This is a genomic window from Gordonia sp. X0973 (assembly GCF_013348785.1).
GTDB lineage: Bacteria > Actinomycetota > Actinomycetes > Mycobacteriales > Mycobacteriaceae > Gordonia.
Map to the genome: position 1 here is coordinate 3,526,016 of NZ_CP054691.1, position 57,113 is coordinate 3,583,128.

Genomic DNA, 57,113 nt, shown 5'->3' on the forward strand with positions numbered 1-57,113 from the left:
TCCGGCGCGGCCACCGCGGCACACTCGGTGCGCAGCGCGACCTGGGCGGCCAGGTAGACGACGGCGACCGGGTCTTCGGAGCGCTCGGTGAACGCGACCGGGTCGTCGACGGCCAGCGTGATCGCAAGTGACACCCGCACCGGTACACCGTCGGCGGTCAAGACCTCCTGCGGCGCGACGTGCACGATCCGGTCACGGGTGTCGACGCGTACCCAGACCGCGTCGTGACGGATGCGATGCGCACCCGGGGTCAGGATTCGCGCCAGCGTGCCGTCGCGGTACTCGAGGACGACCTCGCCCGGGTTCACGACCCGGCGGTTGAAGATGGACATGGCGCTTCTCCTTTCCTTGGTGCGCAATGGTTTTCAGGCTTTCAGTTGTGGGGCACCGCCCGCGGGGCGGAACCGTCGGTGGGGTGTGCCGCCTTCGCGGCGCACCACAGGACCGTCGTATCCCGCGACCCCCGGGGGCGGTGCGTTGGGAGGAGTCGAACCTCAGACGTTTACGCGTCATGCCAGTGGAGGTCCAGCCGCGGGCAACGCGCGGAACCCGGTTGCGGTATCCCGTCCGGGCCGCTTCCCGCGGTGGCTGATCCGATCGAGAACTCTCCCACCTCTCACCCAGGGCGACAACTGATTAATTCAAACCGGGCAAATCGCCTATTCCGATACTTGAATCCGCACGAGAGTTCACAATCGGACGAGGCGGAAACGCCAGTTCCGCATGACGGAAGCGAGGACCAATGAGCACTCGAATGACGGCGGCGCATATCCCGGTACGGCGCCACACACCGTTGCCCCAAGTCTTGTGCAGAGCAAAAGGCGGCGGCGCAGCGGCAGCTGCAACAACTGCTGAAAGGCCTCCCACAAAGCAGGCAGACTCACCGCTGGCCGAAGGTTCAGAATCCAATACACCCCGATCTGAAGGAGCATGACCATGAACGCACGACGCTCACTCGCGACGATTGCGGCGGCTGTGGCCGTCGCGACCGGCGCGACGCTAACAAGTGCACCATCGACCGCACACGCGGCGCCGGGTCAGTGGTATGGCCCCGTCTTGGAAAGGTCCGGCCAAGCCGAGTTCTGGTTGCTGGGCACCACCGCTACAAGCGGCTGGTACTACACGACCCGATACGGCGGGATCTACCGAGTCGTCCTGCAACAAAGGGATGAGAACCGCTACGGGGTCGACCGTCTGAAGAGTTGGAAGACCATCGCCGCCTTCGGCGAACAGGAACGGTTCGGCAGTCGCCGAAACATCTGGAATATGAGGTGGGGAGCCCGGTTCGCGGACTTCCGACTCTGTCGCCAGAAACCCAAGTGGCTCGACACCCGCCAAGAGAACTTTGACTGCTCGCGCACCGTGCGCATGTTCGGACCCAGCGCTCCGCACCGGCCGCGCGGCGGAGGCAACGGCGGCGGGGGTGGAAACATGGAGTGGGGCGCCACCGGCTGACTACCTAAACGAGAACAACCCCACGCCAACGACGACTGGCGTGGGGTTGTTCTCGTTCTGCTCGCTAGGCGTTGACCTTGGTCAGCGTCTCGTTGGTGAGCTTCTCACCGCGCGAGGCCTTCTCGACCAGCGAGGCCGGCGGCTTGAACTGGTCGCCGTACTTCGACGCCAGGTCGTTGGCACGGTCGACGAAGCCCTGCAGGCCACCCTCGTACTGGTTGATGTACTGGATGACGCCACCGGTCCACGCCGGGAAGCCGATACCGAAGATGGAGCCGATGTTGGCGTCCTCCACCGAGGTGAGCACACCCTCGTCGAAGCACTTGACGGTCTCCAGCGCCTCGGCGAAGAGCATCCGCTCCTTCATGTCCTCCAGCGGGATCTCCTTGCTGCCGGACTTGTAGTGCTCGCGGATACCCGGCCACAGCAGCTCGCGCTTGCCGTCGGCGTAGTCGTAGAAGCCCTTGCCGTCCTTCTTGCCGGTGCGACCCTGCTCGACCATCCAGTCGATGACGTCGTAGGACCCGTGGTGCGGGAAGTCGACGCCGGCGGCCTTGGCGGCCTCCTCGGTCTCCTTGCGGATCTTCTGCGGCAGGGTCAGCGTCAGCTCGTCCATCAGCTGCAGCGGCGCGGCCGGGTAACCGGCTTGGGTGCCCGCATGCTCGATGAACGCCGGCTCGATGCCCTCACCGACGGCCGCGACGGCCTCGTTGATGAAGGTGCCGATCACGCGGCTGGTGAAGAACCCGCGGCTGTCGTTGACGACGATCGGGGTCTTGCGGATCTGCAGCGTGTAGTCGATGACCTTGGCGAGCACCGCGTCGGAGGTCTTCTCACCCTTGATGATCTCCACCAGCGGCATCTTGTCGACGGGGCTGAAGAAGTGGATGCCGATGAAGTCCTCGGGACGGTTCACGCCCTCGGCCAGGATGGTGATCGGCAGCGTCGAGGTGTTGGAGCCGAGGACGGCATCCGGATCGACGATGTCCTGGATCTCCTGGAACACCTTCTCCTTGACCTCGACCGATTCGAAGGCGGCCTCGATCACGAAGTCGACACCCTTGAAATCGGCCGGGTCGACGGTCGGGTGGATGCGGTCGAGCAGCGCCTTGGACTTCTCCTCGGTGGTCTTGCCGCGGGAGAGAGCCTTCTCCTCGAGCTTGACCGAGTAGTCCTTGCCCTTGTTCGCCGCGTCGATGTTGATGTCCTTGAGGACCACATCGATGCCGGCCTTCGCCGAGACGTAGGCGATGGCCGCACCCATCATGCCGGCGCCGATGACGCCGACCTTCTTGGCGGAGTACTTCTCGAAGCCGTCGGGCCGCGACCCGCCGCCGTTGATGTGCTGCAGATCGAAGAAGAAGGCCTTGATCATGTTCTGCGCGACCTGGCCGGTGACCAGCGAGACGAAGTAGCGCGTCTCGACGAGGTCGGCGGTGTCGACGTCGACGTAGGCGCCCTCGATGGCCGCGGCGAGGATCGCGCGCGGAGCCGGCATGTTGGTGCCCTTGATCTGCTTGCGCAGCAGTGCCGGGAAGGCCGGCAGGTTAGCCGCGACCGCCGGGTTGGTCGGTGCGCCACCCGGGATCTTGTAGCCCTTGACGTCGAAGGGCTGCTGGGCCTCGGGGTTCGCCTTGATCCACGCCTTGGCGGCCGGGATCAGTTCCTCGACGGAACCGACGACCTCGTTGACCAGACCGGTCTCCTTGGCCTTGGTCGGGTTGAACTGGGTGCCCTGCAGCAGGACGCCCATCAGCGCGTTCTGCATACCGAGCAGGCGCACGGTGCGGACCACGCCACCGCCGCCGGGCAGCAGGCCCAGGGTGACCTCGGGCAGACCGATCTTGGAGCCCTTCACGTCCGCGGCGACGCGGTAGTGACAGTGCAGCGCGATCTCCAGGCCACCGCCGAGGGCGGCGCCGTTGATGGCCGCGACGACCGGCTTGCCCAGGGTCTCCAGGCGGCGCAGGACGGATTTCATGCCGTTGGCGCGCTCGGTGATCGCCGTGGCGATCTCGGCCTTGGTGACATCCTTCGGACGGTCAGCGGTCATGTCCTTCAGGTCGCCGCCGGCGAAGAAGGTCTTCTTCGCCGAGGTGACGATGACACCGGTGATGTCGTCCTTCTCCGCTTCGAGGCGGTCGACGGTCGCGGCGATGGAGGTCATGAACTTGTCGTTCATGGTGTTGGCGCCCTGGTCGGGGTCGTCCATGGTCAGGATGACGACGCCGTCGGCGTCCTTATCCCAGTTGATCATGTTGTCGCTCATAGTCTTCTCTCTGGTGAGTCTGTCCGCGCTCAGAGGCGCTCGATGACGGTTGCGACGCCCATGCCGCCGCCGATGCAAAGGGTGACCAGGCCGTAACGACCCCCGGTGCGCTCGAGTTCGTCGAGGCAGGTACCCAGGATCATGGCGCCGGTGGCGCCTAGCGGGTGGCCCATCGCGATGGCGCCGCCGTTGACGTTGACCTTCTCGTGCGGGATCTTCAGATCCTTCATCCACTTCATGACGACCGACGCGAACGCCTCGTTGAGCTCGTAGACGTCGATGTCCTCGGGGGTGAGGCCGGCCTTCTTCAGCGCCAGCTCGGTGGCCGGGGTGGGACCGGTCAGCATGATGGACGGCTCGGAGCCGATCTCGGCGAAGGAGACGATGCGGCCGCGCGGGGTCAGGCCGTTGCGCTTACCCGCCTCTTCCGAGCCGATGAGGACCAGGCCGGAGCCGTCGACGATGCCGGAGCTGTTACCACCGGTGTGGACGTGGTTGACCTTCTCGACCTGCGGGTACTTCTGCATGACGACATCGTCGAAGCCGGCCATGTCGGCCAGGCCCTGGAAGGCCGGCTTGAGCTTGCCGAGCGACTCGACGGTGGTGCCGGGGCGCATGTGCTCGTCGTGGTCGAGCAGGACGACGCCGTTGATGTCGGTGACCGGGAGGACCGACTTGGCGAAGTAGCCCGATTCCCACGCCTTGGCGGCGCGGGCCTGCGACTCGGCGGCGAAGGCGTCGACGTCCTCGCGGGAGAAGCCCTCCATGGTGGCGATCAGGTCGGCACCGATGCCCTGCGGGGCGATGTAGTTGTCGTAGGCGGTGGCGGGGTCCATGAACAGGGCGCCGCCGTCGCTGCCCATCGGCACGCGCGACATCGACTCGACGCCGCCGGCCAGCACGAGGTCGTCGAAGCCCGAGGCGACCTTGGCCGCCGCGAGGTTGACGGCCTCCAGGCCGGACGCGCAGAAGCGGTTGATCTGGGTGCCGGGGACGGTCTCGCCGAGTCCCGAGACCAGCGCCGCGGTGCGGGCGATGACCGCGCCCTGCTCGCCGACCGGGGAGACCACGCCGAGGATGACGTCGTTGACATCGGTGGGGGTGAGCCCGCCGTGGCGGGCGAGGAGCTGGCGGATCAGGCCGGACACGAGGTCGATCGGCTTCACGCTGTGCAGCGCGCCGCCGCGCTGCTTGCCACGAGGCGTACGGACCGCCTCGTAGATGAATGCTTGCTCAGGCACGGAAGTTCCTTTCACGCGAACCATCGTTGGTTACGGCGCAAGACTAACGCGGAATAACTTATTTGGCTATAGCTGGTGGTCAAATGGTTCATCTTCTTGTCGTCGTGGGCTATGGTCTGTTCACCATGACCGTGCAATCCGCCCGTGCGAGCCGTCCGGCAGACCGCCGTCGACAGCTCATCGACCACGCAGCGACGCTCTTCCTGCAGCGCGGGTACCCGCACGTCTCCATGGCCGACATCGCCCGCGCCGCCGGGGTCACCGCACCCTCGCTGTACCGGCATTTCGACGACAAGCGGGATCTGTTGGGCGCGGCCGTGCTGTCCGGCGTCGACGACCTCGAGACCTGCACCGATCGCGCATTGGCCAATCCGACAGCGACCACCGAGGAGACCGTCCGTGCGCTCATCGACGCCATCGCCAAGCGGCCCGACTCGGCGTCGTTGTGGCGGTGGACCGGCGCGTATCTGAGCGACGAGCAGAACCTTGAGGTCGCGCTGCGCACCCGTGCCGTGCTGCGTCGGTGGGCCGAAGTCCTCTTCGGCGACGACTCGGGCCTGGCCGACTGGGAGCGCTCCCAGCTGACCTGGGCGCTGCTCTCGGTCGCCGGGTCCAACGCGGTGCACAACACCCGGCTGTCGCCGGCGCGCGAGATCGACGAGCTCGCCGGCCGGGCCATGCGCCTGTTGGCCCTGCGACCTTCGCAGGCGCCACCCCACCGCAGCGGGATGCCACTCCCCCCGTCGACGACCCGCCGCGACGAGATCCTCGACGCCGCATCGCGGCTCTTCGCCGAGCGCGGATTCGCCGACGTCGGCGTCGACGAGATCGGTGCGGCCGTCGGGATCAGCGGGCCGAGCGTCTACAACCACTTCCCGTCGAAGGCGGCGATCCTCGTCGGCATCGGGCAGCGCAGCGCCGCCCGCCTGGATGCCGGCGTGATGGCCGCCTACTCCGACGACGACGCCGAGATGCTCGCCGCCCTGGTCGACGCCTACGTCACAGCGATCACCGCGACACCCGACCTGTCGGTCTCGTTCAACAACTCGGCGGCCATCACCGACGACCCGACCGCGGCCTCGCTCCGCGACAACCAACGCCGCTACGTCGCGCGGTGGATCGAGTTGATGCCGCTGCCGAAAGCCGAGGCGGCCGTCGCGGTCCACGCGGCGCTGTCGATCGTGAACGACGCGGTGCGGCTACGCCGCGGGACGTCGCGCCCGGAGTTCACGTCGCAGATGGCCTACCTCATGAAGGGCGTCCTCCTGGACCCCCCGCCGGGAGCGCGGACCGAATAGCTACCCGGCCCCGAGAGCCAGCGGGCGGGCGGGTCCACTGGCTACCGTGGAGCCATGACCAGCACACCGCCCGGCGGGGAGCCGCGCTTTTCCCGCGACGAGTTGATCGCGGCGTTGGGTGCGGAACCCGAACGGGCGCAACGGCTGTGGAATGCCTTCGGCTTCGCCCGCAGGCATACCGACGAGAAGATCTTCACCCAGCGCGACGTGGATGCGCTGGCGCTGCTCGTCGAATCGTCGAAGGCCATTCCGGAGGACGAGCAGGTCGCCACCGCCCGCGCCGTCGGCCAGACCATGGCCCGGCTGGCCGATTGGGAGGCCGACATGCTCGCCGAGCTGTCGCGCAACCCCGCGATCACCTGGTCGACCGAGGAGATGGCCGTCGCGCTCGGCGGGGTGCAGCAGCTGGTGTGGCGGCGTCACCTCGACATCGCGTTGGCGCGCGAATCCATCGACGACGAAGCCGCGGAATCCCAACGACTGGCCGGGGTGCGCACCACCGAGGCAGTCGGGTTCGCCGACATCGTCGGCTACACCAGCCTGTCGCGGCGGATCGACATGCCCGGCCTGGAGACCCTGCTGGAGAAGTTCGAGGACCGCGTCCACGAGGTCATCACCGCCCACGGCGGCCAGGTGGTCAAGACACTCGGCGACGCGGTGCTGTTCACGAACACCGACGCGCAGGCGGCAGCGGAGACCGCCATCGAGATCCAAGAACGCGTGGCCAACGTCGACCCGGTACCCCAGCTGCGCGTCGGAATGGCCCTCGGTGAGATCCTCAACCGGCACGGCGACGTATTCGGCGAGCCGGTGAACATCGCGTCGCGTCTCTGCGGATCGGCCCGTCCCGGGACCATCCTCGTCGACGCCGGGTTCGCCGCGCAGGCCGACGGCGACCGCTACCGGCTGAGTTCGATCCGGCCGCTGTCGGTCCGCGGCTACCGCCGGCTGCGGGCATGGACGTTGGGGCGGCCGCGAACCCACTGACCAGGGGCCTTCGTCCCCGATCGGGTGATTCGTCTGTGGTCGCTCTCGATATTGCGTTAGCGAATGTCAGATCCGTGCAATACCGTCGTTGCTCATGACCGGAATGACAGGTTCGGATATCGCGATCGAGGCCATCGACCTCGTCAAACGCTTCGGCGATTTCACCGCCGTCGACGGCATCAGCTTCCAAGTGCCCCGGGGTACGGTGCTGGGTCTCCTGGGCCCGAACGGTGCCGGGAAGACGACGACCGTCCGCATGATGACCACGTTGTCCGAGCCCACGAGCGGAATCGCGCGGGTGGCCGGGTACGACGTCTCGACCCATCCCGACGAGGTACGCCGCAGCATGGGCCTCACCGGACAGGCGGCCACCGTCGACGAGATCCTCACCGGCCGGGAGAACATCGCGATGATCGGTGGGCTCTACGGGATCGGGCGCAAAGCCCTCGCCGCCCGCGGTGACCAGCTGCTGGAGCAGTTCTCGTTGACCGAAGCGGCGAACAAGCCGGTCAAGGACTACTCCGGCGGCATGCGCCGTCGGCTCGACCTCGCGGTGAGCCTGTTGGCCGCTCCTCCGGTGCTGTTCCTCGACGAGCCCACGACGGGCCTCGATCCGCGCAGCCGCACCGAACTGTGGGAAGTCCTGCGGGAACTGGTCAACGACGGCACGACACTGCTGTTGACCACCCAGTACCTGGAAGAGGCCGACCAACTCGCCGACGACATCGTCGTCATCGACCACGGGCGCATCATCGAGCACGGGACCGCCCTGCAGCTCAAGGAGCGGGCCGGTGCGGCCAGCCTGGTGTTGACCGTCTCGCATGCCGACGACCTGGAGGCGGCCGCCGACGTGCTGCGCCGCTCGGGGAACGAGGTGTTCGTCGAGGCGAATGCGCGTCGGATCACGATGGCCGCCGACGGCCTGCGGGATCTGACCACGGCCGCCGGATGGCTCGACGAGTCCGGTATCTCGGTCGACGATCTGGGTCTGGCCCGCCCGAGCCTCGACGACGTCTTCCTCTCGCTGACCGGCCACCGCACCGAATCCGACGACACCGACCAGGAGTCCCAGTCATGACCACCCTCACCAACCCCGTGGTGCCGGTCTCGCCCACCAGCCTGTGGCGCCAATCGTGGATCATGGTCAAGCGCAACCTGATCCACACCAAACGCATGCCGGAGATGCTGGCCGACGTGACGTTCCAGCCGATCATGTTCGTGCTGCTCTTCGCGTTCGTCTTCGGTTCGGCCGTCGCGATCCCCGGCGGCGGGAACTACAAAGAGTTCCTGCTCCCGGGCATCATGGGCCAGACGATCGCCTTCACCGCGTTCATCGTCGCCAACGGAGTCACCGCCGACCTCGACAAGGGGATCATCGACCGGTTCCGGTCGCTGCCGATCCACCAGTCGTCGGTCATCGTCGGCCGGGCGATCGCCGCGTTGCTGCACAGTTCCATCGGGATCGTCGTCATGGCGATCACCGGCCTCGCGATCGGCTGGCGGATCCGTACCTCGGTTCCCGAGGCGGTCCTCGGCTTCGCCCTCGTCCTCCTCTTCGGCTTCGCGATGATCTGGTTCGGCCTGCTCGTCGGCTCCTGGTTGAAGAGCGTCGAGGCGGTGAACGGCTTCATGTTCACCACACTCTTCCCGATCACCTTCCTGTCCAACGCCTTCGTCCCGACGGCCGGTATGCCGACGTGGCTGCGGACGATCGCCGACTGGAACCCCATCTCGGCGCTGGTCCAGGCGATGCGCGTGTTGTGGGGCAACGGCCACCCGGCAGCCGCGGGGGCACCGTGGCCGCTCGTGCACCCGGTGTGGGCCACGATCATCTGGTCGGTCGCCCTGACCGCGATCATCGCGCCCATCGCCATCCGCGCCTATTATCGCCGCACCACCGACTGACTTCGGGCTGGTAGGGATCTCTTTGATGTTTGGTCCGGAATCCGGACCAAACATCAAACTCCCGTCAGCTGGTGATCGCGATGGCGCCGAGCGGGTCGGCGTAGAGCGCGTCGAGGGACACGGCTCCGGCGGCCTGCTGCTGCACGGTCACCCCGGCCCGGGAGACACGGACGTCTCGCTTGGCCGTCACACTCGTGTCGCGGATGACCTTCGCGACGATCGGCAGGGTCTGCGACGCGTCGGTGAAAGCCTGGCCGCCGAGGACCACGTGGTCGGGGTTGAAGATGTCGGCGATCAGTGCCACCGCCCGCCCGAGGACTTCGGCGCGCTCGACGAGGATCTCCCGGGCCGTCTCGTCGCCGTTGCGGGCGGCTTCGTGCACGTCGGCGATCTCGGTGACGGTGAGCCCGGCTGCGCGGGCGGCCGCGACGATCCCGGTATCGCTGGTGGCGGCCTCGAGCTGCCCGGTGCGATGCGGGTCGAGTAGCGTCGTCGCGCCGACCGGGAAGTGACCGATCACCGGCGGACCGGCGCTGGGGGTGTGCACCGAGCCGTCGACGCTGAATGCGACGCCGACCATTTCGCGGGCGTAGAAGTACAGGAAGCTGGAACGCTGCGCGGGATTGGCCACCAGCTCCGCGGCGGCCATCGCCTCGACGTGGCTCGCGACCGATACCGGATAACCCAGGACCTGGGCGAAGACCCGGCCGACGGGGGCCTGCGACCAGCCGAGGCGCGGATGGTCGACGACCCCGCCGTCGTGGACGCGGCCGCCGAGCGTGACGCCGACCCAGCGGATCTCCCGCCCGCGCCACCTGGCGAGGAAGCCGGCGACGCTGTGCGCCAGCGCGGTGAGCGCGTTCTCCGCTCCTGCGTCGGCCGGGGTCGGCACCGAGATGGCGCCGACGACGCGGTGCAGCAGGTCGTGCGCGGTGATCGAGGTGACCTTGTAGCCGATATGCACGCCGATGGTGAGGTGCTCGGCGACGGAGATCTCCACCGGCAGCCGCGGACGACCGACGGCTCCGGCGGGCACGAGGTCGCCGCGCTCGCGGATCAGCCCGACCTTCAGCAGCGCGCCGACCTGACGGTTCACCGTCGAGATGGACAGACCGGTGGCCTCGGCGATCTCGTCGCGGAAGACCGGCGCGTGATGCCGGATGGCGCGCAGCACCTGAGCGGCCGGCTTATCCGAGAGCGCGAGGTCGGGGGTGGTGATGTGCAGGTGGTCGAGCTGGCGCCGCGCGGGCTGCGGCACACCGATCGGGCGCGGCGAGCGCGCATGCGGGAGCCTGACGCCGGGACCGGAACGAGCGGGCCGGGTCGGGTCGGCGCCCGGAACGACGCGCGCGGGTCTGGTCGGCGCGGGCGTAGTGGTGGTGACGGGACGGTCGAGAATGCTGGTCATGGTGTTATTCCTCGGGAGGACCGACGCGCGCGGGTAAGCGCTCATGGCGTCGGCGGGGATGAATGCGAAAGGCCCGGGGTGGCGGGCACTGGGTCAGATCGATCAGTGCATTCGGCAACAACACAGCATTCGCGCAAGCGGCAGACGGCAGCCCAGAGCGGTGGTCACGTAGGTGACCTCCGGGGCGCGGTTCGCTTGCGACGACATGTCGGCCAAGCTAGCAGTGGCATGGTCGTCAGCGCAATGCGGACCCGCCTCATTCGCCCGTATTCGTGGCACAGGTCACGCATCCGGCCTGGTCCGGGAACCATCCGGTCCCACAACCGTCGGCGCGCCGAATCGCCGCCCGGCCCCGGTCAGGTCGAGAATCGTCAGATGCCCGACGACTTCCTGATGCGCATCGACAGCCCCGAGTTCACCGCGATGTCACGACGGGTCCTGGAGGTCACCGCGCTGACCCACCGCCTCAACGCACTCGCGTTCGACGACGAGGAGGGCAAGGCGGAGGTCTTCGCTCAAATCCTCGGCCGGCCGTTTCCGGAGCGGGCCACGATCTATCCGCCGTTCTACACCGACCACGGCCTCAATCTGAGGCTGCCGGAGCATGGTCGCGTGTTCGTCAACCAGGGCTGCACCTTCCTGGACTACGCGGGCATCACCCTCGGCGCCCGGGTGATGGTGGGGCCGAAGGCCACGTTCATCACCAGCGGACACCCCGTCGACCCGGCCGATCGTCGGATCTATCTGACCGGCGCGCCGATCGACGTCGAGGAGAACGTGTGGATCGGGGCCGGTGCGACGATCCTGCCCGGTGTGCGAATCGGGCGCGACAGCGTCATCGCCGCGGGTGCCGTCGTCGCCGACGACGTTCCGCCCGCGACGCTGGTGGCCGGACCCAAGGCGCAGATCGCGCGGCAGTGGTGACGGGAAGGCTCAGCGGAAGGTCGCGATCCCGCCGTCGCGGTCGGACAGATGCAGATGCTCGTTCATCGACAGCACCGTGACGCCGCTGCGCCCGACGAGTGCCTTGGTGATGGAGGCGTTCATCATCGACGCCGACAGTCGCGGCCAGTGCGCCGCGTCGATCCCGAGGTGCTGGGCGAGCCACAGGGTGATCGATCCGGCGGAAGAGACCACGAGGACGTTCTTTCCCGATCCGGCCTCCGCCACCGCGCGCTCCCCCGCTCGGGCCACCCTTAAGGCGTATTCCTCGAAGGGCTCCGGCGACTCGAGTTCGCCCCGGATCCACGCGGCGAGCACCCCGTCGAGCGATTGTTGGAAGCTACGTCCGTCGGCGAGTTGCGCGGCGGTCGGTGCGCCCATCAACCCGGCGAGATCGTATTCGTCCCAGGAGTCGTCGACGACGGCCTCGGGTAGCTCGTCGAATTCGCCGAGTACCCCGGCCAGGGTCTCGCGCTGACGGGCCAGCCCGCCGCTGATCGCGGTGGTGAACGAGGGGACCAGGCCGCGCAGGACGGCCCCGGTGACGCGGGCCTGCATCTGCCCAGTCGGCGTCAGCCCACCGGTGGGATCGCTCTCGCCGTGGTCGGAGACCCCGTAAGCCGACGCCAGGGCCTGGCCGTGGCGGACCAGATAGATGGCTCCCATTTGGTCAGGACACCCAGCGCAGGCCGTTGGCGATGAACGCGGCGGTACCTTCGGCGGCCCGCTCGGCCCCCTCGGCGCCCGACGACCCGCCCAGCAGCGCGCGGTGCGTGATGCCTTCGGCGATCACGCCGAGTTTCAGATTCGCCAACCCCATGTAGAAGTCCCAGTCGCCCAGATCCGCGCCGCTCGCCGCCGCATAGGCCCGGGCCATCTCGTCGCCACTCGGATAACGCTCGCTGGTCCACGCGGCCCGGAATCCCATCACCGATGCGAAGACCGGCTCGTGATAGACGCACATGAGGGCGACGTCGGTGAGCGGGTCGCCGAGCGCAGACATCTCCCAGTCGACGACGGCGAGCACCTTCGCGGGGTCGTCGCGGTCGATGATGGTGTTGTCGATCCGGTAGTCGCCGTGGACGATCGTGCTGCGCGCCTGCGCCGGCACCCGCGCGGACAGCTTCTCGACGAGGGCGTCGACGTCGGGCAAGTCGCGGGTCTTGACCAGTCCCCATTGGCGCGACCACAGTTTGACCTGGCGCGCCGCGAATCCCTCCGGCTTCCCGAAGTCGGACAGTCCGACCGCGGTGAAGTCGACGGCGTGCAGCTTGGCCAGCGTCTGCACCAGGGCCTCGAAGTTGGCTGTGACCTGTTCGTCGGTCCAGGCGGCGTCGAGTTCGTCGGTGGAACGGATCACCAGGCCGTCGACGAATTCGACCACCGTGCAGGGTGCACCGATGTAGTCGCCGGAGCGGTCGATGGCGACGGTGGGCGCCACCGGGACGTCGGTGCCGGTCAGCGCCGAGGTGACGGCCCATTCCCGTTCCATGTCGTGGGCCGACGGCGTGAGGCCGCCCATCGGGGGCCGGCGCGCGACCCAGTGGTGCTCGTCGTCGCGCACCTCGAAGGTCAGGTTGGAGCGTCCGCCGGCGATCAGCGTGATGTCGAGGTCGCCGACGACGTCGACGCCGTTGGCGGTCAACAACTTGCGCAGGGAGTCGGCGGTGAGTCCCGGATGGTCAGGCATGGTCGCCCTTTCGTTGTGCGGCTTTGCGTGCGCGTCCGACGGCCCGTTTGGCGATGGCCCAGCGGTGGACTTCCGACGGTCCGTCGTAGATCCGGAAGCCGCGCACCTCGTCGGCGAGGCGGGCCAGCGGCAGGTCGGTGGAGATGCCGAGGCCGCCACACATCTGGATCGACCGGTCGATGACGCGGAAGAAGGCCTCCGCGGCGAAGGTCTTGGCAATCGAGGTGGAGTCCGACGCGTGCTCGCCGAGGTCGAGTTCGTAGCAGGCGCGCGCCAGCAGGGCGTCGACGGCGGCGAGGTCGATCTCGTTGTCGGCGATCATCTGCTGGATCATCCCGAGGTCGGAGAGTTTGCCGCCGAAGCCGTCCCGGTCCTTGACGTAGTCGACCGCGATCGCATGCGCGCGCCGCGCGGAGCCGAGCCAGCGCATCACGTGGGTCATCCGGGCGGGGCCGAGCCGCACCTGCGCGTACCGGTATCCCTCGTCTACCTCGCCGAGCACGTCCTCGTCGGGGACGAAGAGGTCGGCGAAGGTCATCTCGCAGTGCCCGCCGATCATCGACTTGTCGGTGGTGTGGACGTGGCGGTCGATGCTCAGCCCCGGCGTGCCGGCGGGAGCCAAGAACATGGTCGCGCCGCCGCGGTCGCCGACGCTGCCGGAGGTGCGGGCCATGATGATGTAGAAGCCGGCGCCGTCGGCCCCGGTGATGAAGCGCTTGCGGCCGTTGATCTTCCAGCCGCCGTCGGCCCTCACGGCCGTCGTCGAGAGACAGTTGGGATCCGACCCGGCGCCGTGCGGTCCGGGCTCGGTCATCGCGAACGCGCTGCGCACCTCCCCCGTCGCCAGGGGGCCGAGGTATTTGTCGCGCTGCGCCTCGCTGGCGATATGCGCGAGCATGTGGATGTTGCCCTCGTCGGGGGCGCCGATGTGCAGCGCGACCGGGCCGAAGGTCGAGTGGCCCGCCGCCGTGAAGACCGGTGAGCGGTCGGCCATGTTGAGTCCGAGGCCGCCGTATTCGACGGGTGCGTGCGGCGCGAACAGGCCGGCCGTCTTCGCCTTGGCATTGAGTTCCCGCCGCAGATCGTCGCCGCCGGCCGCTTCCAGGTCGCCCTCGTATTCCGTTTCGACGGGGAGCACCTCGTCGGCGATGAACGCCTCGGTGCGTGCGACGAGGTCGAGCACCTCGGGTGAGTAGGAGAAATCAATGGCCATGGCGGGCGTCTCACTTCCTGACCGAGCGATCGTTCGGTCTGGCTCAGTCTCGCATCGAAGGGTCAGGCGGTCAAGGCACCGGCTCGACTCGGGCTTCCCGCCCGCCAAACACCCTCGGTGTGACATTCTGCCTGCTGCTGTCGTCTGATACGACATGAATCGACAACGTGTCGTACGCTGGGACACGTGAGCGCACCGGCCTTCTACGACGAACTCAGGGCCATTCGCCTCGAGCGCCTCCTCGACGCCGCCGTCACGGTCATCACCGAGGACGGCTGGGACCGGCTCAGCATGACCCGGGTCGCCCAACTCTCCGGGGTCCCCCGGCAAAGCCTCTACAAGGAGGTCGGCACCAAGTCCGACCTCGGCGAGGCGGTCGTGTCGCGCGAGGTCGAGCGGTTCGTGGCCCGCGTGCGCGACGGCATCGCCGCCCACCCGGACTCCATCACCGAGGGCCTGGGTACGGCGGCCCGTTACGCGCTGGAGTACGGCAAGACCAATGCGGTACTCAAGGCGGTCCTGCGTCCCGGGCACGACCCGGAGCTGCTGGCCCTGCTGACCGTCCGACCGGAGGCCGTCCTGACCCAGGCGACCGCCGCGATCTCCGACACCGTCGGCGACAAGGTGTCCGCGGGCACCGTGGACACGATGGTCCGGCTGACCCTGAGCCACCTGCTGCAGCCGACCGTCACGATCGACGAAGCGGTGGACCGGATCATGCGGGCCGTGCACTAGCGGCCGCGTTCCTCCTCGACCATAGACTGCACGATCCGCCGGGCGAAAATCGCGGCGCGATCGGCCTTGACGTTCAGGTAGCGCCGCGGTGTCGTGTCCTCGTCGAGACAACGCTGCATGGTCTCGAGCACCGCGAAGTCGCGGTTGGCCATCTCGTGGAAGACCGCGGCCAGCCGCGCACCCGCATCGGGCGAGACGGCCGAACCGCGCCACGACAGCTGCAGGAAGACATGCGTCGACGTCGGTGACTCGGGCGTGAAGCCGTGCGTCCGCACCACCTCGATCTCCCCTCCGTCGCCGGTGATCGTGTAGGTCTGCTTGTGCAGGCCGGGCGTCACGAAGGTGCCCGTCTCCCTGCGCGCGAAGGACCCGACGCTGTCCAGCCCGGAGACCTGGGCCTCCCACGGAGCCAGCGGTGCCGCGGGCAACTCGCGGACATAGGACACCGAGACCTCCGAGACCTCGACCTCTTCGAGCGGGGGCAGCGCCTCGATGCCCGGCGGCACCATCTCGGGGTGCATCGCGAACACGTTGGTCAGGTCGAGGTAGTGCTCGTGCAACAGCAGGAGGCCGGCGCCGACGTCGCGCAGCTCGCCGACGCTGCTCCAGCCGTCGCCCTGGAGCCACGGAGTCGCAGGCGGCGGCCGCAGCCGTTCGCCGCCAGCTGTGCCGGTCCAGATCCAGACGAACTGCGCCCGCTCGACGACGGGATAGGCGCGCACCCGGGCACCGGACGGCGGGCTGTCCTGCGAGGGCACCCGCACGCAGCGTCCCGTCGCGTCATAGGTGCAGCCGTGGTAGCCGCAGACCACCAGGTCGCCCTCGCGATGGCCGGCCGACAGCGGATAGGGCCGATGCGCGCACCGGTCCTCCAGGGCGACCGCCGATCCGTCGGAGGAGCGGAACAGCAGGACCGGGTGCCCGAGGATGCGTCGGGCGATCAGTCCGTCGCCGACCTCGTCGGAGGTGGCGGCGACATACCAACAGTCACGGGGGTAGTTCATACGTCGAGCACCAGCGTCTGCGACAGCGAGCGGGAGACGCAGGGCATCATCGTGTTGCCCCGCTCTCGGTCGGATTTGGACAGGATCGAGTCACGATGGTCGGGCGTGCCGTCGAGCACGTCGAGCTCGCAGGTCCCGCAGATCCCTTCCATGCACGAGCCCAGCACGTCGACGCCGGCCTCCTCGACGGCCTCGAAGACCGACTTGCCCTCGGGCACGGTCACCGTCACGCCCGACCGCGCGCACTCGACCTCGAAGGAGTCCAGCGCGTCGTCGGACGCAACCACCTGTTTGGCCGCGAACCGCTCGAGGTGCAAGCTGCCGTCGGGCCACGACGCGCACCCCTCCTCGACCGCGTCGAGCAGCGCGCCCGGGCCGCAGCAGTACACCAGGGTGTCCGACCGCGGCGTGCCCAGGACCGCGTCGAGATCGAGGAGGCCCTTCTCGTCCTGCGGCCAGATCGTCACCCGGTCGTCGCTTTCGAGCTTGTCGAGGAAGGCCATCGACGCGCGCGACCGACCGCCGTACAGCAGGCTCCACTGCGCACCGCGCGCCTGCGCCGCCTCGATCATCGCGAGGATCGGCGTAATGCCGATGCCGCCGGCGATGAACTGGTAGCGCGGCGACGCGACCAGCGGGAAGTGGTTGCGCGGGCCGCGCACGCGTACGGTCGCACCCTCGGTCAGCTTCTCGTGGACGAACGCGGACCCGCCGCGGCTGCTCGGGTCGAGAAGGACACCGACTTTCCACGACGACTCGTCCGCCGTGCTGCCACACAGGGAGTACTGCCGCGTCAGCGACGGGCTCAACACCAAGTCGACGTGCGCGCCGGCGGTCCAGGGCGGAAGCTGCGCGCCCGACGGGTCGGTCAGCGTGAGCTCGACGATCCCCTCGGCCGCGCGACGGCGGGCCTGGACCCGCAGGTCGAGTTCGGTCTCCGTCGTGTTCACGATCCAGCCGTCACGGTCTCCGTGTCGTGCGGGTCGAGGGGATGAAGTCGCCCGCCCGATCACTGCCCGCCCCTCCCTCGGGCTGGGCTCCTGGCCGATCGGGGTGAGCCGGACCATCATCTTGGTGTAGCCCCGGACGAAGTTCGACTGCAGGTACTCCGGCTCCTGGACGACCTCGATGTCGGAGAACCGCGCAAGCAACTCCTCCCACAGGATCCGCAGTTGCAGCTCGGCCAGACGACTGCCCATGCAGCGGTGGGTGCCGATGCCGAAGGAGAGGTGGTTGCGTCCGTTCGGCCGGTCGATGACGAAGTCGTCGGGATTCTCGAACGTGCGCTCGTCCCGGTTCGCCGAGGCGTACCACATCACGACCTTGTCACCCTTGCGGATGAACTGGCCGTTGAGGACGGTGTCCTTCGTCGCGATCCTGCGCATGTAGGCCAGCGGGGTCTGCCAGCGGATGATCTCGTTGACCATCTTCGGGATCAGACTCGGATCGGCTTTGACGCGATCGAACTCGTCGGGGAACTGGTTGAGCGCGAGCACCCCGCCCGACATCGAGTTGCGGGTCGTGTCGTTGCCGCCGACGACGAGCAGGACGAGGTTGCCGAGGAACTCCATCGGCCGGGTGATCAGATCCTTGGTGTCCTCGGACAGCTGCATCAGCGTGATCAGGTCGTAGCCGGGTTTCTCCCCGGCGGCCAGACGGGCCGCCTTGTCGTGCCAGAGGGCACTGAAGCTCTTCGCCATGTCGGCGGAGGCCCGCCACATCTCTTCGACGTCGCTCTGGCCGCCGGTCGTGGAGGCGCCCGCGGCGGTCACCTCGGTCCAATAGACGAGCTTGCGGCGCTCCTCGTACGGGAAGTCGAGCAGGGTCGCGAGCATCCGAGCGGTCAACTCGATGCTGACCTTGTCCACCCAGTCGAACGGTTCGCCGACCGGCAGGCCGTCGAGCACCTCTTTCACGCGCGAGCGGATCAGCCCCTCAAGTTCCTCGAGATTCTGGGGGGCGACGACCCCTTGGACGGCGCTGCGCTGCTGGTCGTGCCGCGGCGGGTCCATCGCGATGAACATCTCGATGTCCAAGCCCTCCGGCGGGGTGCCGATGACGATCTGCGGCTCGGCCGAGAACGTCTCGAAGTCTTTGTCGACGGCGATGATGTCCTCGTACCGCGTCACCGACCAGTACGGGCCGAACTCGCTCGATGCCTGGAAGTGGACCGGGGCCTCGTCCCGCAACCGCTTGAAGTACGGCAGCCACTGGCCCTGTCGCCACATGAACGGATTGCTCATGTCGATCTCGGTCAGTTCGACCTCGTCGACATCGGGGATCGTTTCCTCGACGAAGACCGGCGGCTTGTCGCCACGAACCCGCGCCTTGGTCTTCTGGTACAGGTGCATGCCCTTGATCAGACGCTCCATCGGGATCGTCGCCTCGGCCTTGCTGCGGACCTGATCGAGAACATTCATGCGTACCACCTCGGTGTGATCTATCTAACTAGTGACACTAGAAAAGCACAAGTCGCCGTTGATGACAACCTTTAGTGTTTTGTCGCTGCGCAATACAGATCGCATATATGTGTCAGACACGTCCCTGTTGAGGGCGCGTCGGCGCCACGGATGTTAAATCGAGAACACCCGTGTGCGGACTCCGATACGGCCTTTTGTCGAGCATGAAACGTCGAGGTCACCGCCCACGTCGAGCATTGCTCGCATGAACAAGAACCTTCTCCTACACAGCCTGACCCTCGTCGATCTGCCCGACGACGGGTTGACCGTTCGGTTCTACGACATCCTCTTCGAGCGCTACCCGGCGGTGAAGCCGATGTTCTCGCGCGGCACCCGCCAGCAGGCCGCGATGTTGCGCACGGCCATCGTCTCGGTCCTCGACCATCTCGACGACGAGGAGTGGCTCGCCTCCACCCTCGGCGCACTCGGCGCCCGGCACGCGGGGATGGGGGTCACCGAGCCCATGTACGCCGCGGTCACCGAATGCATGGTGGCGGCGATGTCGGAGATCGGTGGCACCGCGTGGACCCCCGCCATGTCCGACGAATGGACCGGCGCCCTGACCGCCGTCGCCGGCCTCATGATGTCCGGATACCCCGACGCGGAGACGGGCGCGGCCTGATGTACCGGGGTCTCGATACGGTTCCTCGCCCAGGGGCTCGGATCCACTCGACCACCGATCTGCGGTGCCGAAGACGGGGTCGAGTGCCGACGAGGCGCTAGACGCGTTGGTCGAGTGCCGACGAGGCGCTAGCCGAGTCGGTGTATCGAGACCGCGTAACCCGACCATGCCAACTGTCCTGGTGCGTTGGCCTGTCCCGTCGCCTGGTCTCGATACGGTTCCTCGCCCAGGGGCTCGGATCCACTCGACCACCAATCTGTGGTGCCGAAGACGATGGTCGAGTGCCTTCGAGGCGCTAGCCGCGAGCTAGATCGTGCCGGCGTCGTGGAGCTTGCCCAGCTCGGCGTCGGACAAGCCGAGGACCGAGGCGAGCACCTCGTCGGTGTCGGCACCGAGGACATGCGCGGGCGCGGCGCCCGTGTAGTGCTCGTCGACGCGGATCGGCGCACTCGACGAGATGACCGTGCCGATGCCGGGCTGGTCGAGGTCGACGAGGACCGGGGCCGACGTCGGGTCGGCCTGGAACTTCTCGGTGAAGCCGCGCATCGTCTGATACGGCCCCCACAGGACCCCGCCCGCGTCGAGCGCGGTCTTCGCCTCCGCCATCGTGCGCTGGGCGAACCAGGGCCGGATGATCGCGGCAACCGCCTCCCGGTGGGTGTAGCGCCCCTCGTCGGTGAAGAAATCCGTGCCCAACGACTCGGCGAGCGCGGCGAACACCGCCGTCGTGCCGGTCGTCTCGGTGAGGTTCTTCCACTGCCGGGGGGTCAGCGCGACGAGGTAGAGCCGGCCGCCGTCGGCAGTCACCGCGTCGACGCCGAAGCTGCCGTACATGTAGTTGCCGTGGCGCTCGCGGTCGCCGCGCTGGCTGACCTCGGTGAGCCAGCCCAGGTTCGCCACCCAGGCCGCGGCGACGTCGGCGAGCGCGATGTTGACCCGAGACCCCTCGCCGGTGCGGGCGCGTCGGTAGACCGCGGCGAGCACCGCCGTCGCTAGACTCTGCCCGGCGATGATGTCCCAGGCGGGCAGCACGTGGTTGACCGGAGCGGTCTCGGGGGGACCGGTCAGATCCGGGACGCCGACCTCGGTGTTCACCGTGTAGTCGACGGCGCCGCGCCCGTCGGCGTGGCCCTCGAAGTGGACGGTGATCATGTCGGGACGACGGGCGGCCAACGCGTCGTGCGAGAGCCACGGCCGTCCGACGTTGTTGTCGGCGAAGATCCCGGCGTCCGGGCCGGGCGCAGTGGCCAGGGCCAAGACCAGTTCCTGCCCCTCGGGGCTGCGCACGTCGACAGCGACCGTGCGCTTGCCGCGGTTGAGGGAGTTCCAGTAGAGACTGTTGTCCGAGCCGGTGTCGACCGGCCACCGTCGATAGTCCGAGTTCCCGCCGAGGGGGTCGACCCGGATGACGTCGGCGCCCAGCTGGGCGAGCGTCATCCCGGCCGACGGCCCGGCGACGAAACTGGCGAACTCGACTACCCGCAGACCTTCGAGCGGGCGGCTCACGCCTTCACCGGCGAGCGGTAAATCGTCTTGTACTCGACGTAGGCGTCCAGCGCGGTCTGACCGTTCTCGCGGCCCATGCCGCTGTTCTTCACGCCGCCGAACGGCACGTCGATCGGGCAACCCGCGGCGTTCACCGCGACGGTGCCGCTGACGACGCGGCGGGCGACCTCGGTGGCCTTCTCCTCGTCGGGGGAGAAGACGCCGCCGCCGAGCCCGTAGTCGGAGTCGTTGGCGATCTCGACGGCCTCGTCGATCGAGTCGTAGGGCAGCACGACGATGACCGGCCCGAAGATCTCCTCGCGGGCGATGCGCATGTCGTTGGTGACGTTCTTGAACACCGTCGGCGCGACGTAGTAGCCCTTGTCGAATCCCTCCGGGCGGCCGCCGCCGGTGACGACCTCGGCACCCTCGTCGACGGCGATCTTCAGGTAGTCCATGACGCGCTCGTACTGCGAGGCGTTGACCAGCGGGCCGTAGAAGTTCGACGGGTTGGTCGGCTCGCCCAGCGGGATCGACGCCATCGTCTCGGCGATGAAGTCGGTGATCTCGTCGTAGCGCTCACGCGGGGCGAGGATGCGGGTCAGCGCGCGGCAGGTCTGGCCGGTGTTGGGGGTCAGCGCGGACATGACGAAGGGCTTGAAGTCGTCGAGCACCACGTCGTCGAGCAGGATGCCGGCCGACTTGCCGCCCAACTCGAGGGTCACCTTCTTGAAGTCCTTGGCGCACTGCTCGGCGATCGCCTGCCCGGCGCGCGTCGAACCGGTGAAGGCGATCTTGGCGACACCGGGGTGCTTGACCAGTTCGGCACCCGTCGCGCGACCACCGGTGACGATGTTGACGACGCCGGGCGGCAGGCCCACCTCGTCGAAGACCTCGGCCAGCAGAAAGGCGTCCAGCGGCGTCTCGGCGGCGGGCTTGACGACGGCGGTACAGCCGGCGACGAGGGCCGGGCCGATCTTCCACGCGATCAGCGGCTGCGGGCCGTTCCACGGGACGATGGCCCCGACGACGCCGACCGGCTGGCGGATGACGAAGGCGTCGCCGGCAGACGTCGCGGTGTACTCCTCGGGCTCGAAGTTGTCGGCCAGGCTGGCGAAGAAGCGGTAGTTCGCCGGGACGACGCCCTGCATCGCCTTCGCGAGTCCGATCGGCGTGCCGTTCTGCTTGCTGACCACCTCGGAGATCTGGTCGATGCGCTTCTCGTAGGCATCGGCGATCTTGAGCAGGTAGGCCGCGCGCTCCTTGGGCGAGAGCGCCGACCACGCGGGCAGCGCGGCCTTCGCGGCCTGCACCGCGGCGTCGACGTCGGCGGCGTCACCGAAGGCGACCTCCCCGAAGATTTCTTCGGTGGCGGGATCGACGAGGTCGATCTTGGCTGCCGAGTGCGAGGGGACCAACTTGCCGTTGATGTACTGCGTGCTCCGGTGGTAGAGATCGTCGGTCATGGCTGTTGTCTTTCATCCGAGGGTGTGAGCGGGATTGCCTACATAATATTTTGTTAGCTGCATCACTGCCACTGTCGCGGCAACGCTGCACGTCAGGAGGGTGACACCACCCCGGTACCGAACTCGGCCCGGATTTTGTCGGTGTCGGCGCCGAGGTCGGGGACCGGCCCGTCGCCCGGCGTCCAGTGCCGGGCGAGGCCCGGGGGCCGCAGCGCGGGAACCGGGCCGACCGGGGAATCGACGTCGCGCCACCGGCCGCGGTCTTTGAGCTGCGGGTGCTCGGCGAGGTCGTGGACCGTGTTGAGCCGGGCGTTGCCGATCCCGGCGGCGTCGGCCGCGTCCTGGATCTGCGCGAGGGTGCGCGTCGCGCACCACTGCCCCACCGCCTGGTCGAGCACGTCGCGCGCCCCGGTGCGGTCGCCGTTGCGCGCATACCGCTCGTCGGCGGCGAGGTCCGGGCGCTCGATCAGCTCGCACAACCGTTGCCATTCGCGGTCGCTGGTGGTGCCGAGCACCGCGGTCTGCCCGTCGGCGGTCGGATAGCCGGCATAGGGCGCGACCATCGGCGAGCCCAGGCCCACCGGTTCCGGTTCGACACCGGAGTGGATGACCTGGTTGAGCACCGGTCCCTGGAATTCGGCGACGACGTCGAGCATGGAGATCTCGATGACGGCGCCGCGGCCGGTCTTCTCCCGGTCGTACAGGGCGGCGAGCACGGTCGAGTAGACGTACATCGCCGTGCCGATGTCGGCGACGGGGATGCCGGGCTTCGCCGGGTGGCCGGGTGTGCCGGTGATGGCACAGGAGCCGCCCTCGGATTGGATCAGCAGGTCGTAGGCGCGCTTGTGGTCGAAGGGCCCGCCCTTTCCGTATCCGGAGATGTCGACGACGATCAGCCGCGGATGGGCCCGCGCCAGCTCGTCGATACCCAGCCCGAGCCGGTCGATCGCGCCCGGGGCGAGGTTGCTCACGAACACGTCGGCCTCGTCGAGGATGGCGCGCAGCACGCCGAGGTCGGCGTCGGATTTGAGATCGAGCGCCGCGGATTCCTTGCCGTAGTTGAGCCACACGAAGTGGGCGGCCATCCCGCGCACCGTGGTGTCGTAGTGACGGGTCGAATCCCCGGAACCGGGTTGCTCGACCTTGATGACCCGCGCGCCGAGGTCCGCGAGGTGGCGGGTGGCCAGCGGCGCGGAGATCGCCTGTTCGAGGGAGACGACGGTGATGCCGTCGAGCGGCTTGCTCACAGATCCGTGCCGATCGCGTCGCCGGGGGTCTCGCCGTTGTCGCGCCCGGCCGGGAACCGCGGGTCGCGCTTCTCGCGCAGCGAGGCCACGCCTTCGGTGACGTCGGGCTGGCCGAAACCGTAGAACTCGTAGCCCAGCGAGGCGTCGAAGATCGACCAGTTCTGGCGGTACCAGTTGTTGATCGCGTGCTTGGTGTTCTGGATCGACGGCACCGAGCCGGCGGCGAGGCGCTCGGCGATCTCCATCGCCTTGTCCTGCACCTGCTCGTCGTCGACGCACAGCGAGACCATGCCGATCCGCTCGGCCTCCTCACCGGTGAGCACCTCGTTGAGGAGCAGGAAGTACTTGGCCTTGGGCAGTCCGGCGAACAGCGGCCAGGTGAGCGCAGCATTGTCGCCAGCCGCGACGCCGAGACGGACGTGGCCGTCGACGATCTTCGTCTTGCGCCCGGCGACGGTGATGTCGGCGAGCATCGCGGTGACCAGTCCGGCACCGGCGGCCGGGCCGTTGATGGCCGCGACGAGCGGCTGCGGCAGATCGATCAGGTTGCGCACGAGGTCGCGCGCCTCGCGCATCACGCGGTTGCGGTCGACCAGGTCGCCGTTCATCTGCTCGATCAGGTCGAAGCTGCCGCCGGCGGAGAAGGCGCGGTCGCCCTCGCCGCGGATGAGGACCGCGCGCACCGACGCGTCGCGTGCGACGACCGGCCAGATGTCGGCGAGTTCGGCGTGCGCGCGCGGGCCGACCGCATGCAGATCCGGCCCGGTGAGCTGGATGCGCAGCACTCCGTCGGACGGCCGGTCGATGGCCAGGGTCTCGAATTCGTCGTAGGAAATCACGAAGATCCTTTCAGGTGGCGGCCACGAGACCACCGTCGCAATGGCGAATAAAATATAATGCTAAACCATGCGTGCGGTCTCGCTGCCGCCTTCCGCTACATCTGCACGACCATCTTGATCTGGTCGTCCTTGTGGTCCTCCAGGTACTCCAGGCCGTCGGTGACGAAGTTGTCGGCCTTGACGCGCGCGGTGATGAAGGGACTCAGGTCGATCTTGCCCTCCTGCACCATCTTGATGGCGCCGGGGAACGCGTTCGCGTAGCCGACCGATCCTGCGATGGTCAGCTCCTTGAACAGCACCGTGACCAGATCCATCGGAACCGGGGCGGTGTGGACGCCGAGGATCTCCATGTGACCGCCGATCTTCAGCGCGTTCAGCAACGGCTCGACGACGGGCGCGGCACCGACGCATTCGTAGGCGAAGTCCACGCCCTGGCCACCGGTCATCTCCGCGACGATCGCCTGCAGGTCCTCGTTGGCCGGATCGACCACCCGATCGGCGATCTTCGCGTTGACCGCGAACTCGCGCCGGTTGGCCGCCAGCTCGGTGAGGATGACGGTGGCGCCGACACCCTTGAGCACCGCGGCGGTGAGGAGGCCGACGGGGCCGCCGCCACCGACGAGGGCGACGTCACCGGCCTTGATCCCCGACTTGGTGACGCCGTGATAGCCGACGCAGAGCGGGTCGAACATCGCCGCCTGGTCCAGTGGGATGTCACCGATCGGATGGACCTTCTCGGCCGGCACCGAGATCAGTTCGGACAGACCGCCGCCTCCGCCGGAGATGCCCAGGCAGGCCATCTTCCCGCAGGCGTTGTAGCGACCGGCCTTACACGCGGGACACTCGCCGCAGCCGCTGACCGGATCGATCGCGACCGGGTCACCCGGCTTGAGCCCGGTGACGCCCTCGCCGACCTCGACGACGGTGCCGGAGAACTCGTGGCCCAGGACGATCGGCAGCGTCTCGCCGGTCAGTGCGTGCGGCTCGGTCTCACTCACCGGCGAGGTGGGCGGAATCGGGCCGTGGAAGTACAGGTGCAGGTCGGATCCGCACAGTCCGGTGAAGGCGGGCTTGACCAGCACCTTCCCCGGGCCGAGTTCCGGATCGGGGACGTCGGTCTCCATGCGGACGTCGCCCTTGCCGTAGTAACGCAGTGCCTTCATGTGATTTCTCCTCGTCGAGATTTTCTGGCTGCTGATCTGTCGGTTCGGTGGTCAGGCCGAGTATTCGACCCGCTTCTTGGCGGCCTCGAGGGCGGCCACGGTCTCCTCGACGAGGCGTTCGAGCACGTCGGCGGCGGGCGAGATGTCGCGGATGAGGCCGGAACCCTGACCGGCGGGCAGTGCCTGCTGGTCCTTGAGGTCGGCGGCGGCCGCTGCGAAGCGGACCGGGCTGATCGCGACGCGCTGGCGCGGGTAGCCCAGCAGCTGGTCCATCCGGCCCTTCCAGACCTCGGTGAAGCGGTTCTGCAGTTGGCGGACGTAGAGCCCGTCGAAGATCAGCTCGCGCACCGTGGTGTCGTGGTCGGCCTCGACGATCGACTCCTTGTAGTTGCGCCCGACGCTGCTCTCCTCGGTGTTGATGAAGCGGGTGCCGATCCACGCGCCCTGGGCGCCCTGCGTGAGGACACCGGCGATCTGCGCACCGGTCACCAGGCCGCCGGCCGCGACGACGGGGATGGTCGCGAAGTCGAGGACCTCCTGCAGCAGCGTGATGAGGCCGATGTCGCCGGTGTGACCACCACCCTCGGTGCCCTGCACGACGACGATGTCGGTGCCGTTGGCGATCGCCCGCTTCGCGTGGCTCGCACGACCGACCATCGAGATGGTCTTGGCGCCCCATTTGTGGGCGTGCTCGACGGCCCACTCCGGGGTGCCCAGCGCGCAGGCGATGACCTCGACGCCGTAGCGCTCGCAGATCGCCATCTTCTCCTTGGCGTCCTCGATGCCCATCGCCTTGTCGTCGACCGGGTGCACGTCGACGCCCTGCGCGCGGACCTCCTCCTCGAGTTCGCGGATGGGGTCGGGCACCTCGTCGGCGGCGACCGGCTCGGGGTTCTGCGGGGCGCGCGGCGGGAAGCCGATGTCGACGCAGAGCGGCTTGTCGGTGATGCTGCGGACGAGCTTGATCTCCTCCTCGACGCGCTGGGGCGTCGGCGAGATGGCGGCGATCGTGCCGAGCCCGCCGGCCTTGGATACGGCGGCGGCGAGCGGGCCGAAGGCGACGCCGCCCATGCCCGCCTGCAGGATCGGGTACTCGATGCCGAGCAGGTCGCAGAGATCGGTCTTCAGGGTTGCCATTGGTTTCTCCTTGGTTGGCTGATGAGTGCGGATGCGCGGCTTACGCGGTGCGCTCGAAGATCGCGGCGAGGCCCTGGCCGCCGCCGATGCACATGGTCTCCAGTGCGTAGCGGCCGTCGCGGCGCTCGAGTTCGCGCAGCATCGTCGCGAGGATGCGGACGCCGGTCGCGCCCACCGGGTGGCCGAGCGAGATGCCCGAGCCGTTCACGTTGAGGCGCTCGAAATCGGCGTCGGTGAAGTTCAGGCCCGCGGTGCAGGCGAGGACCTGCGCGGCGAAGGCCTCGTTGAGTTCGATGAGGTCGAGGTCCTTGAGTTCGAGTCCGGCGCGCTGCAGCGCCAGGTTGGTCGACGGGACCGGACCGATGCCCATGCGGTTGGGCTCGACGCCGGCCACGGCCCACGTCACGAGCCTGCCCAGCGGCCTGAGTCCGAGCTTCGCCGCCTTCTCCGGTGTCGTGACGATGCAGACGGCGGCGCCGTCGTTCTGGCCGCTCGCGTTGCCCGCGGTCACCGTCGACTCGGAATCGATGCGGCGGCGCACCGCCTTCAACTCGGCGAGCGATTCGGGCGTGACATCGGCACGCGGGTGCTCGTCGCGGTCATGGGTCACCTCACCCTTGCGGGTGGCGACGGTGACCGGCACGATCTCGTCGACCAGGCGGCCCTCCTCGTGCGCGGCGACGGCCCGCTTATGCGATTGGTAGGCCAGCTCGTCTTGCGCCTCGCGGCTGATCGAGTACTCCTTGCGCAGGTTCTCCGCCGTCTCCAACATGCCGCCCTCGACGGGGTAGAACTTGCCGCCCGAGGTGACGCGGCCGCGGTTGATGCGGTCCATCAGGGTGGTGTCGGTGCCACGCAGCCCGAAGCGCAGGCCGAGGGCGTAATGCTCGGCCTGGCTCATGCTCTCGGCGCCGCCGGCCAGCACGAGGTCGCAGATTCCGGTCTGCACGCGCATCGCCGCGTCGATGACGGCCTGTAGGCCCGATCCGCAGCGGCGGTCGATCTGCAGCCCGGGTACCCGGACGTCCAGCCCGGCGTCGAGGGCGGCGATGCGGCCGATGGCCGGCGCCTCGCCGTTCGGGTAGCACTGGCCGAACAGCACGTCGTCGATGTCGTCGCTGGTGATGCCGGTCCGCTTGACGAGTTCCTTGACTACCGTCGACGCCAAGTCCGCGGTCGGGACGGAGGCGAACATGCCGCCGTACCGCCCGACGGGGGTGCGGATGGGTTCACAGATGACTGCGTCACGCATGTGTTGAGGCCTTCGCTTCCCAGAGGAATTTCCACGGTATCTATGGTTTCTAACGTAACCATAGATTATATTATCTGTGGATACAATACCGGTTTGAGACTCAGGCCACAGAAGAACCGCCACCGAAAGAAGGCCCGTACCCCCATGAGCAGCAGACTCTGCGAAACCGCCGACCTCACCGACGTCCAGCGCGACATCCTCTCCGCCGTCCGCACCTTCGTCGACGACAAGGTCCTGCCCGTGGCCACCGAGCTGGAGCACAAGGACGAGTACCCGACCGAGATCGTCGCGGCGATGAAGGAGATGGGCATCTTCGGCCTGACCATCCCCGAGGAATTCGGCGGCCTGGGCGAGTCCCTGCTGACCTATGCGCTCGTCGTCGAGGAGCTGTCCCGCGGCTGGATGAGCGTCTCGGGCATCGTCAACACTCACTTCATCGTCGCCTATCTGCTGCTGCAGCACGGGACCGACGAGCAGAAGCGCAAATACCTGCCCCGCCTGGCGGCCGGCGAGTTGACCGGCGCCTTCTCCATGTCGGAGCCCGCGCTGGGATCCGACGTGGCCGCGATCTCCACTACCGCCACCGCCGAGGGCGACTCCTACGTCATCAACGGCCAGAAGATGTGGCTGACCAACGGCGGCTCGTCGTCGCTGGTCGCCGTGCTCGTCCGCACCCCGCTCGGGAAGGACCGCCCGCACCAGAATTTGACGACCTTCCTCATCGAGAAGACCCCCGGCTTCGGCGAGATCGCGCCCGGCCTGACCATCCCCGGGAAGATCGACAAGATGGGCTACAAGGGCGTCGACACGACCGAGCTCATCTTCGACGGCTATCGGATCGGCGCCGACGAGATCCTGGGCGGCGAACCCGGCCGCGGCTTCTACCAGATGATGGACGGCGTCGAGGTCGGCCGCGTCAACGTCGCCGCGCGCGGTGTCGGCGTCGCGACCCGCGCCTTCGAGCTGGGGGCTTCCTACGCGCAGCAGCGGGAAACCTTCGGCAAGCCGATCGCCGAACACCAGGCCGTGCTGTTCCGCCTCGCGGAGATGGGGACCAAGGTCGAGGCCGCCCACCAGATGGTGGTGCGCGCCGCCCGCATCAAGGACGCCGGGCAGCGCAACGACCTCGAAGCCGGCATGGCGAAGTACCTGGCGTCGGAGTACTGCCGCGAGGTGGTCGAAGACGCCTTCCGCATCCACGGCGGCTACGGGTTCGCCAAGGAGTACGAGATCGAGCGGCTCTACCGCGAGGCCCCGATGCTGCTGATCGGCGAGGGCACCGCCGACATCCAGCGCATGATCATCGGCCGGCGGCTGCTCGAGAACTACAAGCTCTGACCGGTCCGGATCACTCGCAGAACGTCACCAAGAACTCGTCACGAAGAAGGAGTAACCACCGTGGGACCGCTGGACGGGATCAAGGTCGTCGAAGTCGGCTCGATCGGCCCGGGGCCGTGGTGCGCCATGATGCTCAGCGACATGGGTGCCGAGGTCATCCGGTTGGACCGGGCGGGCGAGGCGCTGGCGCATCAGCCCGATTCACCGCTCCCGATCGATTTCGCCAACCGTCGCGGACGGCAGTCGGTCGCCGTCGACCTCAAGAATCCGTCCGCCGTCGAGGCCGTGCTGAAGCTCGCCGAGGGCGCCGACGCCATCATCGAGGGCTTCCGGCCGGGTGTCGCCGAGCGGTTGGGCATCGGGCCCGACGCGGTGCTCGCGCGGAATCCGAAGATCGTCTACGGCCGGATGACCGGCTGGGGTCAGGACGGTCCGATGGCGATGGTCCCCGGCCACGACATCAACTACCTGGCACTGACCGGGCTGCTGCACACGATCGGACCGAAGGAGCGACCGCTGCCGCCGTTGAACCTGGTCGGCGACTTCGGCGGCGGCGGCATGTTGCTCGCCTTCGGCGTGGTCGCGGGCATCCTGAGCAGTCAGCGCACCGGGGAAGGGCAGGTCGTCGACGCGGCGATGATCGACGGCGCCTCGCTGCTCGGCGGGATGGTCCACAGCCTCGCCCAGATCGGCAGGTGGACGGAGGAGCGCGAGGCCAACCGCCACGACGGCGGGGCACCGTTCTACGGCACGTACGAGACGGCCGACGGTCTGTTCGTCGCGATCGCCGCGAACGAGCCGCAGTTCTACCGGGTGATGATCGAGACGCTGGGCTTCTCCCCCGACGAACTGCCCGCCCAGGACGACGAGTCGACGTGGCCCGACGTGCGCGCCCGCTTCGCCGCGGTGTTCAAGTCGAAGACTCGCGACGAATGGGACGAGGTCTTCGCTGGGTTGGAGACCTGCTACTCACCGGTGCTCACGATGGCGGAGGCGCGCGACAACGCCCACAACGTGAGCCGCGACGTCTTCGTCGAGCACGACGGCATCAAGCAGCCCGCCCCCGCCCCGCGCTTCGACAAGACGCCCGGCGCGATCGCGGGCCCCGCCCCGTATCCCGGGCAGCATTCGCGAGAAACCCTGTCCCGGTGGGGTTTTGGGGAAGAAGAGATCGCCGGCCTCGTAGCTTCCGGGGCCGTCGTCGACATCAACGACTAGGGCCGGTGAACGAGGTCTCGATACACCTTCTCGGCTAGCGCCTCGAAGGCACTCGACCACCGTTGGGACACCACTCGACCACCGAGAATCGCACCCCGACGGTGGTCGAGTGGATCCGAGCCGCAAGGCGAGGAACCGTATCGAGACCAAGCGACCCGACAATGCCAACCGACATATCCACAATTCGGCGCCGTCCACAGGTCTTCGAAGTCACCGTGGCGGACACCCCTGACGCCGACGATGATCAGTCGATGGGGGCATACATGTACATCCTGCGGTGCGCGGACGACAGCTTCTACGTGGGAAGCACCACCGATCTCGAACGTCGCGTCTACCAACACAACGAGGGCGAAGGGGCGGCGTACACGAGACGGCGACGCCCGGTGAAACTCGAGTACGCGGCGGAGTTCGAGTCGATCGTCGAGGCGTACGCATTCGAGAAGCAGGTCCAGAATTGGTCACGGGCCAAGCGGCAGGCACTGATCGACGGCGACTTCGATCGCCTCCAGGAATCGGCGCGAAAGAAGTTCGATCGCGGCTAGCGGCGATGACATATTTGGGTTACGAGGTCTCGATACACCGACTCGGCTAGCGCCTCGCCGGCACTCGACCACCCATCTACGGCGCCCCGACGGTGGTCGAGTGGATCCGAGCCCCTGGGCGAGGAACCGTATCGAGACCCGGTGACGGTAAAGGCCATCGCACCCAGCGCAGTTGGCATGGTCGGGTTACGAGGTCTCGATACACCTTCTCGGCTAGCGCCTCGAAGGCACTCGACCACCGTTGGGTCACCACTCGACCACCGTTGGGTCACCACTCGACCACCGTTGGGACACCACTCGACCACCGCGAATCGCACCCCGACGGTGGTCGAGTGGATCCGAGCCGCTAGGCGAGGAACCGTATCGAGACCGCCCACCTACGACACTCGACCACCGTCGGGCCTACCGTATGGGCCACTGGACGTGCTTGACCTCGAAGAACTCTCGATAGCCTTCTTCGCCGCATTCGCGGCCGATACCGGAATGTCCCGGACCACCCCAGGGAGCGTCGAGACGACGGCCACCGCCTCCGTTGATGGTCACCGTGCCCGAGCGCAGACGGCGCGCCACGTCGATCGCGTCGACCGTCGTCCCCCAGATGTTGGCGTTGAGCGCATACCTGGAGTCGTTGGCCAGCTCGACCGCCTCGTCGACCTCGTCGTAGGGCAGCACGACGGCCACCGGGGCGAACAGCTCCTCCTGCGCGATCTCCGAAGAATTGTCGACGCCGGTGACCAGCGTCGGCGCGTAGAAGTGCCCGTGCGACAGACCTTCGGCGCGCTTGCCGCCGACCGCGATGGTCGCACCGGCGTCGACCGCCCGTTGCACATAGCCTTCGACGCGCTGCAGATGCTCCTCGCTGATCAGCGGACCGACGAAGGTCTTCGGGTCGCTCGCATCCCCGACGACGAGCCCGTCCATATACTCCGCCGACTTCTTCACGAATTCGTCGAAGTCGGTGCGCGGCACCAGGGTGCGGGTCGTCGCGCCACATGCCTGACCGGCGTTGGCGCAGAAGCGCAGCGCCGAACCGGCGATCGTCGAGTCGATGTCGGTGCCGGGAAGGATGAGGTTCGGCGACTTGCCGCCGAGTTCCAGCACGACCTTGGTGAGGTTGGGGGCGGCGAGCTGCTGGATGATCGTGCCGACGGCGGCCGAGCCGGTGAAGGTGGCCATGTCGATCGCGCGAGAACCGACGACCTGTTCGGTGACCTCCGGCCCGCCGAACACCAGGTTGACCGCGCCGGGCGGGAAGCCGGCCTCGTCCATGAGACGCACGATCGCGACCGTGCAGGCGATCCCCTTGGGCGACGGCACCAGCACCGACGTGCAACCGGCGGCCAAGGCGGCACACACCTTCCACACGATCAGCATGATCGGATAGTTGTAGGCGGCGATCGCGGCGACGACGCCGATCGGTTCGCGCAGCAACATGCTGCTCGTCGTCACCGGCACGTAGTGCAACGGCAGTTGCTGCTCCAACCCGTCGGCGGGTCCGCGCTCCGCCGCATCGGCGAACCAGCGGGTGAACGCGATCGGGCTGAGCACCTGCTGCTGCGCGGTGCTGATGGCGGTGCCCACCTCGCGGGCGATCAGCCCCATGAGTTCGTCGGCGTCGCGCTCCATGAGGTCGGCGAGCTTGCGCAACAGCTGGGCGCGCTCCGCGCCGGTCAGCGCGCGCCACGCTCCGCCGTGGAATTCGCGATGCGCGGCGGCCAACGCCGCCTCGACCTGTTCGGTGCCTGCGGAGGTCGCCGCGTACAGCGCCTCCTCGGTGGACGGGTTGGTCGAAGTCATCTCCGGGCCAGTACCGTCCACCCACGCACCGTCGATGTAGCAGCCCGGACCGGACGTCGCATATGTCATCTCTACTGCCCTACCTCTTCGTCTGTCGTTGTCGTCAGCCCGTCATCGCCGACGGGTCTATCCGCCGGCGAGGCGCGCGGCACGGATCATGCGGGCCGGGTCGTCGAAGACGGGGATACCGGCGTCGCGCAGCAGGCCGAGCCCCTTGGGGGCGAGTTCGGCGGCGATCGTCCACGACACCAGCACCGGTTTGGCGGTGGTAGCGAGCGCCTTGGTGATCTGGGCCGCCAGGTCTTCGGCCATCGGATCGGCGACGGTGGTCACCAGCACGGCGACGGCATCGGCCTCGTCGGAGGCCAGGATGTGCTCCAGCGTCTGGCCGTAGATACTCGGGTCCGCGGTGACGCGGCCGGTGACGTCGACGGGGTTGGCAATGGCCGCATAGCTGGGCAGGACGTCGCCGATCCTGCCCTGCAACTCCTTGCCGAAGACGGGGACCTCGAACCCGACCTGGGTGGAGATGTCGGCCAGCATCGAGCAGGCCCCGCCCGACGTCGAGACGATGCCGATGCGCGCTCCGGCGGGCAATCCGCCGCCGGAGTCGCTGACCGCCAGCGCGTCGAGCAGTTCGGTGATGGTGTCGACAGGTACGGCACCCACCCGGCGCAACAGGGCCTCGTAGACCGCGTAGTCGCCGGCGATGCTGCCGGTGTGCGACTGCACCGCGCGCGCTCCGACGTCGGTGCGCCCCACCTTGAGGACGAGAACCGTCTTGCCCATCCGCTTGGCCTTGGCGATCGCGTCGAGGAGCTTGCGTCCGTCCCCGGCGCCTTCGAGGACGACGGCGATGGTGTCGGTGGTCTCGTGGTCGGCCAGGTAGTCGATGTAGTCGGCGATGGACAGACTCGCCTGGTTCCCGACGCTGATGAAGTGGCTGATCCCGATGCCGCGCTCCCACGCCTGCGACGAGAGGCTGCCGCCCAGGGCACCGCTCTGCGCGATCAGTGCGACGCGGCCGTGCGGGATGGTCGCCATGCTCTGCGCCTGGGAGAAGCAGACGTGCACGTTGCTGCCGGGACTCATCACGCCGACGGTGTTCGGGCCGCAGAGCGCGATGTGATGCTTGCGCGCGACGGCGGCCAGCTCGGCCTCGGCCTCGTTGTCGCCGACCTCGGAGAAGCCCGAACTCATCACGACCGCGGCCGGCACGCCGATCAGGCCGCACTGTTCGAGGACGTCGGCACACGCCTGCGCGGGGACGGCGACGCACGCGAGCTCGACGGTCCCGGCCGGGATGTCGGAGATCGACGGGACCGCCGGGTAGCCCTCGATCTGGGTCGCGGTGGGGTGGACGACGGTGACCTCCCCCGCGTAGCCGTGCTGGCGCAGGTACTGCAGCACCCGGTTTCCCGGTTGCAGGGCGGTGGCGCTCGCGCCGACCAGCAGGATCGAGCGCGGTTCCAACAGGGGGCGCAGGTCGACGACGTCGTCGGCCGCCCCGGCGACCCGCGTCTCGACCGGTTCGACGGCCATCCGCGCGTCGACGACCAGCGGGCCGGACGCGGTGACGACCAGCGGGTTGAGGTCGGCTTCGACGAGGCCGGGTTCGCGCTCGGGCAGGGTCGACGCCGCGGCGATCACCTCGGCCACCTCGCGCGTCACGTCGGGCTGGCCGCGGAACTCGCCCAATGCCGTACCCAGCGTGGTGCCGAGCAGCAGCTCGTGGGCCTCGTCGACGGTCAGCGGGCAGGCCGCGATGGCCCGCTCCGGCAGCAGTTCGACGAGGCTGCCCCCGGCGCTCACGATGACGATGGGCCCGAAGGTCTCGTCGCGTTTGAGGCCGACGAAGACCTCCGGCCGCTTGGTGTCGACCATCTGCTGCACCAGGATGTGCCACGCCTCGTCGGGTAGGCCCTGCCCCTGCGCGACGTCGGCCAGTCGCCGCGCCGCCGCGACGGCGTCGTCCTCGTCGGCGATGTCGAGGATGACGGCACCCACGTCGGCCTTGTGGACGATGCTGCGGCTGATCAGCTTCATCACGACCGGGCCGTCGATCTCGACGGCGGCGGCGACGGCGGCCGCCGGATCGTCGACCAGTCGCTCGGCCGCCACCGGCACTCCGGCTTGCGCCAATCGGCTCGCCAAGTCGGTGTAGTCGAGCAGCATCGATCGTCCTCGCTTCCGCGTCGCACCCATCCGTCTCACTATCGACGGGTGGGATGGTGTAGACCACAATTCTAATGTTTCATTCGATAAAGGACAATATACGTTTCCCGCTAGACTGCTCCGACAGCTAGCGTGAAGGACGTTTCGTCCGCAGCAGAGACGTCGGGGACCGGGAGGGGAGCCATGTCGACAACCGAATCCGAGGACACCGCCTCTCCGCGACGCACCGCGAAGTCGGAGGCGACGCGCGCCCGCATCCTCTCCGCCGCCGGCCACGTCCTCGCCGATCGCGGCTACGAGCACACCCGACTCTCCGCGATCGCCGACGCCGCCGGCCTCCAAGCCGGCAGCCTCTACTACTACTTCGACTCGAAAGAGGAGCTGGTCGAGGAAGCGCTGCGCGACGCCGTCACCCGGTCGCACCAGCAGGTCGTCGCCGCCGTCGACGCCCTCGGCGACGGCTCGACCGCCGGCGAGAAACTGTTCGCCGCAACCCGCTCCTTCATCGATGCCCGGATGGAGATGGGCAGCTCCTCACCGTCGCTCATCCGGCACTACCGCGCCCTGCCCGCCGACGTCCGCGAACGCCTTCGCCCACACCTGCAGGCCTTCTCCGCACTGTGGGACCGACTGGTCGCCGACGCCGTCGCGGAGGGTGCCATTCGCGACGACCTCGACCCGGCCGACCTGCACCTGTTCGTCGTCCACACCGCCGAGCAGCTCTCCAAGTGGCCCGAGCGGGCGGACCGCTCCCAGGCCGACCTCGCCGAGACCATGTTCCGACTGATGCTCACCGGCATCGTCGGCGACGCGGGGACCGGCACCGCGGACTGATTGTCAGTGCTCACTGATAGAACTTCACGCATGAGCCGCGACCTGCAGATCACCTTCGACTGCCACGACCCGAGCGCCTTGGCCGCCTTCTGGCGCGACGCCCTGCACTACGTCATCCCCGGCCCTCCCGGCGTCGATCTGCCGGTCGGCGCCGATCCGCTGGCGGCCTGGGACGAGTTCCTCGCACGTCTCGGCGTGCCGGAGGGAGCCCGCAACGAGCGGTCGGCCGTCGAAGACCCCGATGGCCGGGGTCCGCGCGTGTTCTTCCAGCGGGTCCCGGAGGGCAAGGCGGCGAAGAACCGCGTCCATCTCGACATCCGCGCCGCGCCCGGTCTCACCGGCGACGAGCGGATGGCCGCCCTGGAGCAGGAGTGCGACCGCCTGGTGGCACTCGGCGCACGCCGCCTGGAGCGGCACGAGCCGACGCCGCCGATGGCGGCCGGGCATATCGTGATGGCCGATCCCGAGGGCAACGAGTTCTGCCTGGACTGATGGCTCGGGGATGCCCCCCCCCGGTCAGCCGCCGTCTCAGGCGGTCAGCGTCGCAGCCAGGTCGGCGGGGAGGCCGAAGGACTTCGCCTCGACGTATTCGTCGAACCCCTCGATACCGCCCTCGCGCCCTATTCCGCTGTTCTTGAATCCGCCGATCGGCGCGTAGAAGCCGGCGGTCGCACCGTTGACCTCGATGGTCCCGGTGCGAATCCGCTTCCCGACATCGAGTGCGTGCTGTGCGTCGGCGGAGAACACCGAGCCGCTGAGCCCGTAGGTGGAGTTGTTGGCGATCGCCACCGCCTCCTCCTCGTCGGCGTAGGTGATGACGCCCAGCACCGGGCCGAACACCTCCTCCTGCGCGAGGGTGGAATCGGGGGCGACATCGGCGAACAGGGTGGGTTCGACGAACCATCCGGTGGGCTGGTCGGCCGGGCGCCCGCCGCCGACGACGAGGGTCGCGCCGTCGCGTTTGGCCCCGTCGATATATCCCTCGATGCGGTCGCGCTGCCGGGCGCTGACGACCGGTCCGATCTGGGTGTCCGGGTCCATCGGATCGCCGACGGGCATGCTCGCCAGCAGGCCGACGAGCCGGTCGACGACCTCGTCTTTGCGCTTCGCCGACGCGAGGATGCGGGTCTTGTTGTTGCAGGCCTGCCCGTTGTAGCGCAGCGAGAAGCGCCGCACCGATTCCATGACGGTGTCGAGATCGGCGTCGTCGAGGATGACGGCCGCCGACTTCCCGCCGAGTTCCAGGCTGCAGCGCCGCAGGTCGTTGCCGCAGATCGACGCGATGCGCGCCCCCGCGGCCGTCGAGCCGGTGAACGCCACCTTGTCGACGCCGGAATGGCTGATCAGGTATTCGCTCTCCGCCCGGTCGGCGGTCACGAGGTTCACCACGCCGTCGGGGATGCCGGCCTCGCGCACCGCGTCGGCCAGGTAGTAGAGGTCCAGCGGCGCCTCCGGTGAGGGCTTGAGGACCATCGTCGCGCCGGCGAGCAGGGCCGGCGCCATCTTGATGACCGCGACGGTGATCGGCGAATTCCACGGGACGACCGCGGCGACGACGCCTACCGGTTCCCGGGTGACCAGCGAATGCGCTCCCCCGCCCGCGCGCACCTCGCTCCACTCGAACGTGGTCGCCAGGTCGAGGAAGGTGTCGATCAGGGCGAGCGGCCCGGGGATCTGGATGGTGCGGGCCTGGGTGATGGTGCAGCCCATCTGCTTCGTGACGACCTGCGCCAACTCCTCCTGCTGTCCGGCGAGGATCTCGCGCAGACGGCGCAGCGCGTCCATGCGCTCCGCGAGGGGCAGCCTGGACCACGGCCCCTCGTCGAAGGCGGTCCGGGCCGCGGCGACCGCCCGGTCCATATCGTCGGTGGTCCCGGCCGGGATGGTCGCGACGACCGTCTCGTCGTAGGGGTTGATCACTTCCACGGTGGCGGGGGACGACGAGTCGACCCACTTCCCATCGATGAACACCTTCGAGTAGTCAATCCCGGTCACCGTCGACCTCCTCAGCCTGGCCGGTCGGGATCACACGTAGCCATGACCCCACTGATTCCAGTGTCGTGGGGCGGTCCGCCGAGCACATCTGCCACAGGTATGAGTTCTCTACTACATATGACCGATACCGATGGGCGGTGAGACTTGCGCGCGCCCTTGCTCAGCCGAACCAGGCGAGATACTGTTTTCTAACGTATTAGTAGATTCTGACAGGAAGTGCAGGTGTTGTCCATGCCCGAGTTGAGTTCGGAGGATTTCGAGCAGGTTCTCGCCCAGGTCAAACAGTTCGTGCGGACCAAGGTTGTGCCGCGGGAGCGGGAGATCGCCGACAACGACGCGATGCCCGACGACATCCGCCAGGCCTGTAAGGACATGGGGCTGTTCGGCTATGCCATCCCGCAGGAGTGGGGCGGCCTCGGCTGTAACCTCGCCCAGGACGTCGAACTGGCGATGGAACTCGGCTACACCACCCTGGCGCTGCGCTCGATGTTCGGCACCAACAACGGCATCGCCGGCCAGGTGCTCGTCAACTTCGGCACCGACGAGCAGAAGGCGCAGTGGCTGGAGAAGATCGCCTCCGGCGACGTGGTGGCCTCCTTCGCGCTGACCGAGCCCGGCGCCGGCTCCAACCCGGCCGGCCTGCGCACCCGAGCAGTACAGCAGGACAACGGCGACTGGGTCATCGACGGGGAGAAGTGCTTCATCACCAACGCCCCCACCGCCGATTTGTTCGTCACCTTCGCCCGCACCCGGCCGGCCGACGAGAACGGACCCGGCATCGCCGTGTTCCTGGTCCCGGCGGATACCGAGGGCGTCTCGGTGGCGCAGCACGACGCCAAGATGGGGCAGCAGGGCGCGTGGACCGCGAACGTCGCGTACTCCGGGGTGCGCGTACCGGCGTCGGCCGTCGTCGGCGGCGATGTCGACACCGGCTACCGGGCCGCGATGATCTCCCTGGCCCGCGGCCGTGTCCACATCGCCGCGCTGGCCGTCGGCTCGGCCCAGCGGGCGTTGGACGAATCGCTGCGCCACGTCGCAGTGACCACTCAGGGCGGTACCCCCATCGGGGACTTCCAACTGGTGCAGGGACATATCGCCGACATGCAGACCGGGGTCATGGCCGGACGCGCCCTGGTCCGCGATGCGGCGGCCAAGTGGGTGAGCGAGGAGGACCGTCGCATCGCGCCGTCGGTCGCCAAGCTCTACTGCACCGAGATGGTCGGCCACGTCGCCGACAAAGCCGTCCAAGTCCACGGCGGCTCCGGCTATATGCGGGAGATGCCCGTCGAACGCATCTACCGCGACGTCCGCCTCCTGCGCCTCTACGAGGGCACCAGCGAGATCCAACGCCTCATCATCGGCGGCGGACTGGTCAAACAAGCCAAGAAGGAAGCCAAAGGCTAGTCACCGGGCCTACCGGACGAGAACAACGAAAGCCCCCGCCGCGAGGCGGGGGCTTTCGTCGTGATGGAGTCGGTCAGCCGGCCAGTGCCGCGACCGGGCCGTCGATGGTGTTCAGGCCCATGTCGGTACTTGCGACGGCCTTCAGCGCCCCGTTCGGAAGGACGCGCATCGTCTTGACGTGCGTCCCGCCGCCTTGTCCCGGACTCAGCGTGTCGACCGCGTAGACGAACGGCAAGCGCGGATTCGGCACGACCAGGGTCGAGGTCGAAATCGGCCCGCCGGGATTGAACGGCGATCCCTTCAGCTTCGCGAGCTGCCCGTTGCCGAGGATGCGGAAGACGGTGACGCCGCCGCCGCCGACGGCGGGCGCGTACAGCCACTTGCCATCCGGGCTGACCCGCGCCTCGTGCGTGATCGGACCCGTGTACCAGTTGCCGATCTGCACCAGGTTTCCACTGGGCAGGATGCGGTAGCCGATGACGTTGAAGGTGTCCTCGTGCGCGACGTAGAAGAAGCGGTTGTCCGGCGTCGTCATGCCGTTGACCGGGGTCATCCCCGTCGAAACCCTGCCGATCGGAAGCAACTTGCCGCCGGGTCCGATGCGGTAGCTCTTCACCGCGTTCTCGAAGGCACTCGTCACCCGGACGAACTTTCCATTCGGATCCACGGTCACCATCGGGGCAATCGTTCCGCCGAGTTGCTCCGCCGCGAGTCCAGTCCTGGCCAGAGCGCCCGACGGCGTGATCCGGTACGTGGCGACCTTGCCCATGCCCATGGCGGCGAACAGGTACTTGCTGTCCACCGAGGGCACCACGGTCACCGGCGGCATCGGGGTCGAGAATTTTTGAATCGGACGCAGCACGCCGGTATCGGACAGACGGTAGACCGTGATGGCGCTGTCGGCGACGTGGCTCACGTACACGGTGCGCCCGTCTTGGGCCACCTTCAGCGACATGCTCATCCTGCCGGTCGGATAGTGCCGGAGCAGACTCAGCCGCCCGTTGTCGTGCACCCGCATCACCGCGATCTGCCCGACGTCGATTCCGGCGACCAGCAGGAACTTCGACGGCTGGGCCGGATGTCCCGGGGCCGCTTGCCCGGGTGCCGCCGCAGCTCGATCAGCAGCCGCGGTGGGCGCGACGACCAATCCAACGATCAGGGCGAATACTGCGAACAGGCCACCGAAGATTTGGCGGGCCCCCATCCGTGACTTGCGCTTCATACTGCATTCCTTTATTCGTGTGCCGGGTCCGATTTGGGACGTCGACTTCCGTTGGTGAGACTTCAACTTGCTGATGATGTGGTCGTGACGGGCCGGGGCGTCAGGCCCACATGCGGGTGACGACGGATTTGGTCTCGAGGAACTCGGCGATACCTTCCGGCCCGCACTCGCGCCCCCAACCCGACTGCTTGTATCCGCCGATGGGCAGCTGGACGCCGCCGGCCCGGTGGATGTTGATGTTGACGCGCCCGGCCTTCAACTTGCGGGCCACCGTGAGCGCGTTGTTGATATCCCTGGTCCACACACTGGAGGCGAGTCCATAGGAGGTGCCGTTGGCCACCGCGACGGCCTCGTCGATCTCGTCGTAGGACAGGACGCCCAGGACCGGCCCGAAAATCTCCTCTTCGACCACCGCCATCGACGGGTCGACATCGGTCAGGACGGTCGGCTCGTAGTAGTAGCCCTTGTCCCCGACGCGCCGGCCGCCGCTCAAGACGGTGGCTCCGGCCTCGCGGCCCTTCGCCACATAACCCTCGACGCGGTCGAGTTGGCGCTGCGAGACCAGCGGCCCCAATTCGACTCCCGGCTCGGTGCGGTAGCCGATCTTCATCGCCTTGCCCGCTTCGGCCACCCCCTGCGCGACCTGGTCGGCGATGTCGGAGTGCACCAGCAGGCGGGTGCCCGCGGTACAGATCTGGCCGCTGTTCCAGAACATGCCGACCGCCAGCGCGGGCACGGCGGCGTCGATGTCGGCGTCGGGTAGCACGATCATCGGCGACTTGCCGCCGAGTTCGAGCGAGAGCTTCTTCAGGTTGCCCGCGGCGGCCTGCACGATCTGTTTGCCGACGGCGGTGGAGCCGGTGAAACTCACCTTGTCCACCCCGTCGTGGGCGGTCAGTGCGGCGCCGACGACCGAGCCCAGGCCGGGCAGGACGTTGACGACTCCGGCCGGCACCCCGGCCTGTAGCGCGAGGGCGCCGAGGGCGAGGGTGGACAGTGGCGCCTCTTCGGACGGCTTGAGGATCGTGACGCAGCCGGCGGCCAGCGCCGGTGCGAGTTTCATGGCGTTGCCGATCATCGGCGCGTTCCACGACGTGATGAGCGCGGCGACGCCCACCGGCTCCTTTCGGGTGAAGCCCTGGAACCGCATCTCCGCCGGGCCGATCTCGGCGCTGACGCCGTAGACCTTGTCGGCCCATCCGGCGAAGTAGCGGTACATGTTGACCGCCTCGGTGATCATCGCCTTCGCCGTCGGCTCCGGCATGCCGACGTCCATGCTCTCCAGGCGCGCGAGCTCGTCGGCGTTCTCCGCGATCAGGTCGGAGAGCTTCCACATCACGGCCGAGCGATGCTGGGCCGACAGGCGCATCCACCGCTCCTCGTCGCACGCCCGGCGCGCGACCTCGACAGCCCGGTCGACGTCGGCGGCGGTGCCCAGCGCGACGGCACCGATCTGCTGTTCGGTGCCGGGATCGATCACCGGCAGCGTGCCGCCCTCGACTGCCGCCACCCACTCACCGTCGATCAGCATCGATTCCGGCTTCACCAACGCCCCGAAAACACCGTCCTGCGCCATCGCGGGCCTCCATCCACTCGGGCCACGAGACTCCTGGTACCGCGGCAAACGACCGATCCGGGTGTCGCCAACGGGGATCGGCCCGGATCATGATCCGACGCTAACGTGACGTGGGCCACGCAAATGTCCAATGTTCTGCACACCGTTTCCCACCGGTAGTGATAGGGATGGTGGTCGGTTGCGGGGGTCTCGATACGACTTCTCGGCTAGCGCCTCGAAGTCACTCGACCACCGTGTTGGGGACTCGCCGACCACCTGGCTGGGCTGCCCGGTGGGGTGTTGAGGACTCGCCGACCATCTGGCCGGGCTGCCCGGTCGGTGTTGAGGACTCGCCGACCATCTGACTGGGCGGTCCGGTGGGTGGTCGAGTGCCGGGTGAGGCGAGGTCACTCGACCACCGTGTTGGGGACTCGCCGACCATCTGGCTGGGCTGCCCGGTCGGTGTTGAGGACTCGCCGACCATCTGACTGGGCGGTCCGGTGGGTGGTCGAGTGCCGGGTGAGGCGAGGTCACTCGACCACCGTGTTGGGGACTCGCCGACCATCTGGCTGGACGGTCCGGTGGGTGGTCGAGTGCCGGGTGAGGCGCTAGCCGAGAACGGTGTATCGAGACCCCCACCCAACACCGACGGCGGCACCCGCCGCGAACGGGTTGAGCTAGGCGCGCTGCGCGACCGTTCCGGTCATCTTCAGCGCCCGCATCCGGTTGTAGAGGGTCGACCGGCTGACGCCCAAGTGGACCGCGGCGCGCTGTTTGTTGCCGCCGACCGCTGCGAGGGCGTCTTCGATGGCCTCCCGTTCGGCGCGGCGCAGCGGAGACTCCGGGGCGGCGAACTCCCGATGCGTGGCGGGCAGATCGGCGACGGTGATGTCGCCGGCGGAACGACGGCGGACCGCCCCGTCGACGATCCGGCGCAGTTCGGTCAGGTTGCCCGGCCACGGCTGCGCCGACAGCACGTCGAGCGCCTCGGCGGTGAACCGCAACCCGGACAGCGGTGCGGCCTGCGACAGCATCTCGCGGGCGAGTCGCGGGATCTCGTGGCTGCGGCGGCGCAACGGCACCAATTCCTCGCGGTCGGCGCAGACCGCGACCAGCCCGGCATGTGCGCCGTGCAGGTGCTCCCCGGGGGTGGCCGTGAGCACGACCTCGCGCCCCGACGACTCGACCGCGCGCGCCAACAGCGCGGTGCCAGCCTCGGAGACGAACTGGATGTTCTCCAGCACCACCGCCGCACCCGGCGACCCGAGCAGGCGCAGCACGTCGTCGGTCCACCCGACCTCCCCGCCGCGCGCCACGTCGGCCGCATCGCGCACCGTCGCACCATCGCCGACGAGCATCCGGGCGCGATGGGTACGGCCGGTGCCCACCTCGCCGACGACCAGCAGCGGGAAGGCAACCGAGTGGTCTGCCGTGTCGCGCCGACGCGGGCCGCGGGCGGCGCCGACCAACTCCAGCAGGCTGCCGTCCACCCCGTCGATTCCGCTGCACCGCAGCCGCACCGCCTCGCCCGAGGCGAGGGTCAGCCGGTGTTCGGCCGAACCCGGCAGCACCGCCGCCTCCCGGGCGTAGGCCCGCAACGCGGCGTGGTCCTCCGGACCGATCATGTCCAGCGCCGTCGGGGTGGCGAGGGTGAGCCCCTTGGTCAGCGCGACGACCGCGCGCGACTTGCCCTGCGCCGCGTGCCGGAACGCGGCGAACAGCCTGCGGTGCGCGCTGGGCGACGTGGCGTGCAGTTGGTCGGCGACCTCCCCGGCGACGCGTCGGGCGAGCATCGGGTAGTAGCGGTTCTCGGCGTCGACCGGGCCGCCGAGCACCACGACGCCTTCGAGGCGCCGGGTGATCGGGTGGACGACCGGCTGGCCGTAGCAGGCGAAGTCTTGGAACGACGACAGGCCGTGCTCGGCGCCGCGGACGAACATCCCCTTGCGCAACTGGATCGGCGTGCCGATCGCGTTGACGCCGATCTCCTCCTCGGCGAGCAGGACACCGGGCCGCATACCCAGGCCGGTCATCCCGTCGACGATGGCGTGCGCACCGTCGAAGGTGACGGCCCGCGCCTGGTGATCGGCGGCCAACAGCACCACCGGCGTGTCGTCGAGATCCCCGACGGCACTCGCGATCGCGGTGGCCGCGGCCTCGCTATACGGCGTCCCCGATACCCCGTCCGGGTCGGCGCGGAATCCGTTCGTGGTCTTTGTCTCGGTCATGACGTTCACGGCAATCACCCATTCCGCCTCAGATGATCCGATGCTCTCGCAGCTCGGCCATTTCCGCAGGCGAAACGCCTGCCAGCTCCGTCAACACGGCTTCCGTGTCGGCCCCAAGCGCATGGGCCGCCTCGTCGATTGAGACCTGGGCTCCCGACATGCCGATCGGCACTCCCGGCGCCACCGCGTCCAGCGGCTCTCCGGTCACCCGCCGCAACGGGGTGATCGCGCCGCGTTGCGCCAACCACTCGTCGTCGAGGACTTCCAGCGCGGTTCGCACCGGCCCGCAGGGGACGCCGCGTCGCGTCGACAGCTCCTCGATGACTTCGGCGGTCGTGTGCTGCCGCGTCCACTCCTCGATGTAGTCGTTGAGCGCCGCGGCGTTGGCGGCGCGAGGGCCGCGGCCGACGAACCGGGGGTCGTCGGCGAGTTCGGGTCGGCCGATCGCCTCGACGAGGCTGACCACCCAGGCATCCGACGCAGCCGCGATCGAGACGTGCCCGTCCTTCGTCTCGTAGACGCCGAAGGGCGCGAGGCGGGTGTGCGAATTGCCCGAGCGCGGCGGGAACCCGCCCTGGCGCTGCAGGACGTCGAGGTGCTCGAACGGCAGCAGCGACGCCAGCGATTCCAGCATCGACACGTCGACGTGCTGCCCCCGCCCGGTCTTCTCCCGCTGGGTCAGCGCCGCCTGCACGCCGATCACCGCGTGCAGCGGGGCCAACAGGTCGGCGATCGGGAGACCGAAGCGCAGCGGCGGGCCGTCGACGTCGCCGGTCGTGTCCATCACGCCGGCGACCGCCTGCACGATGATGTCCATCGCCTTGGTGCCGGGGAAGGCGCTGGGGCGGCCGAGGCCGCTCAACGAGCCGTACACCAGTGCGGGGTTGATCGCGCGCAACGTCTCGTAATCGACGCCGAGCCGCTCGACGACGCCATCGCTGAGGTTCTCGAATACGACGTCGGCGTGCCGGACGAGTTCGTAGAAGAGCTCGCGACCCCGCTCGGTCTTGAGGTCGAGCTCGACGGATTTCTTGCCGCGACTGCGGGCCAGGACCGACAGCGAGACATCCCCCTCCTCGATCGCGCCGAGGTGCATCTCGCCGTCGGGGGTGGCGAACGGCGGGTTGAACCGCGCGATGTCGCTGCCGCCGGGGGATTCGATCTTGATCACCTCGGCGCCCAGGGCGGCCAGGATGAGCGTCGCGTACGGACCGGACAGCGCGACGGTGAGGTCGAGCACGCGAACGCCACCCAGGGGCCGCGAAGTGACATCGGTCATACCGTTATTTCTAACACTATCTTCGATTTTATGGAACCTGCTCAGGTCAACCGTCCCATTCGGCGGGTCCGGCGGTCGCCGATTCCGCGGATCGACCCCAGCCGACTACACGCCCCACGCCCGCGCCACGACGTCCACACCGAGGTGCTCGGTCGGCGGTCGCGCGGGCTCGCGCGCCGGTGTCGCGGAGAACCTCGGTGCCGGGTGGGGATGCTGTATCCCGTCGACGTCGGTGTAGACGCGGCGCGCGAGGTTGTGGTCGGCGGCGGCCGCTTCGGCGAAGTCCAGCACCGGCGAGACGCAGGCGTCCGTGCCGGCGAAGACCCGCGCCCACTCGTCACGCGTCCGGGTCTCGATCGTGTCGCCGATCAACGTGCGCAGCTCGTCCCAGCGGCACCGATCGGTCTGCTCCGGCCACGCGGACGTGTCGACGCCGAGGCCGGCCAGGAAGATCGCGTAGAAGTCGGGTTCCAGCGCGCCGACCGCCAGATAGCGCCCGTCGGCACAGCGGTACGTCTCGTAGAACGGCGCACCCGAATCGAGATCGTTCGTGCCCGCCTCGTCGGAGTACAGACCGCAGCCGCGCAGGCTGTGCAGTCGCGCGGTCAGCAGCGACACCCCGTCGACCATCGCCGCGTCGACGACCTGCCCGCACCCCGACTCGCGGGCCGCGAACAGCGCGCACACGATGCCGAACGCGCCGATCGCCCCGCCACCGGCATAGTCGCCGAGCAGGTTGATCGGCGGGCGCGGCGCCTCGCCGTGGCGGGCCATGGCCTGCAGGGCGCCGGATTGTGCGACGTAGTTGATGTCGTGACCGGCGTCGTGGCACCGCGGCCCGTCCTGCCCATATCCGGTGAGCCGGGCGTAGACGAGCCGCGGGTTGGCCGCGAGCGCGACGTCGGGACCGATGCCGAGCCGTTCGACGACCCCCGGGCGGTAGCCCTCGATGAAGGCATCGGCCTTGCCCATCAGCTCGAGCAGCCGCGCCTTCTCCTCCTCGGACTTGAGGTCGACGACGATCGAGTCGACGCCGCGGTTGACGACGTCGCGCTCGGGGGTCAGGCCCTTCGTCGTCGCGAGCGCGCGGGCGGCCCTATTCGACGGCCGGTCGACGCGGACGACGTGGGCGCCCATGTCGGCGAGCATCATCGAGACGAAGGGCACCGGCCCCATGCCCGCGAGGACGAGGACGCGGACTCCGCCGAGGGGTCCGGCCATCAGTACGACCGCGGGAGGCCGAGGACCTGCTGCGAGATGAAGTTGCGCACCATCTCCTGGGAGAACGGCGCGTTGGGGAGCAATCGCACCTCCCGGAGCAGTCGCTCGATGTGGTACTCCTTCGCGTACGCGTAGCCGCCGAGCGTGGAGAACCCGCGGTTGGCGGTCTCGAAGCCGGCCTCGGCGCCGAGGTACTTCGCGGCAGCCGCCTCGGGTCCGCAGGGCTTGTCCTCGTCGAACAGCCTGGCTGCGTTCATCGCCACCTGCCGGGCCGCCTGGATGCGGATCCAGGAGTCGGCCAGCGGGTGGGCGACGGCCTGGTTCTGCCCGATCGGGCGGTCGAAGACGACACGGTTCTTGGCGTACTCGGCGGCGATCTCCAGCGCGGCGCGCGCGATGCCGACGCCTTCGAGACCGACGACGATCCGCTCCGGGTTCAGTCCGTCGATGATGTAGTTGAAGCCGCGCCCGACCTCGCCGACCACGTCCTCGTCGGCGACGAACAGGTCATCGATGAAGAGTTCGTTGGTGTCGATCGCGGCGCGGCCCATCTTGTCGATCTCGCGCACCGTCACGTTGTCGCGGTTCATCTCGGCGCAGAAGATCGTCATGCCGCGCAGCGGGTGCTCCGGGTCGCGCGGCGAGGTCCGGGCCAGCAGCAGGATGCGGTGCGCGTTCTGGGCGTTGGTGATGAACACCTTCTGGCCGTTGATCTTCCAGCCGCCGTCGACCTTCTCCGCCTTGGTCTTGATGCGCGACGTGTCGACTCCGGCGGTCGGCTCGGTGATGCCGAAGGCCAGCAGCATCTCACCCGACGCGATCTGCGGCAGATATTTCTTCTTCATCTCCTCCGAGCCGTACTTGATGATCGGCGCGGGCGGGAAGACGTAGAAGTGGATGGCCGAGCCACCGCTCATCCCGGCACCGGAGGCGGCGATCTCCTCCATCATCACGCCGCACTCCTGCAGCCCCAGGCCGAGCCCGCCGTACTCCTCGGGGATCATCGCCCCCAGCCAGCCACCGGCGGCGAAGGCCTTGACGAACTCCCACGGGTACTTGTGGTTGCGGTCGCAGTCGAGCCAGTAGTCGTTGTCGTACTTGCGCGCCAGCTCGCTGACGGTGCTGCGGATCAGGTCCAAATCGGGGGCGTCGGTGGCCATGTTCTCTCCTGGTTGGCGTTCGGGGCCGGATGTCTCGCCGGATCGGCGGCGGTCCTAGCGGGTCGGGATGTTGTCGATCGGGGTGGTCGGGTCGAGCGCGGATAGGTCACCGGTGGGCTCGCCGAGGAACCGGGAGCGGATCAGGCGGCGCATGATCTTGCCGTTCTTGGTCTTCGGCAGCGTCGGCACGACGACGAGTTCCGGCGCGAAGCCCTTACCCGTGTTGCGCGCCGCGGTGCGTTCCAGATCGGCGGGATCGGCGTCGGCCGCGCGCGGCACGACGAAGGCGACGGCACGCATGCCGCGCGCCTCGTCGGGAACGCCGATGACCGCCACCTCGGCGATCCGCCCGTCCTTGAGGACGGCCGCCTCGATCTCGGCCGGGCCGACGCGGCGGCCGGACAGCTTGAGCGTGTCGTCGGAGCGGCCGTGGATCCGCCAATAGCCCTCCTCGTCGACGCTGGCGAGGTCGCCGTGGATCCAGACGCCGTCGAACCGGTCCCAGTAGGTGGCGAGGTAGCGATCGCGATCGCCCCAGAACGCGTGGGTCATGCCCGGGAAGGTGTTGAGCACCGCGAGTTCGCCGATCTGCCCGACGACGCGATTGCCCTGGTCGTCGAGGACGGCGACGTCGATGCCGGGCAGCGGATCGGTGAACGCGGCGGCCGGGGCCGCCATACCGGGATAGCCGATGATGAGTCCGCCGCCGACCTCGGTGCCGCCGGAGAAGTTGATGATCGGCCGGGTGCGCTGCCCGATCTCGGTGAACAGCCACCACCAGGTCGGCTCGTCCCAGGCCTCACCGGTGGAGACGAAGGCCTTCAGCGTGGGCACCTCGCGGACGGCGTCGTCGCCGGCGGCCCGCATGGCGCGCGCGGCGGTCGGGGCGATACCGGCGACGGTGACCTCGTTGCGGTTGAGGACATCCCACATCCGGCTGGGGGTCGGATGGACGGGAAGCCCCTCGATCATGACGATCGTCGCGCCCAGCTGCAGCGGCCCGGTGAACAGCATCGGCCCGACGAGCCAGCCGAGGTCGGTGATCCAGCTGACCGTGTCGGTGTCGTCGACGTCGAATCCGTAGGCGAAGTCGACCGCGCACTTGACGGCGAACCCGCCGTGGCTGTGCACGATCCCCTTGGGCCGGCCGGTGGTGCCCGAGGTGTAGACGAGGCACAGCGGGTCGTTCGACTCCGTCTCGGCGGTCTCGACGGCCGGGTCCTTCGGCAGCTCGTCGAAGTACACGTCGCGCCCAGGTGTCATCGCGACGTCGGTGCCCAGGTGCCGCACGACGACGACGTTGGTCACGCTCGGCGAGAGCGCCAGCGCCTCGTCGGCCGTCGTCTTCATCTCGACGGTCTTGTCGCGTCGGGTGGTGCCGTCGGCGGTGACCAGCACCTTGGCCTGCGAGTCCTGGATGCGGGTGGACAGCGCGTCGGCGGCGTATCCGCTGAACGTCGGCACCGCGACCGCGCCGAGCATCGCCGTCGCGAGGAAAGCGACGACGGCCTCGGGGACCACCGGCATGAAGAGCACCACCCGATCGCCCTTGCCGACGCCGAAGGCCGCGAGGTTGGCGGCGAATTCGCGCACGGCCAGGTCGAGTTCGCCGTAGGTCAGGGTGCGGCGCTGCCCGGAGTCGCCCTCGTAGACGACGGCGGTCTTCTCGCGCAGCGGTCCCTCGGCGTGCCGATGCGCCGTCAGCTGGGCGAGGTTGATGCGGCCGCCGGGGAACCATTTGGGGAAGGGCTTGCCCTCGGACTCGTCGAGGACCTTGGTGAAGGGCGCGGTGAAGTCGACGTTCAAGTCCTCGACGACGGCTCGCCAGAACCACTCCGGATCGGCGATGGCCCGCTCGTTCATCTCGGCGAAGCCGGCCCGGTCGCCGGAGTATCCCCAGCTGCGCAACGCGGCGAACAACCGGCTGCGCGCGACGACGTCGGGACCGGGCACCCAGTCGAGGGTGTCTTTGCTGTGGGCTCCCATAGTCGTCGCCTACTTCTCCAGCGAGGACTTCTTGATCATCAGGCCGACGCGCAAGGTGTCGCAGACGACCTCGTCGCGCTGGTTGATGCCCTGGTGGCGGAAGGTCACGATGCCCGAGTCGTCGCGCTTCTTCGACTCCCGCATCGCGACGATCTCGGTGCGCACCCGGATGGTGTCGCCGTGGAAGGTCGGCTTGGGGAACTTCGTCTCGGTGAAGCCGAGGTTGCCCAGCGTGGTGCCGTAGGTGGTCTGCTGCATCGAGATGCCGCACACCAGGCCGAGCAGGAACAGGCTGTTCACCAGGCGCTGCCCGTGGATCGAGTGCGACGAGTACTCCGCGTCCAGATGCAACGGCGCCATGTTCAACGTCATCGTCGAGAACAGCACGTTGTCGGCCTCGGTCACCGTGCGGCGCACCTCGTGCTCGATAACCTGTCCGACTTCGAACTCCTCGTAGTACAAGCCCGGCATGATGTGTCCTCTCGTGAGTGGGGAAAGCTGCGTTGATTACGGATTGTATATTATGCTTTACCGGACGTGGGTCGGATCACACAAGTTCGGTTTGTCTTGTGACGATCACACCGGGTAGGAACGGCAATAGGCTTTCCGACGCGGACCAGGGAACATCCGACAGGAGAGAGCACATGCCAGAAACCAGCCCAGCCATCGCCGGACCCGAGGTCGACGCGGAGGATTTCGCCCAGATCCGGGACTCGGTGCGCGAATGGGTCCGCACGCGCGTCGTCCCGCGTGAGGCCGAGATCGCCGACAACGACGCGATGCCCGACGACATCCGCCAACAGGCCAAGGACATGGGGCTGTTCGGCTTCGCCATCCCGCAGGAGTGGGGCGGCCTCGGACTCGACCTGGCCCAGGATGTCGAGCTGGCGATGGAACTCGGCTACACCGCACTCGCCCTGCGCTCGATGTTCGGCACCAACAACGGCATCGCCGGTCAGGTCCTGGTCAACTTCGGCACCGACGAGCAGAAGGCCACCTGGCTCCCCGGCATCGCCTCCGGCGACGTGGTGGCCTCCTTCGCGCTGACCGAGCCCGGCGCCGGCTCCAACCCGGCCGGCCTGCGCACCAAGGCCGTCCAGGACGGCGACGACTGGGTCATCGACGGCGAGAAGTGCTTCATCACCAACGCCCCGACCGCCAACCTGTTCGTCACCTTCGCCCGCACCCGCCCCGCCGACGAGAACGGACCCGGCATCGCGGTCTTCCTCGTCCCCGGCGACGCCGACGGACTGTCCGTCGCCCCGCATGACGCCAAGATGGGCCAACAGGGCGCCTGGACCTCCAACGTCTCCTTCAGCGGCGTGCGCGTCCCCGCCTCGGCGCTGGTCGGCGGCGACGTCGACACCGGCTACCGCGCCGCGATGATCTCCCTGGCCCGCGGTCGCGTCCACATCTCCGGCCTCGCCGTCGGTGCCGCGCAACGCGCACTCGACGAATCCCTGCGCCACGTCGCCGTCACCACCCAGGGCGGCACCCCCATCGGCGACTTCCAACTGGTCCAAGCCCACATCGCCGACATGCAGACCGGCATCATGGCCGGACGAGCCCTCGCCCGCGACGCCGCACAGAAATGGGTCACGGGCGAAGACCGTCGCATCGCCCCGTCGGTCGCCAAGCTCTACTGCACCGAAATGGTCGGCCAAGTCGCCGACAAAGCCGTCCAAGTCCACGGCGGCTCCGGCTACATGCGGGAGATGCCCGTCGAACGCATCTACCGCGACGTCCGCCTCCTGCGCCTCTACGAGGGCACCAGCGAAATCCAACGCCTCATCATCGGCGGCGGACTGGTCAAACAAGCCAAGAAGGAGGCCAAGGGCTGATGCCCAACACCTACGACATCGACGGTCCCGCCCTCGCGGACCGCAGCCTCGCCCACCGCGTCCGCACGGCCGCGACCTTCCTGTTCGTCCCGGGCAACCGGCCCGAGCGCTTCGAGAAGGCGATGGGGGCCGGCGCCGATCTGGTCGTCCTCGACCTGGAGGACGCGGTGGGCGCCGACGAGAAGGACGCCGCCCGTCGCAACGTCGAGAGGTTCGTCGCAGCCGGCAACGAATGCGTGGTCCGCGTCAACGCCCCCAACTCGGGGTTGCTGCGCGCCGATCTCGCCGCCCTCGACGGTCTGCGCTGCGCCATCATGGTGCCCAAGTCCGAGGATCCCGAACAGCTGCGCCGCATCGGTGCCGCTCGCGGGCTGGTACCGGTCATGATCGCGCTCGTCGAGACCGCGCGCGGCGTGGTGGACGCCGCCCAGATCGCCCGGGTGCCCGGCATCCAACGCCTCGCGCTGGGCAGCTTCGACCTCGCCGCCGAACTCGGCATCGACCCGGTCGACCAGCAGGCACTCGCCGCGACCCGCGGAAACCTGGTCCTCGCGTCGGCCGCCGCCGGACTCAGCGGACCGGTCGACGGCGTGACCGCCGCCGTCGACGACACCGACAAGATCGCCGCGGAGACCACCGCCGCCCGACGCCTCGGGTTCGCCGGCAAGCTGTGCATCCACCCGCGGCAGGTGCCCACCGTCGCATCGGCCTTCGCCCCGACGGAGGCCGAGCAGGTGTGGGCGCGGCGCGTCCTGGAGGCGATCGCCGAGGGCGACGGGGTGGCGGTCCTCGACGGCGAGATGATCGACAAACCCGTCCTCGACCGCGCTCAGCGCATCCTCGCCCGCACCGGCAGCTGACCTTCCCGCAACAACCCAGAACGGAATACCCACATGTCTGACGCACTCCTCTCCGGCAAGACCGCCGTCATCACCGGCGCCGCCCAGGGCATCGGCCTGGCCATCGCGAAGCGCTTCATCGCCTCCGGCGCGAACGTGGTCCTCGGCGACATGAACGCCGACGCGGTGGCCACGGCCGCCGCCGACCTCGGCGCCGACGTCGCGTCCGGCGTCGCCGCGAACGTCACCTCGGCCGACGATGTCGCGGCGCTGCTCAAGGCCGCCCAGGACCGCTTCGGTTCCGTCGACGTCATGGTCAACAACGCGGGGATCACCCGCGACGCCTCGCTGCGGAAGATGACCGAGGAGCAGTTCGACCAGGTCATCTCGGTCCACCTGAAGGGCACCTGGCTGGGCACCAAGCTGGCCGCGGAGATCATGCGCGAACAGGGCAGCGGCTCGATCATCAACATGTCGTCGATCTCGGGCAAGGTCGGCAATTTCGGCCAGAGCAACTACGCCGCCGCCAAGGCGGGCATCGTCGCCCTGAGCAAGGCCGCCGCGCGCGAGGTCGCCCCGAAGGGGGTGCGCGTCAACTCCATCCAGCCCGGCCTGATCCGCACCGCGATGACCGAGGCGATGCCCAAGGACGCCTGGGATTCCAAGATGGCCGAGATCCCGATGGGCCGCGCCGGCGAGCCAGACGAGATCGCCAAGGTCGCCCTGTTCCTCGCCAGTGACCTCTCCTCGTACATGACCGGCACGGTCCTCGAGGTCACCGGCGGGCGGTACATGTGATGGCGGCCGCCGCGTGGGAGCCGCACACGGTCACCTCCACCGAATTCCTCGACCCCGGTCCCGTGACGGCGCTGGCGACCCTGTTCGACGACGGGCTGCCCGCACCGGCGGTCGGCGACCCGTTGCCGCCGCTGTGGCATTGGGTCGCACTGCCGCGCTGGGCGCCGTCGTCGCAGCTGAGCGTTGACGGGCATCCGTTCCGCGGGTCCTTCCTCCCCCCGGTGGAACTGCCGCGCCGGATGTTCGCCGGCGGCTCGGTGACCTTCGACGGAGAGCTGCGCGTCGGTGACGAGGTCCGCCGCGAGGCCACCGTCGAGTCGGTGACCGAGAAGAACGGTCGCAGCGGACAGCTCGTCATCGTCGTGACGTCGACGACGCTGTTCGCCCCCGACGGCACGCCCGCCGTCGTCGAGAAGCAGAACATCATCTATCGCGAGGCGGCGGCCGCCGGGAGCGCCAGCGAGCGGGGCCAGTCTGGTTCCGATCCGGCGAAGCGCCCGGCGCCAGACCCGGCTGCCGCGATGACCCCGGCCGGCCCGCCGATCGTCGCCGACGGCGACGCGCAGTGGGAGTTCCGCACCGACCCGACGCTGCTCATGCGGTTCTCCGCCGCGACGGCCAATGCCCACCGCATCCACTACGACTGGCCGTACGCGACCGGCGTCGAGGGCTACCCCGGCCTCGTCGTCCACGGGCCGCTGATGACGCTGTCGCTCGCGGAGACCCACCGGTTGGCCGGCACCGGCCGCGTCGCGTCGCTCTCGCACCGGAACTCCGCACCGCTGTTCTGCGGGCAATCTGCCCGACTTGTGTCCACGCCGACCGACAACGGAACTACGGTCGAGTTACTGGGCCCCCGCGGTGCCGACGCCGCGGCGCACACCACCGTCGAACTCACGCTCGCCTGACACAAGGAGCCGCCATGTCCCGCACGTTCACTTCCCTCGACGACGTCCGCGCCGCCATCGGAGAGGAGATCGGCCCGGGCCCCTCGCTCGTGATCGACCAGGACCGAATCAACCAGTTCGCCGACGCGACCGGCGACCACCAGTGGATCCACGTCGACGTGGAGAAGGCGACGGCTGGCCCGTTCGGCGCCCCGATCGCCCACGGGTACCTGACGCTCTCGCTGATCCCGTTCCTCGGCTCGTCGCTGCTGAACCTGGACTTCGGCGCGGCCAAGATCAACTACGGCGCCAACAAGGTGCGCTTCCCGTCCCCGGTCCCGGTGGGCAGTTCCCTCTCGGCCACGGTGACCGTCACCGACGTCGCGGAGAGCCCCGCCGGCGCGGTGCTGACACTCAAGTACGTGGTGACCGCCGAGGGTGCCGCCAAGCCGGCATGCGTCGCGGAGACCCTCGTCCTCGTCGCCGGCTAGCGACCCGCGTTTTCGACGGATTCCGCCTCCCGCTCATTCGACTTCGTATAATATATTCTATAGAACTTTAGTCTCGTCGAATGGGCAACAGGAGGAAGCCGTGAAGACCAAAGCCGCCGTATTGAAGGAATCTCCCGGCCGACTCGAGATCCTCGAGCTCGACATGGACGACCTCCGCAAAGGCGAGATCCGCGTCAAGATGCGGGCCGCCGGTCTGTGCCACTCCGACGACCACTTCGTGAAGGGCGACCAGACACCCGGGGTCTTCCCCATCGTGCTCGGCCACGAGGGCGCCGGCGTCGTCGAGGCCATCGGCCCGGACACCGAGGGGTTCGAGATCGGCGATCACGTCGTCTTCTCCTTCCTGCCGGTCTGCGGCCGCTGCAAGTGGTGCTCGAAGGGGATGCAGAGCCTCTGCGACCTGGGCGCCTACCTCTCCACCGGCTCGCGGTTCGAGGACCCGGGCACCTACCGCCTTTCGCTCGACGGTCAGCCGGTCGGCGCGCTGGCCAGCCTCGGCACTTTTGCCGAGCACGTCACCGTCTCGGCCATCTCGGCGATCAAGTACGACCCGTCGATCCCGTTCGAGATCGCCTGCCTGGCCGGCTGCGGCGTGGGCACCGGGTGGGGCTCGGCGGTGAACTCGGGCGAGGTCTCACCCGGCGACGTCACGATCGTCATGGGTGTCGGCGGCATCGGGATCAACGCGGTCCAGGGCGCCGCGCATGCCGGGGCGCGCGCCGTCATCGCCGTCGACCCGGTCGAGTTCAAGCGCGACTGGGCGCTCAAGCTCGGCGCGACCCATGCGTTCGAGGACATCGACGCGGCCGCCGACTTCGCTCGGTCGATCACCAACGGACAGGGCGCCGACCAGACCATTGTGACCGTCGGCGTCACCACCGGTAAGCACGTCGGCCAGGCCCTCGAAGCCACCCGCAAGGGCGGCACGACCGTCGCCACCGGTATCGGGGCCGCGACCGTCGAGGCCGGCGACATCGACCTGCACCACCTGACCCTCATGCAGAAGCGCCTACAGGGCTCGCTGTTCGGCTCCAGCAACCCGCTCGCCGACATCCCCGCCCAGCTCGACCTCTACCAGCAGGGCTACCTACACCTGGACGAGTTGGTCACCAAGCGCTACCGCTTGGAGGAGGTCAACGAGGGGTACGCGGACATGCTCGCCGGCTCCAACCTGCGCGGGGTCATCGTCTTCGACGACTGATCCGCCCGGGAGAACGCCCCGGAGAAACGAGAAGGCCCTCACCGTCGCGGTGAGGGCCTTCTCGCGTCGCCTGGTGCCTAGCTGCCGGCGAGGCCGAGCTGGGTCAGGAAGGAGAGGTTGTCGTAGTACACGCGGTGGTCGGTGACCTTGCCGTCCGCGTCGACCAGGAAGGTGTCGATCAGGCCGAAGGTGACCGGTTTACCCGTCGGGGGCACCTCGCCCTCCGGGGTGGCCAGCGGGCCGGTGTGGGTACCGGTGAAGACCTGCTCGGCGACGACGCCGTTCTCGTCGGCCCACACCTGGCGCGGGGTCAGCTTGATGTCGGGGAAGGCGGTGTAGAAGACCTCGATGGTCGCCAGGAGTCCGTCGACGCCCTCGAAGGCCGAGCCGGGGAGTTCCACCTTCACGTCGTCGGCGAAGACGGTCCGGAAGAGGTCCTTGTCGTGGGCCTGCAGGCCGCGGTTGTGGACGTCGACGATCGGGTTGAGGCTGTCGGCCATGGTGCAACTCCTTCTCAGAAATGAATGGATGCCGTCACTATGCATGACCGTCCGCCGGTCCAGATGTCCAAATAGTTGGACAGATTTGATATCCGCTTCCACCAGGTCAAACACCGGGTCGGCAGGCCCGGAATTGTGTCCAAGAACTTGAACATTCGACCTGTTGTCCACCGGCTAATTTATGTAGCGAGGCCGGACCGCATCGCACCCCGGTTGAGTCCGGCCTCGACCCACGATTCACCGCGCCGATCGCGCGCTCCCTGGTCCAGTGCGATCGGCGCGGTGTTTCCTTGACTTACGCATTGTGGATAATATATTGTGGTCAGTATCACATTCCCGATGTGGCTGGAGAGCGATAGACATGAACGTTGTCAGCGCGATGACGCAACTGGCTGTGGCCCGGCCGAAGCCCGGCGCCGACCCCGATTCGGTATCCGCCTGGTACGAGGCGAAGGCCCGCCTCCACGAACACCTCGCCTCCATCGGCGGGCCGGACAGCGCCCGCGAGATCGCCCTGTGCGCGACCGCTCGGCGCCGCGCCCAACTCCAGCGCCGTCAGGACTGACGCGGCCGAGCGAAGGATACGACCGCTCCTTCGTCGCGGTCACTCGATCCGGCGGTGGATCCAACCCGCCGAATAAAGGTGGTCGAGTGGATCCGAGGCGCAAGCCGAGGAACCGTATCGAGACCTCGTGAGGCGATATGCCAAGCCGATAGGCGATGAACCCTCACTCAGCGTGCGTGAGCGACATCAATTCGGCAGC

Annotated in this window: 50 protein-coding genes (2 of these 50 running past the window's edge); 21 read left to right on the forward strand and 29 right to left on the reverse strand. The window is 68.4% G+C overall.

The annotated features are described in order from the left end of the window. Nucleotides 1-332 carry the start of a slipin family protein gene (locus HUN08_RS17290; protein WP_124247633.1) on the reverse strand. Its footprint begins 343 nt before the window's first position, so the window shows 332 of its 675 coding nt (coding positions 1-332); the start codon lies at nt 330-332; its stop codon lies beyond the left edge, outside the window. Between the two features lie 604 nt (nt 333-936). On the opposite strand from HUN08_RS17290, the gene HUN08_RS17295 reads away from it, so the two are divergent. Continuing rightward, nucleotides 937-1,455 carry a hypothetical protein gene (locus HUN08_RS17295; RefSeq protein WP_124247632.1) on the forward strand — a complete coding sequence of 173 codons (519 nt, stop codon included), beginning with the start codon at nt 937-939 and terminating at the stop codon, nt 1,453-1,455. Nucleotides 1,456-1,519: 64 nt separating this feature from the next. Here HUN08_RS17295 and HUN08_RS17300 read toward each other — a convergent pair whose 3' ends face one another. Together HUN08_RS17300 and HUN08_RS17305 are read right to left on the reverse strand one after the other, a co-directional pair. After that, entirely contained in the window at nt 1,520-3,724 is a 2,205-nt protein-coding gene (locus tag HUN08_RS17300) for a 3-hydroxyacyl-CoA dehydrogenase NAD-binding domain-containing protein (RefSeq protein ID WP_124247631.1), read from the reverse strand. 29 nt (nt 3,725-3,753) lie between these two features. Next, entirely contained in the window at nt 3,754-4,965 is a 1,212-nt protein-coding gene (locus HUN08_RS17305) for an acetyl-CoA C-acetyltransferase (protein WP_124247630.1), read from the reverse strand. Nucleotides 4,966-5,090: 125 nt separating this feature from the next. Between HUN08_RS17305 and HUN08_RS17310 the strand changes: the two genes are divergently transcribed. From HUN08_RS17310 to HUN08_RS17325, 4 genes are all read left to right on the forward strand, one after another. Continuing rightward, on the forward strand, nt 5,091-6,263 hold the full coding sequence (locus HUN08_RS17310) for a TetR/AcrR family transcriptional regulator (protein ID WP_124247629.1): 1,173 nt from the start codon (nt 5,091-5,093) through the stop codon (nt 6,261-6,263). A 54-nt stretch (nt 6,264-6,317) separates the two neighbouring features. After that, nucleotides 6,318-7,250: an adenylate/guanylate cyclase domain-containing protein gene (locus tag HUN08_RS17315; RefSeq protein WP_124247628.1), complete on the forward strand. Its 933-nt coding sequence runs from the start codon at nt 6,318-6,320 to the stop codon at nt 7,248-7,250. 94 nt (nt 7,251-7,344) lie between these two features. Beyond that, nucleotides 7,345-8,328, forward strand: coding sequence for an ATP-binding cassette domain-containing protein (locus HUN08_RS17320; RefSeq protein ID WP_124247627.1), 984 nt, complete (start codon nt 7,345-7,347; stop codon nt 8,326-8,328). Continuing rightward, nucleotides 8,325-9,155, forward strand: coding sequence for an ABC transporter permease (locus tag HUN08_RS17325; RefSeq protein WP_124247626.1), 831 nt, complete (start codon nt 8,325-8,327; stop codon nt 9,153-9,155). Before HUN08_RS17320 ends, HUN08_RS17325 begins: the two co-directional genes overlap by 4 nt. 64 nt (nt 9,156-9,219) lie before the next feature. Here the strand turns inward: HUN08_RS17325 and HUN08_RS17330 are convergent, their stop codons facing one another. Then, nucleotides 9,220-10,380 (reverse strand): ROK family transcriptional regulator, encoded by a 1,161-nt coding sequence (locus tag HUN08_RS17330; RefSeq protein ID WP_124247665.1) that lies wholly within the window; start codon nt 10,378-10,380, stop codon nt 9,220-9,222. A gap of 558 nt (nt 10,381-10,938) precedes the next feature. On the opposite strand from HUN08_RS17330, the gene HUN08_RS17335 reads away from it, so the two are divergent. Then, complete coding sequence (locus tag HUN08_RS17335; protein WP_124247625.1) at nt 10,939-11,487, forward strand: sugar O-acetyltransferase; 549 nt, start codon at nt 10,939-10,941, stop codon at nt 11,485-11,487. A 9-nt stretch (nt 11,488-11,496) separates the two neighbouring features. Here HUN08_RS17335 and HUN08_RS17340 read toward each other — a convergent pair whose 3' ends face one another. Genes HUN08_RS17340 through HUN08_RS17350 form a run of 3 tightly spaced genes read right to left on the reverse strand, consistent with a single transcriptional unit; the run spans nt 11,497 to nt 14,408 of the window. Beyond that, on the reverse strand, nt 11,497-12,171 hold the full coding sequence (locus HUN08_RS17340) for a histidine phosphatase family protein (protein WP_124247624.1): 675 nt from the start codon (nt 12,169-12,171) through the stop codon (nt 11,497-11,499). 4 nt (nt 12,172-12,175) lie between these two features. After that, a complete protein-coding gene (locus tag HUN08_RS17345) occupies nt 12,176-13,195 on the reverse strand; it encodes a phosphotransferase family protein (protein WP_124247623.1) in 1,020 nt (339 codons plus the stop codon). Beyond that, nucleotides 13,188-14,408 (reverse strand): acyl-CoA dehydrogenase family protein, encoded by a 1,221-nt coding sequence (locus HUN08_RS17350; protein WP_124247622.1) that lies wholly within the window; start codon nt 14,406-14,408, stop codon nt 13,188-13,190. The genes HUN08_RS17345 and HUN08_RS17350 overlap by 8 nt, the downstream gene beginning before the upstream one ends. A gap of 186 nt (nt 14,409-14,594) precedes the next feature. Here HUN08_RS17350 and HUN08_RS17355 point away from each other — a divergent pair, with 186 nt between their 5' ends. Further along, nucleotides 14,595-15,143 carry a TetR/AcrR family transcriptional regulator gene (locus tag HUN08_RS17355; RefSeq protein ID WP_124247621.1) on the forward strand — a complete coding sequence of 183 codons (549 nt, stop codon included), beginning with the start codon at nt 14,595-14,597 and terminating at the stop codon, nt 15,141-15,143. Here the strand turns inward: HUN08_RS17355 and HUN08_RS17360 are convergent. Then, on the reverse strand, nt 15,140-16,147 hold the full coding sequence (locus HUN08_RS17360) for an aromatic ring-hydroxylating dioxygenase subunit alpha (RefSeq protein ID WP_124247620.1): 1,008 nt from the start codon (nt 16,145-16,147) through the stop codon (nt 15,140-15,142). The genes HUN08_RS17355 and HUN08_RS17360 overlap by 4 nt on opposite strands. Next, entirely contained in the window at nt 16,144-18,567 is a 2,424-nt protein-coding gene (locus HUN08_RS17365) for a cytochrome P450/oxidoreductase (RefSeq protein ID WP_124247619.1), read from the reverse strand. Before HUN08_RS17365 ends, HUN08_RS17360 begins: the two co-directional genes overlap by 4 nt. Before the next feature lie 244 nt (nt 18,568-18,811). On the opposite strand from HUN08_RS17365, the gene HUN08_RS17370 reads away from it, so the two are divergent. Further along, entirely contained in the window at nt 18,812-19,228 is a 417-nt protein-coding gene (locus tag HUN08_RS17370; RefSeq protein WP_124247618.1) for a globin domain-containing protein, read from the forward strand. A 306-nt stretch (nt 19,229-19,534) separates the two neighbouring features. On the opposite strand, the gene HUN08_RS17375 is transcribed toward HUN08_RS17370, so the two are convergent. The 7 genes from HUN08_RS17375 to HUN08_RS17405 all read right to left on the reverse strand — a co-directional run bounded on the left by HUN08_RS17375 (nt 19,535) and on the right by HUN08_RS17405 (nt 27,817). After that, nucleotides 19,535-20,734, reverse strand: a complete 1,200-nt coding sequence (locus tag HUN08_RS17375; RefSeq protein WP_124247617.1) for a CoA transferase — start codon at nt 20,732-20,734, stop codon at nt 19,535-19,537. Continuing rightward, nucleotides 20,731-22,179 carry an aldehyde dehydrogenase gene (locus HUN08_RS17380; protein ID WP_124247616.1) on the reverse strand — a complete coding sequence of 483 codons (1,449 nt, stop codon included), beginning with the start codon at nt 22,177-22,179 and terminating at the stop codon, nt 20,731-20,733. Before HUN08_RS17380 ends, HUN08_RS17375 begins: the two co-directional genes overlap by 4 nt. A gap of 92 nt (nt 22,180-22,271) precedes the next feature. Next, on the reverse strand, nt 22,272-23,426 hold the full coding sequence (locus HUN08_RS17385; RefSeq protein ID WP_124247615.1) for a CaiB/BaiF CoA-transferase family protein: 1,155 nt from the start codon (nt 23,424-23,426) through the stop codon (nt 22,272-22,274). Next, entirely contained in the window at nt 23,423-24,265 is an 843-nt protein-coding gene (locus tag HUN08_RS17390) for an enoyl-CoA hydratase/isomerase family protein (protein WP_124247614.1), read from the reverse strand. The genes HUN08_RS17385 and HUN08_RS17390 overlap by 4 nt, the downstream gene beginning before the upstream one ends. Before the next feature lie 95 nt (nt 24,266-24,360). Then, on the reverse strand, nt 24,361-25,428 hold the full coding sequence (locus HUN08_RS17395) for an alcohol dehydrogenase catalytic domain-containing protein (protein ID WP_124247613.1): 1,068 nt from the start codon (nt 25,426-25,428) through the stop codon (nt 24,361-24,363). A gap of 51 nt (nt 25,429-25,479) precedes the next feature. Then, entirely contained in the window at nt 25,480-26,565 is a 1,086-nt protein-coding gene (locus HUN08_RS17400) for a nitronate monooxygenase family protein (protein WP_124247612.1), read from the reverse strand. Between the two features lie 40 nt (nt 26,566-26,605). After that, a complete protein-coding gene (locus HUN08_RS17405; protein WP_124247611.1) occupies nt 26,606-27,817 on the reverse strand; it encodes an acetyl-CoA C-acetyltransferase in 1,212 nt (403 codons plus the stop codon). A gap of 144 nt (nt 27,818-27,961) precedes the next feature. On the opposite strand from HUN08_RS17405, the gene HUN08_RS17410 reads away from it, so the two are divergent. From HUN08_RS17410 to HUN08_RS17420, 3 genes are all read left to right on the forward strand, one after another. Continuing rightward, nucleotides 27,962-29,155 carry an acyl-CoA dehydrogenase family protein gene (locus tag HUN08_RS17410; RefSeq protein WP_124247610.1) on the forward strand — a complete coding sequence of 398 codons (1,194 nt, stop codon included), beginning with the start codon at nt 27,962-27,964 and terminating at the stop codon, nt 29,153-29,155. Nucleotides 29,156-29,215: 60 nt separating this feature from the next. Then, entirely contained in the window at nt 29,216-30,373 is a 1,158-nt protein-coding gene (locus HUN08_RS17415; RefSeq protein WP_124247609.1) for a CaiB/BaiF CoA-transferase family protein, read from the forward strand. 251 nt (nt 30,374-30,624) lie between these two features. Further along, nucleotides 30,625-30,915, forward strand: a complete 291-nt coding sequence (locus HUN08_RS17420) for a GIY-YIG nuclease family protein (RefSeq protein ID WP_124247664.1) — start codon at nt 30,625-30,627, stop codon at nt 30,913-30,915. A gap of 402 nt (nt 30,916-31,317) precedes the next feature. Here HUN08_RS17420 and HUN08_RS17425 read toward each other — a convergent pair whose 3' ends face one another. Further along, nucleotides 31,318-32,781 carry an aldehyde dehydrogenase gene (locus HUN08_RS17425; protein WP_124247608.1) on the reverse strand — a complete coding sequence of 488 codons (1,464 nt, stop codon included), beginning with the start codon at nt 32,779-32,781 and terminating at the stop codon, nt 31,318-31,320. A gap of 57 nt (nt 32,782-32,838) precedes the next feature. Next, nucleotides 32,839-34,917 (reverse strand): acetate--CoA ligase family protein, encoded by a 2,079-nt coding sequence (locus tag HUN08_RS17430; protein ID WP_124247607.1) that lies wholly within the window; start codon nt 34,915-34,917, stop codon nt 32,839-32,841. Between the two features lie 153 nt (nt 34,918-35,070). Between HUN08_RS17430 and HUN08_RS17435 the strand changes: the two genes are divergently transcribed. Both HUN08_RS17435 and HUN08_RS17440 read left to right on the forward strand, forming a co-directional pair. Continuing rightward, nucleotides 35,071-35,721 carry a TetR/AcrR family transcriptional regulator gene (locus HUN08_RS17435; RefSeq protein WP_124247606.1) on the forward strand — a complete coding sequence of 217 codons (651 nt, stop codon included), beginning with the start codon at nt 35,071-35,073 and terminating at the stop codon, nt 35,719-35,721. Between the two features lie 30 nt (nt 35,722-35,751). Further along, complete coding sequence (locus HUN08_RS17440; RefSeq protein ID WP_124247605.1) at nt 35,752-36,213, forward strand: VOC family protein; 462 nt, start codon at nt 35,752-35,754, stop codon at nt 36,211-36,213. A gap of 36 nt (nt 36,214-36,249) precedes the next feature. Here the strand turns inward: HUN08_RS17440 and HUN08_RS17445 are convergent, their stop codons facing one another. After that, nucleotides 36,250-37,716 (reverse strand): aldehyde dehydrogenase, encoded by a 1,467-nt coding sequence (locus HUN08_RS17445; protein ID WP_124247604.1) that lies wholly within the window; start codon nt 37,714-37,716, stop codon nt 36,250-36,252. A 231-nt stretch (nt 37,717-37,947) separates the two neighbouring features. Between HUN08_RS17445 and HUN08_RS17450 the strand changes: the two genes are divergently transcribed. After that, nucleotides 37,948-39,120, forward strand: coding sequence for an acyl-CoA dehydrogenase family protein (locus tag HUN08_RS17450; protein ID WP_124247603.1), 1,173 nt, complete (start codon nt 37,948-37,950; stop codon nt 39,118-39,120). 73 nt (nt 39,121-39,193) lie between these two features. On the opposite strand, the gene HUN08_RS17455 is transcribed toward HUN08_RS17450, so the two are convergent. The 8 genes from HUN08_RS17455 to HUN08_RS17490 all read right to left on the reverse strand — a co-directional run bounded on the left by HUN08_RS17455 (nt 39,194) and on the right by HUN08_RS17490 (nt 50,242). Then, complete coding sequence (locus HUN08_RS17455) at nt 39,194-40,342, reverse strand: beta-propeller fold lactonase family protein (protein ID WP_124247602.1); 1,149 nt, start codon at nt 40,340-40,342, stop codon at nt 39,194-39,196. A gap of 100 nt (nt 40,343-40,442) precedes the next feature. After that, a complete protein-coding gene (locus HUN08_RS17460; RefSeq protein ID WP_124247601.1) occupies nt 40,443-41,918 on the reverse strand; it encodes an aldehyde dehydrogenase in 1,476 nt (491 codons plus the stop codon). 656 nt (nt 41,919-42,574) lie between these two features. Continuing rightward, nucleotides 42,575-44,125, reverse strand: a complete 1,551-nt coding sequence (locus tag HUN08_RS17465; RefSeq protein WP_124247600.1) for a helix-turn-helix domain-containing protein — start codon at nt 44,123-44,125, stop codon at nt 42,575-42,577. A gap of 28 nt (nt 44,126-44,153) precedes the next feature. Beyond that, entirely contained in the window at nt 44,154-45,404 is a 1,251-nt protein-coding gene (locus HUN08_RS17470; protein ID WP_124247599.1) for a CaiB/BaiF CoA-transferase family protein, read from the reverse strand. Between the two features lie 105 nt (nt 45,405-45,509). After that, nucleotides 45,510-46,625: a CaiB/BaiF CoA-transferase family protein gene (locus HUN08_RS17475; protein ID WP_124247598.1), complete on the reverse strand. Its 1,116-nt coding sequence runs from the start codon at nt 46,623-46,625 to the stop codon at nt 45,510-45,512. After that, a complete protein-coding gene (locus tag HUN08_RS17480) occupies nt 46,625-47,785 on the reverse strand; it encodes an acyl-CoA dehydrogenase family protein (RefSeq protein WP_124247597.1) in 1,161 nt (386 codons plus the stop codon). The genes HUN08_RS17475 and HUN08_RS17480 overlap by 1 nt, the downstream gene beginning before the upstream one ends. Before the next feature lie 54 nt (nt 47,786-47,839). After that, nucleotides 47,840-49,771 carry an AMP-binding protein gene (locus tag HUN08_RS17485; RefSeq protein ID WP_124247596.1) on the reverse strand — a complete coding sequence of 644 codons (1,932 nt, stop codon included), beginning with the start codon at nt 49,769-49,771 and terminating at the stop codon, nt 47,840-47,842. Between the two features lie 9 nt (nt 49,772-49,780). Then, the gene (locus HUN08_RS17490; protein WP_124247595.1) at nt 49,781-50,242 is read right to left on the reverse strand and encodes a MaoC family dehydratase; all 462 of its coding nucleotides are present in this window, start codon (nt 50,240-50,242) and stop codon (nt 49,781-49,783) included. Nucleotides 50,243-50,415: 173 nt separating this feature from the next. Between HUN08_RS17490 and HUN08_RS17495 the strand changes: the two genes are divergently transcribed. The 6 genes from HUN08_RS17495 (at nt 50,416) to HUN08_RS17520 (ending at nt 55,849) form a co-directional block, all read left to right on the forward strand. After that, complete coding sequence (locus tag HUN08_RS17495) at nt 50,416-51,612, forward strand: acyl-CoA dehydrogenase family protein (RefSeq protein WP_124247594.1); 1,197 nt, start codon at nt 50,416-50,418, stop codon at nt 51,610-51,612. Then, nucleotides 51,612-52,472, forward strand: a complete 861-nt coding sequence (locus HUN08_RS17500; protein ID WP_124247593.1) for a CoA ester lyase — start codon at nt 51,612-51,614, stop codon at nt 52,470-52,472. Before HUN08_RS17495 ends, HUN08_RS17500 begins: the two co-directional genes overlap by 1 nt. 33 nt (nt 52,473-52,505) lie before the next feature. Next, complete coding sequence (fabG, locus tag HUN08_RS17505) at nt 52,506-53,249, forward strand: 3-oxoacyl-ACP reductase FabG (RefSeq protein ID WP_124247592.1); 744 nt, start codon at nt 52,506-52,508, stop codon at nt 53,247-53,249. Beyond that, nucleotides 53,249-54,157, forward strand: a complete 909-nt coding sequence (locus HUN08_RS17510; RefSeq protein ID WP_124247591.1) for a MaoC family dehydratase N-terminal domain-containing protein — start codon at nt 53,249-53,251, stop codon at nt 54,155-54,157. The genes fabG and HUN08_RS17510 overlap by 1 nt, the downstream gene beginning before the upstream one ends. A 14-nt stretch (nt 54,158-54,171) precedes the next feature. Next, complete coding sequence (locus tag HUN08_RS17515; RefSeq protein WP_124247590.1) at nt 54,172-54,627, forward strand: MaoC family dehydratase; 456 nt, start codon at nt 54,172-54,174, stop codon at nt 54,625-54,627. A 100-nt stretch (nt 54,628-54,727) separates the two neighbouring features. Further along, nucleotides 54,728-55,849, forward strand: a complete 1,122-nt coding sequence (locus HUN08_RS17520; RefSeq protein ID WP_124247589.1) for an NDMA-dependent alcohol dehydrogenase — start codon at nt 54,728-54,730, stop codon at nt 55,847-55,849. Between the two features lie 77 nt (nt 55,850-55,926). On the opposite strand, the gene HUN08_RS17525 is transcribed toward HUN08_RS17520, so the two are convergent. Further along, nucleotides 55,927-56,349: an ester cyclase gene (locus tag HUN08_RS17525; RefSeq protein ID WP_165353426.1), complete on the reverse strand. Its 423-nt coding sequence runs from the start codon at nt 56,347-56,349 to the stop codon at nt 55,927-55,929. 361 nt (nt 56,350-56,710) lie between these two features. On the opposite strand from HUN08_RS17525, the gene HUN08_RS17530 reads away from it, so the two are divergent. After that, nucleotides 56,711-56,914 (forward strand): hypothetical protein, encoded by a 204-nt coding sequence (locus HUN08_RS17530; RefSeq protein WP_124247587.1) that lies wholly within the window; start codon nt 56,711-56,713, stop codon nt 56,912-56,914. Between the two features lie 163 nt (nt 56,915-57,077). Here the strand turns inward: HUN08_RS17530 and HUN08_RS17535 are convergent, their stop codons facing one another. Beyond that, a protein-coding gene (locus tag HUN08_RS17535) for an MmgE/PrpD family protein (protein WP_124247586.1) crosses the window boundary here: on the reverse strand, nt 57,078-57,113 show its 3' end. Its footprint extends 1,386 nt past the window's final position; 36 of the gene's 1,422 nt are visible here — the last part of the coding sequence; its start codon lies off the right edge, out of view — the gene reads right to left on this strand; its stop codon occupies nt 57,078-57,080.

Excerpts from the sequence above, each read along its gene's own strand:
- HUN08_RS17295 (WP_124247632.1), top strand. The coding sequence starts at position 937 with ATGAACGCACGACGCTCACTCGCGACGATTGCGGCGGCTGTGGCCGTC.
- HUN08_RS17300 (WP_124247631.1), bottom strand. The coding sequence starts at position 3,724 with ATGAGCGACAACATGATCAACTGGGATAAGGACGCCGACGGCGTCGTC.
- HUN08_RS17310 (WP_124247629.1), top strand. The coding sequence starts at position 5,091 with ATGACCGTGCAATCCGCCCGTGCGAGCCGTCCGGCAGACCGCCGTCGA.
- HUN08_RS17315 (WP_124247628.1), top strand. The coding sequence starts at position 6,318 with ATGACCAGCACACCGCCCGGCGGGGAGCCGCGCTTTTCCCGCGACGAG.
- HUN08_RS17320 (WP_124247627.1), top strand. The coding sequence starts at position 7,345 with ATGACCGGAATGACAGGTTCGGATATCGCGATCGAGGCCATCGACCTC.
- HUN08_RS17325 (WP_124247626.1), top strand. The coding sequence starts at position 8,325 with ATGACCACCCTCACCAACCCCGTGGTGCCGGTCTCGCCCACCAGCCTG.
- HUN08_RS17335 (WP_124247625.1), top strand. The coding sequence starts at position 10,939 with ATGCCCGACGACTTCCTGATGCGCATCGACAGCCCCGAGTTCACCGCG.
- HUN08_RS17340 (WP_124247624.1), bottom strand. The coding sequence starts at position 12,171 with ATGGGAGCCATCTATCTGGTCCGCCACGGCCAGGCCCTGGCGTCGGCT.
- HUN08_RS17345 (WP_124247623.1), bottom strand. The coding sequence starts at position 13,195 with ATGCCTGACCATCCGGGACTCACCGCCGACTCCCTGCGCAAGTTGTTG.
- HUN08_RS17350 (WP_124247622.1), bottom strand. The coding sequence starts at position 14,408 with ATGGCCATTGATTTCTCCTACTCACCCGAGGTGCTCGACCTCGTCGCA.
- HUN08_RS17360 (WP_124247620.1), bottom strand. The coding sequence starts at position 16,147 with ATGAACTACCCCCGTGACTGTTGGTATGTCGCCGCCACCTCCGACGAG.
- HUN08_RS17365 (WP_124247619.1), bottom strand. The coding sequence starts at position 18,567 with ATGAATGTTCTCGATCAGGTCCGCAGCAAGGCCGAGGCGACGATCCCG.
- HUN08_RS17370 (WP_124247618.1), top strand. The coding sequence starts at position 18,812 with ATGAACAAGAACCTTCTCCTACACAGCCTGACCCTCGTCGATCTGCCC.
- HUN08_RS17380 (WP_124247616.1), bottom strand. The coding sequence starts at position 22,179 with ATGACCGACGATCTCTACCACCGGAGCACGCAGTACATCAACGGCAAG.
- HUN08_RS17395 (WP_124247613.1), bottom strand. The coding sequence starts at position 25,428 with ATGAAGGCACTGCGTTACTACGGCAAGGGCGACGTCCGCATGGAGACC.
- HUN08_RS17400 (WP_124247612.1), bottom strand. The coding sequence starts at position 26,565 with ATGGCAACCCTGAAGACCGATCTCTGCGACCTGCTCGGCATCGAGTAC.
- HUN08_RS17405 (WP_124247611.1), bottom strand. The coding sequence starts at position 27,817 with ATGCGTGACGCAGTCATCTGTGAACCCATCCGCACCCCCGTCGGGCGG.
- HUN08_RS17410 (WP_124247610.1), top strand. The coding sequence starts at position 27,962 with ATGAGCAGCAGACTCTGCGAAACCGCCGACCTCACCGACGTCCAGCGC.
- HUN08_RS17420 (WP_124247664.1), top strand. The coding sequence starts at position 30,625 with ATGGGGGCATACATGTACATCCTGCGGTGCGCGGACGACAGCTTCTAC.
- HUN08_RS17425 (WP_124247608.1), bottom strand. The coding sequence starts at position 32,781 with ATGACATATGCGACGTCCGGTCCGGGCTGCTACATCGACGGTGCGTGG.
- HUN08_RS17430 (WP_124247607.1), bottom strand. The coding sequence starts at position 34,917 with ATGGGTGCGACGCGGAAGCGAGGACGATCGATGCTGCTCGACTACACC.
- HUN08_RS17435 (WP_124247606.1), top strand. The coding sequence starts at position 35,071 with ATGTCGACAACCGAATCCGAGGACACCGCCTCTCCGCGACGCACCGCG.
- HUN08_RS17440 (WP_124247605.1), top strand. The coding sequence starts at position 35,752 with ATGAGCCGCGACCTGCAGATCACCTTCGACTGCCACGACCCGAGCGCC.
- HUN08_RS17450 (WP_124247603.1), top strand. The coding sequence starts at position 37,948 with ATGCCCGAGTTGAGTTCGGAGGATTTCGAGCAGGTTCTCGCCCAGGTC.
- HUN08_RS17455 (WP_124247602.1), bottom strand. The coding sequence starts at position 40,342 with ATGAAGCGCAAGTCACGGATGGGGGCCCGCCAAATCTTCGGTGGCCTG.
- HUN08_RS17460 (WP_124247601.1), bottom strand. The coding sequence starts at position 41,918 with ATGGCGCAGGACGGTGTTTTCGGGGCGTTGGTGAAGCCGGAATCGATG.
- HUN08_RS17465 (WP_124247600.1), bottom strand. The coding sequence starts at position 44,125 with ATGACCGAGACAAAGACCACGAACGGATTCCGCGCCGACCCGGACGGG.
- HUN08_RS17470 (WP_124247599.1), bottom strand. The coding sequence starts at position 45,404 with ATGACCGATGTCACTTCGCGGCCCCTGGGTGGCGTTCGCGTGCTCGAC.
- HUN08_RS17475 (WP_124247598.1), bottom strand. The coding sequence starts at position 46,625 with ATGGCCGGACCCCTCGGCGGAGTCCGCGTCCTCGTCCTCGCGGGCATG.
- HUN08_RS17480 (WP_124247597.1), bottom strand. The coding sequence starts at position 47,785 with ATGGCCACCGACGCCCCCGATTTGGACCTGATCCGCAGCACCGTCAGC.
- HUN08_RS17485 (WP_124247596.1), bottom strand. The coding sequence starts at position 49,771 with ATGGGAGCCCACAGCAAAGACACCCTCGACTGGGTGCCCGGTCCCGAC.
- HUN08_RS17490 (WP_124247595.1), bottom strand. The coding sequence starts at position 50,242 with ATGCCGGGCTTGTACTACGAGGAGTTCGAAGTCGGACAGGTTATCGAG.
- HUN08_RS17495 (WP_124247594.1), top strand. The coding sequence starts at position 50,416 with ATGCCAGAAACCAGCCCAGCCATCGCCGGACCCGAGGTCGACGCGGAG.
- HUN08_RS17500 (WP_124247593.1), top strand. The coding sequence starts at position 51,612 with ATGCCCAACACCTACGACATCGACGGTCCCGCCCTCGCGGACCGCAGC.
- fabG (WP_124247592.1), top strand. The coding sequence starts at position 52,506 with ATGTCTGACGCACTCCTCTCCGGCAAGACCGCCGTCATCACCGGCGCC.
- HUN08_RS17510 (WP_124247591.1), top strand. The coding sequence starts at position 53,249 with ATGGCGGCCGCCGCGTGGGAGCCGCACACGGTCACCTCCACCGAATTC.
- HUN08_RS17515 (WP_124247590.1), top strand. The coding sequence starts at position 54,172 with ATGTCCCGCACGTTCACTTCCCTCGACGACGTCCGCGCCGCCATCGGA.
- HUN08_RS17525 (WP_165353426.1), bottom strand. The coding sequence starts at position 56,349 with ATGGCCGACAGCCTCAACCCGATCGTCGACGTCCACAACCGCGGCCTG.
- HUN08_RS17530 (WP_124247587.1), top strand. The coding sequence starts at position 56,711 with ATGAACGTTGTCAGCGCGATGACGCAACTGGCTGTGGCCCGGCCGAAG.